Raw genomic sequence first — 57,671 nt, forward strand, 5'->3', positions numbered from 1 at the left:
TGTCATAAGTTCGAGTCTTATAGCGACCACCATTACTTTTAGGTGCAGCGGTAGTTCAGTTGGTTAGAATGCCGCCCTGTCACGGCGGAGGTCGCGGGTTCGAGCCCCGTCCGCTGCGCCATCTACTAAACCTTAGGTTAAGGTTCTTGATTCTATTTATCTTGTTTTTTGAGTGATCAAATTAAATTTTAAGATTATAAGTTCTAAGATAACACTTTGTTATTGATATTTAATCTTGCCTCGTTAGCTCAGTTGGTAGAGCATATCACTCTTAATGATGGGGTCGTAGGTTCGAGACCTACACGGGGCACCATCTTTTGGCCCATTCGTCTAGCGGTTAGGACACCAGCCTCTCACGTTGGTAACACGAGTTCGAGTCTCGTATGGGTCACCATTTTTTAAATTCTTAAATAAAAATTGTATTTTCTTGTAAGTTTCAACTATTTGTATTTTGTTATAAGTCGTAATATCTATACTTCTATACAAATACATTAAATACTTTAGAGAATGATTACTGCGGGTATAAAATATCAACTTTAGTAGGAGTAATTTTAGATTTTGGAATTTATTTAAATTATTATAAAAGTTTTATAGGGATTGAATAGCGTATTTAGAAATTATTAAACTCATTAAAGATAGTGGTATTAAATTTGACGCCGGTCTTACTCAAAACGAGTTTGAAAAAATATATGAAATTTATAAGATTAAATTTCCTCTTTGTTTAAAGTTGTTTTTGACTACAGCTTTACCAGTTTCGGATGGGTTTTATAATTGGCGTGATTTTTCAAGTGGGAATGTCACGAAAATAAAAAATATGATGCAACATTTTTATGAATTTGTAAAAAGCGCCTCTTTTGAAGAATATATACCAAATAGTACTTATTCGCCGGATCAATGGTGTAAGATATCAAGAGAGCAAAGAGTTGAAGTTGTGGCTGAGCTATATAAAAATGCGCCAAAGATCATACCAGTCTATTCTCATAGATTTATGCCAGAGATGAATGATGATAACGATCAGCCAGTCTTGTCAATACATTATGGCGATATAGTCTATTATGGTAGAAATTTACAAGAGTATTTGTTGTATGAATTTTGTGGTGTTGATATTTCAAAATATATAAGTGAATATAAAAATGTGCCGTTTTGGACGGATATGATGGAAAATTTATGATTATAGATTTAGACTTTATAAACATCTTGCCTCAAGCACTATTAAATAGGGGGATTTTTCTAAGTGACAAAATCGGTGTTTATGAGATCGGCTGGAAATTTGATGATGTTATAAAAGTTTTAGACATCATCAAAGAAAAAGAGATGACAGTGCTTGGCGGAGATGTTTATGAGTTAAATGGTGATGAAATCATCATTACATATGATAGCTGGAGCTTTTCTGGGAGCAACTTTATAAAATCTTTTGAAAAAGCAAGTGAATATATAAATAATTATTATAAAAACAATGGAGATAATTTTATTTATGCCCTAATAGTCTCAAATGCAACAAAATAATACGAAAAAAAGAGCGTATCAAGCCGATACGCCCACTGCTAAATTTACTATTTTAGCTCAAATGCAAGTGTTGCAGCGATCGTCTCGTCATCGCAAATTTTTGAGTCGGCAAATGGCATTTTGTGTACTGTTTGTAGTAGCCATTTTCCAGGTTTAAGTGCAAGCACCTCTATCGTACCGTCTGGCTCAGTTTGGCCGTGAAATGCGCTTTTTTCTTTTAAAAATCCATCAAATGTTCCATCAAGCGTAGCATTTTCTAAAGGTTTGCCCTCAAATAGAATTTTAACTTTAAACGGCGCGCCAACTTTGAAATTTGCTGGATTGTCAAGTGGGACTATCTCTAAGCGCTGCTGTGAAGGCTTTGTGACTGAGCCATCTTTCGCGTTTTTATTTATGATGCCTTTTGCGCTCATGCTCGCTTTTTTGCAGTATTTGGCGTCCTTGATGTCCTCTTTGGTTTTGCCCATGTGCCATGTGCCATCGCTTGCTTTTGTCCAAAACGTAGGCTTATACTCGCCAGCTATAAGATATGAGCCGTCCTCTAGTTTGGCCCTTTCATAGTGGTAGTTTTCGCCGCTTTGTTTTAGGCTCAGTTTCTCGCCATTTTTGTTTATAACATATGGGGCTTCAAATAGGGCGATCCTATTATCTGGGATCTTTTCAACAGTTGGGAAGTCGTCTGCATAGCCGATATCGACGCTAGTTACCTCCTTGCTACTTCCAAAAATCCAAAATTCGTGAGCTAAAGAGTGGCTGCTAAATGCTGCCAAAGCCAAAAGTGCAAATAAATGCTTGTTCATTGCCTATCCTTTCAGATTAAAATGTCTATTTTTCTTTTTCTAATATATGTCACAAAAATATTTTTAAATTTTTATAGATCTAAATTTTGCTAAGTTTTATAGAAATTTAGGAATCAAAACCAAATTTACTTTATCAAATTTATAAAAATAGTATGACTATAAAAATAGTTTAATCACTGAAATTACGAAATAAAATCAGTTGCGCAATTATATCAAAATAATAATCATTGTCAATATAAAATTAAATTTTATCCAGCAATGGATAAATCAAAATAAATTTATCTTTGCCATTTATATATCTAAAAAGTTTCATTTTTGAAATATTTTGTATAAAAATTCTTTTTTCTCATTATATTTTAATATTAGATTAAGATTAAATCCTTTATAATGTCACTAAATTATTTTAAAAAATATAACTTTATAGTTATTTCCAAGGAAGGTTAAGATGAGAACTCTCTTATCTTTAAGCATGGTGTGTGCTGCGCTACTTGCTAATGAGACTAATCTAAAAAACGAGTTAAACAACGAAGAGATTAGGGCGAATATGGCAAGCTCTTTTAACGAAAGCTCCAACATAAATTTACTTAACGAAAAATCAACTTCAGAAGGTAAGCTAAATTTAAACGAAACTCCATGCTTTAAAATAGATAAAATTTCACTTCTTAGTGAGAATGAAGTTGCTAGCTTTAACGCTAGTAGTGGTGCTGATGAGGCTATAATAAGAAAAGCTTATAATGCAAACTACTCTAAATTTAACTCTATCTTAGAGGCTAGCTTAAATAAGCTTGATTTTAAATCAGGCAGCTGTCTTGGCAAAAACTCTATCAATCTAATCATAAACTCTTTTAACAACGAGATAATAAAAAGTGGCTATATCACTTCAAGTGCGAGCCTAGTTACAAAGAGCCTAAAAGATGCCAAGCTAGAGTTTGTGATAAATCTTGGCTTAATAGATAACATAAGCATAAACGAGCTTGACAGCCAAAGAAATAGAGCGAGCTTATTTAGCGCATTTGGTGAGTACTCTCATAAAAATAAAGTGGCAAACATAAGAGATATCGAGCAGGCTCTTGAGTCACTGCAAAACGTCTCTAAAAATGACGTTAGCATTAAATTCTTACCTTCAAACAGAGCTGGCTTTTCAAACATAGCGATCACTAGAGTTGATAGCTTCCCTCTAAAGGCTGCTATAAGCATTGATAACCTTGGCTCAAAACAAAGCGGCAAGTATCAAGGCATGCTAAATTTAAGCACGCTAAATTTACTTGGATTTAACGAAATTTTTAGCTTCTCACGCGGCAAAGATATATTTAAAAAATATGAGGTGACAAATAAATTTAATGGCGCTACTGATCACGGAGCTTCAAATAACTATTATTATGGCTTTAGTATCCCATTTGGCTACTTCATGCTTGAATACGAAAAGAGCAAATATGACTACGCTCAGATCATAAACGCAGCCTACAACCTCTATACATATAAAGGTAGAAGCGAGAGTGACTCACTAAGTCTTGCTTATACATTTTATAGAGACTCAAATTTTAAAAATAGCGCTTATGTAAAGCTATTTAAGAGAAAAAATAAAAACTACCTAGAGGACTACGAGCTAGATAATCAAGCTAGAAGAAATGCTGGATATGAGGTAGGTTTAAAATCAAGCTGGAATTCTTACAACCAAGCTTTTAGCGCTAAGCTAGCTTACAAAAAGGGCACTGGTATATTTAGATCGCAGCCTGATCCACTAGAGGATAGCGGTGAGGCTACATCTAGGTTTGCTCTAATAAATTTAAACCTAAACTACAAATATAAATTTGAACTTCCACTAAGTTATGATCTAAATATCAACGCAAGATATGGTCTAAATAAACTAAGCTTGCAAGATAAATTTAGCATCGGAGGGTATCACAGTGTTAGGGGATTTGACGGGGAGAGCTCGCTTGTTGGAAACCACGGAGTAAGCGTAAGAAATACCCTCTCATATAACTACCATAAGAGTAACTCTGTCTATGCAGGGCTTGACGCTGGCATGGTAAGAGCAGCAAATATCGGCATAAAGGATAAAAACACCCTTGCTGGATACGCCATAGGTCTAAGAGGCAGCATAAAAGCCTACAACAACCTAAGCTACGACATATCTGTCTCTAAACCTCTTTATAAACCAAAGAGCTTTGAATCTAAATCAACAAATGTAAATTTCATCATAAGCTACGAATTTTAAGGATAAAATATGCTAAAGAACAACCAAATTTCAGATGCGCAAAGCAATCAAAAGCCTAGCCTTTTAACCATAGGCTTAAATTTCTACGTAAGTCTCTCTTTGCTACTTGGCACTATGCCTGCCCTTGCAAATGAGCCAAGCATCATAGCTGATCCAGGCGCTAGCAACCGCCCTGATATACTAAAAGCTCCTAATGAGACGCTAATCATAAACATCACAAACCCTGATAGCAAGGGCGTCTCTATAAATGAATATAGCAGGTTTAATACCCCTCCAACTGGCACTATCCTTAATAACTCTAATAAAAACATAGATACTAAGATAGCTGGCCAGATAGATGCAAACTATAGGCTAAATAAAGAGGCAAGCCTTATTATCAACAAAGTAAATTCGGCTGAGAAATCATCTCTAAAAGGAAATTTAGAGGTTGCTGGTAGCAGAGCTGATGTGGTCATAGCAAACCCAAATGGCATAAGCGTAGATGGTCTAAATATGATCAACTCTCGCTCACTCACACTAACAACAGGCAATATCAATAAACTAAGTCCTAAAGAGATAGAGCTAATATCTGATAAGTCAATCGACATCGTAGGGGACGGCCTAAACGATAAGAGCAGCGACTATACTAATGTGATCTCAAATGCCATAAATTTAAACTCAAATATCCACGCAAATGAGCTAAACATCATCGGTGAAAAGGCGGTAGCTTCAAGCAAAGATAGGCTTTATAACGACGTAAAAGCTAAAAACCAAGAAAACAGCTTTAGCCTAGATAGTAGCGCGCTTGGCGGTATGTATGCTAATAAGATCAAACTAGTTGGCACAAGTAATGGCGTAGGCGTAAATAATAATGGTCTAGTTATAGCAAATAACAACATAGAGATAAGCCTTGATGGTGATATAGTTAATGCTGGCGCTATCGCTTCTAACAAAGAGGCTAAGATAGAGGCAAATACTATAACAAACAAAGATGAAGCGCTAATAGCAGCAAAAGAGAGCCTTAACATAAAAGCAGACACTTTGGTAAATACCTCTAGTCAAATTTATGCTAAAGATATAAATGTAGAGGCTAAAAAGCTAGTAAATAACTCAAGCTCGCAGGCGAGGGTAGAGAAAAGCTCATTTGCTAAAAATTTAGCTCTAAAGCAAAGTGGCGAGAATAGATTTAAACTTGAAGAGGTAAATTTAAAAGAGATAAAAGCAAAGATTGAGGCTAAATTTAAAAAACTAGGCAAAGAGCTAAACGAAGAGGAGCTAAATGCTGAAATTTTAAAAGAGGCTATAAATAAAGATAGCACCCTTTATGCTCTAAATTTACATAAAGACTCATATCTATATGGCACATCGACAAAGGTATTTTATAACTTAAGACTAGACATAGACAAAAACGAAGTAGTACTTGATACTAGCAAAGCAAAAGACCGCGAAGTGCTAAAGAGAATTTACTACTCTATAAACAAAGAAATTTTAAACGAAGAAGATAAGGCAAATTTCGTCCCAGGTAGCATAGTAGCAAGCAATGATATAAATTTAAAAACAGATGAAGTGCTAAATGATAAGAGCTTTATCTACGCAGGCAACGACCTTGTGCTTGATAGCAAAGATATAACAAACGTAGCGCTAAATTTAAGAAGAGATGGTCAAAGCTTTAATGAGTTTAAATGGAAGCAACAAGAGTGGAAAGGTAAAATGGGAAAAGTCACTGGCAAAAAGAAATGGGTGACTAAAGGCGGAAAAAGCACGAATTTTAACTTCTCATACACTGATGTTGGTTTGCCAGCAGTTTTTGCAGCGGGCAATAACATAGTAGGAAGCACGCAGGACTTTTCAAGCTACGCACTAAATGATGATATAAAACTAGCAAATGTTGATCTAGATAAATTCTCTGAGCCAATATTTAATAGCCCGGTTATCAAAAACCTAAATAGAAGGGTGAAAAACCAAGGGTATTACTACAGCATTGATAGTATAAACTCAGCTTATATAGCAAATATCCTTGATGGCCTATATGAAGCAAGAAATGAGAGTATAAGTAAATTTAAAAATGAAGCAAAAGATAAAAATGTAAAAGCCTCAGCTCTAGTAATGGCTAACAACATAGACCTAGACGCCAAAGGCAACATAAGCCTAGCTGGCAGCGTAGTGGCTGACAATATCAATCTAAACTCACAAAATTTAAACCTAAATCACCTAGAGCTAAACTCTAAAGATATAAATTTAAAAGCCAATGGGGCAAATATCAACTCAAGTGAAATTTCAGCCAAAAATATAAATGTAAATGCAAATAATATAAGCTTAGACAAAGAGTCATCTCAGTTTAGTAAGGCGTCAAATTTAAAAGCAGACGAGAGCCTTAACCTAAACGCTAAAGAAAATTTAAACATCACTGGCGGAGGCTTAGAGGCTGATAAGATAAATTTAAACGCAGATAATATAAACATAAACGCTAAAGAGTTTGCCTATAGCCATAGCGCAAAAGAAAAAGGCGTAGAATTTAGCCAAAACATCCAAACGCTAAATAGCGCAAACCTAGACGCAAAAGATATAAATTTAAACTCTAAGTCAAACACACAGATAAGCTCAAGCAACTTAAGAGCTACTAACAAGCTAAACATAGAAGCTGGAAATGATATATATGTAGTAGGTGCTAATACAAACGAGAGCACGGAGACTAAAGAGAAGTCAAAGGGCTTTTTCTCTAAAAAAGAGTCTCATCTAATGGCTATAAATCAAAAGGTCATTAGCTCAAATTTAAACGCAGGCGATATCAGTCTAAAAGCTGGCGGCAACCTAGCTCTAGTCTCATCAAATCTAAATGCTAATAATATAAATTTAAACGCAGATGAAAACGTTATAGTAGATGCTAATCACAACGTAGAAGCAAGCCAAAGCTTTACTAAAAGCTCACGCTTTTCATTAAAACCAACATCTCTTTATGAAAGCAACCTTCATCTACTTGAAAAAGGCGATAAAAGGGCAGTTGCTTCAAATTTAAATGCAAATGAAAACATAAATATAAACGCAAGCAATATCAGCCTAAAAGGTGCAAACCTAAATTCACAAAAAGATATAAATTTAAATGCCAATAGCATAGATATATCAAATACTAATGATGAGAGCTATAGAAACGAAGTTAGTAAAAAAAGTAAGATAGGCTTAATCTCAATTGGTGAGCACATCAAGAATTTAAAAGCAGACCTAATACAAAAGCTAAATCCTATAAAAGATCTAAAAGCAAAAACAAAAGACACATCTATAAAAGTACCTGTCGCAAAAGCTAGCTTAGATCAAAAAAGCTCAAAAGAGAATTGGGTAAATGCAAACTCGTCAAATTTAAATGCAAATGGCGACATAAACCTAAACGCAAAAGATGATATAAATATAGTAGGCTCAAATTTAAACGCTAATGAAGCCATAAATTTAACTAGCCAAAACTCAAATATCAAACACTCAACCAACCTCTACGCCAAAGATACATCAAGCAAAGAGGCAACTGGCACACTATCTATCACCGCTCAAAACGAGTATGCCCAGATCGTTCCAGCAGCACTTGCTCTAAAAGAGGCGATCGCTCAGCTAAAAAGAGTGAAAAAAGAGTATGACAACTATAAAAAAGAGAAGTCAAAGCTAGAAGCTAGCCTAAGTGATATCAAGCAAAGATATAGAAATAAAGAGGTAGGCATAGACTACTCTGACATAGAAGAAGTAAGCGAGATATTAGAAGAGTATAGAGACGAGGAGAAATACTTTAAAGAAAACATTCTTCTTGCAACTGAGAATGTAAATGCGAAGAATTTAGCACTTATAACCCAAATGGCAGCTGCAGCTGCAAGCTCAGGAACATATGGCTTTAGCGTAGGAGTAAGAGCTGATCTTGCTACCACTAAACAAGAGAGCTCTTTAAAGCAAACTAGCTCAAACAAATCTAGTCTAAATGCTAAACATATAAATATAAACTCAGCTAAAGATATATCTATCGCAGGCTCAGACCTAGCATCAAAAAAGGATATGAGCTTAAACTCAAACAACCTAAATATAAACTCTAGTGAAGATAGTTTAAAATATAAATCAAACACCAAATCTCTCACAACAGGATTTGGTTTTACATTTTATGGAGCAAACTCTAGCTCACTAGAGCTTGGAACAAATAGCTTAAAACAAAGCGAACAAAGCCTAACAAATAACAACTCTCATCTTTACTCAGCTAAAGATATGAATATAAACACAGCCAATGATGCAACCATCAAGGGAGCAAATTTAAGAGCTGACGAGAGATTAAATTTAAAAGTAGGAAATAACCTAAGTTTAGAGAGTACTAGAGATATAAAAGATGCTAGCTCTAAAAGCAAGGGTATAAATTTAAGCGTAAGCTACTCTGGAGCAACTAATGCTAAAAACTTTGCATCTGGAGATAGATCTCTAAGCTCTGTTGGAGCTAGTATTAGTAAGTCAAACTCTAACACAAAGATAAAACAGACAAACCTCTCATCCATAACAGCTAATGAGCTAAACGTAGAGGTAGGCAAAAACACTCATTTAAAAGGATCACTACTAGCAGCAGGAGAGTATGATAAAGATAATACCTTTATAGATAACCACAACCTAAATTTAAAAACAAATACCATAAGCTATGAGAATCTATCAAATACAAGCTATAACAAAGGATCATCTCTTAGTATAGGTGCTAATTACCAAGTAGGTAAAAAAGATGATAGTAAAGCTAGTCAAAGTGGTCAAGGCAAATCAGACTCAAGCTACTCTGGTCTAAAGTCAATAAACTACTCAAACCAAAGAAATTTAAGCTACACACTATCTAAAAACCTAGCAACTCTAGGCAGTGGCAACATAGAGATAGCTGATAAAGATAACTCTGATGATCTAACAAGACTAAATAGAGATACAACTAAACTAACAAAAGATCTAGTAAATACTAGCATAAGCTCAAATGTAGATGCTAGTATGGATTTAAGGGTGCTAACAAAGAGTGGGCAAAAGGAGATAGCTAAAGAGATAGTAGATACTAGCACCATAATAGACGCCATAAAGCAAATATCAACTACAGATAGAGCAAATATATTCTCATTCTTTAAAGAAGTAAGCAAGCAATACAAAGTATTAAATGGTGTTAGAGAAGAGGTGGCAAACTCACCAGAACTGCAAGCATTTTTATCTAGCAGCACTACAACCGAAGCACAAAGAAAAGAGGCTATGGAGCTAATAACACTTGCCGTTATGAAGAATCTAGGATATCTACCAAATGATTTAAAGGCTATATATACAGATGAAAGAGGATATAATAACGAAGAAGTAAAAGGTTATACAAGCTTGCAAACTGGAGCTAGCTATATAAATTTCAAAAACATAACCAATATGAAAGATCTAGTAAAGACCATAACTCATGAAAACCAAAGATCTATGGATATACAAGATCATAGAGATATAAATAAAAATAGAGATGATGATACTAAGTATGCTTCAAATTTCTCAGACTTTGCAACTAGATATTTCTCTCATGCTCTATGGCTAAATGATAAAGGTTTCTCTAAAACACCTTTAACAACAGCTGTAACATCAAGCATGATAAATAACAATAGAGAATTTGCAAAGCTGGATAAGAATTTGGGGGTGAATAGGATGCTAACAAACAATGAATATGATCTTGCAATGGAGTTAGCATATAGATATAGTAAAGAAAATAACATACCTTATGCTCAGTCAATAAATCTTTTTATGCTTGCAGCTAAAACAAATGTCGATAAATCTCAAAAAGAAGCTTTTGAACATGTTGTATCTACATTAGAAAGCGCTGATGAAAGCGAGGTGCCTGGATATAGTATAGTGTTTGATAGGGATAAAATAGATGAGGCATATAATATATTAGTAACTACTGCTAAAGAGAGAAATTTATACTTCCTTGACAATTATCAAGACGATATACAGCATTATCCTTTATACACTGCAACCAAAGAGCAGTATGAAGATAAACATTGGGATCCAGAGCGTATCATGGGAATAGGAGATACAAGTGATATACTTATACCATTTGCAAAGCCAGCTATCGGTGCTGCAAAACAGCTATCATCAGCTCTATACTCTAGCTCAAAAAATGTAATAAAAGCTCCATTTGTGGAAATGCAAGCAAGGGTAAATGAAAAACTATTGGCCAACACCCCAAAAGGTGGAACATTAGGTAGTGATGGTATACTAAGACACAATGGCAAAGAGTATGTAGCTCGCAGTCTTGATCTATCAGGAAATAAAGTGATATATGAACAAGTAATAAATAAAAAAGGCACTGGAAATTTTAAAACCACCAACGATAAAGGTTATTTCATAACAGTCAGTAAGCCAAAGCAAATAACCGAAGGTGTTAACTATCAGTTTGGAAATTTTATTTATGATCCAAAGAATATAAATATATCTATGAAATCTGTAGACTTTATAGAAGGATATTTGCCAGGTATACCTTCTACTACTAAAGTTGGAATAGGAGGGTGGCTTGTATATCAATCACTGCATCCAAAAGAATTCTATGACGGTGTAATAACAAATTATGATGCAATAAAATCTGTATTTGTTGACAAAGAAAAAAAATGAGCAATTTTTTTATATCTATTGGTTTTTTAATAACGGCTATTCAAATTTTTATTAATAAGAAAATAGTAAGAGCATATGACGGGGTTGACTATTCTATCATGGGGGATTTTTATTTGGTCCCTGGTATAGCATCATTAGCGGGTGCTATATTATTTTTTTGGATAGGGTATAGGTCTATTAAATTTAAAAATAGCAAGAAAGAATTTGAAGACAAGTGGTGTGATAACTGTGGCAAAGCCATTAAAGTTGGTAAAGATACCTCTTGGTGCCCAGATTGTGGCAAGCCACTAACAAAATTTAACTACAAGTACGATAAAAAAGCACCTAAAAAATAGCGTCATCTTATCAACCATGCAAATTTCATATAAATTTATTTAAAAATTTAGGCGATATTACCAAGATAGGAAGTAATATGGAAAAAAGTCAAAGAATAGCTGCGGGTTGTATATCATTTGTAGAGCTTGTTTTGTGTATGATCTATGGGAAGTACTATATTAGAGGTTGGAGCGAAGCTAACCTTCTTTCGGTCTCCTTTTTTATTTGTGTTTTTGTATATTGCGCTATGCCCTTTTTCATCAAAGGTAATATTGCAAGTTCATTAATTAAATTTGATATTTTGTCAACAATTACACTTTTTTAATATATTTGCTTGGTTTTAAATTTATCTATGATAGTTTTGAAGGATATATGCGGTATATTGCTATTTTTATACTTATTATTATAGTTATAAAGACATCGCTTAAAATATTTAATAAAAATGGGCAAAAAGATGAATGATAGGTTAAAATACATGATCATCCTAGGGTATTTTTTAGTTACATACTCTGGGATTATAATGGTTTATCTTGGCTATTCCTATAAGATTTCTCTACTATTATTTTGTTTGTTTAATTTAATTGTTTTCTTAAAAATATTTTATATTATAAATTTTAGAGATAAGCCATTAAAAATTGTTACAGTTTTTCTTAGCATACTCTTGTTTGCTATTTTTATGGTTATTTTCGTATTTACAGAAAGACTGATAATGAATGCAATTTTGTGCGGTATGGATGGATATGGATATTTGCGTAGGCATGGCTATATAGATTGTAGTTGTGCAGATCTATCACCAGGTGATCATCTTTTTTGGGATATTTTGTCAACTTTGTATTATCCGATATACATATTTATATTCATCAAACCTTTTGTAGGATATTTAAAAAAGAGCACACAAATATCTAAAAAAATATTATAAAATCAAAATTTATATAGAAATAGTAAAAAGTTAAAAATAAAGAAAGTAAATAAAAATGAAAAATAATTTGTTAATACTTTTAAAAGTTTGGCTGCTGCTATTTCTTGTCTATCTTATTTTTAGGATATTTATTTATTTTTTTGGTGAACAAAGGCTGTATATGTTGATTTTGTGTCCTATTTTGTTTAACGGATATTATGTGATAAAAAATGGCATTAAAATAAGTGATATAACTTTGTATAAAATAAAAAACGATCAAGTAAAAAATAATGGATTTGTAGCATTTGTATGGCTTGTTTTTTGTATTTTTGTATTAGTGTTTTGGATAGTTGTCAAGTGAAATAGGTCAAATGATTTTTGTACTAGCATGGAATTTGGTAATATTTGCAGTGATTATCTTTTTTGGTTTTAATGTGGCCTTTAATTTATTTTCTGCTGTTTTTACCGTATATTTGATGCTTTGCATAGTAAAAAATAAAGTAAAAAAAGATGACATCACCTTTGAGAGAGTAAAACATGGCGAATTTAAGTACGGTGGAGTTGCTCTTGTTTGGGTGGTATTTATTTTGATATCCTGGATAACTTATGATGTTATAGAATTTTTAAAATAACATTTTTTAAATTTGTATTTATATCGTATCTTTGAGCAATTGCTGCCATTCAAAGAGGATATAATAACGAAGAAGTAAAAGGTTATACAAGCTTGCAAACTGGAGCTAGCTATATAAATTTCAAAAACATAACCAATATGAAAGATCTAGTAAAGACCATAACTCATGAAAACCAAAGATCTATGGATATACAAGATCATAGAGATATAAATAAAAATAGAGATGATGATACTAAGTATGCTTCAAATTTCTCAGACTTTGCAACTAGATATTTCTCTCATGCTCTATGGCTAAATGATAAAGGTTTCTCTAAAACACCTTTAACAACAGCTGTAACATCAAGCATGATAAATAACAATAGAGAATTTGCAAAGCTGGATAAGAATTTGGGAGCGAATAGACAATTGCATAGTGGTGAAAAACAGTGGATTAATGAAAATGTGAATAACTTTAAAGAATTTTATGAAAATCAAACAGGAAATACAATAAATAATATACAAGCAAAAAAATTATTGGAACATTCGGCAAACTTTATGGTAGATATCGATGGAAATGTTGGATTGCTTGGTAAAATATTTGGCGAACAACAATTTGATAAAAGTGATGAAGTGGTTGCAAACAAATTTATTGCTGAAAATTCGCAAGGACTTAAATTTGAAAATTATTATGATGGTGACGAACTGTTACGTTATCAAGATTACTTCACAGCTACAAAAAATCAATTTTACGATGGTAAAGACTTTAATCAAAATGTTCCCGGAGCTTTAATAGATGTGACTGGTATGTTTTTGGGTTTAGGTGGCGGTGGCTTTATTGCCAATGCTGGAACAAAAGGGTTGTCAAAACTTATACTAAATCAAGAAGCAAAAACTTCAGTTAAAGCTGGTTTAACTGGCGCTACGATAGATGCTAGCTTGCAAGTAGGAACCCAAATTTATAATCAAGCTATAAGCAACAATGGTTATGTAGATTTTAGAGATATTAATTTAAATTATCCAAGCATTCTTTTTAGTGCAGTTGCTGGGTCGGTTGCTATACCAAGCGCATTAAAATCTTACGATAGTATCAAATATTCACGTAATGCTATAAAAGAATTAAAAGACCAACTTAAAACAGCTGTTTCGCCAAATAAGCGGGAGCAAATAAATAATAAAATTTTGGAGCACGAAGAAAATATAAAAGCTCATTGGCTGTTTCAAATAAGTAATGCCGCATTAAGGCAAGGTATAAAATATCCTACAACAAGGTTGAATGATGAATAAAATCTTAAGAATAGTTGTCGTTATGCTTTTTTTGGGTTCGCGGATTATGGCTTTAAATATCCTATTCTTCACTGGATTATTTTTTATTTTTATACAAACACAGTAATATGCTTAACTATAAAGACTTATATATATTCTAAAAAAATAACTAGAATAGATATTGCAAATTTGATACTTATCTTAGTTTTTTTGTTGTACTTGGCTATTTATCAATCAAGTGGCTGGTTGATTTATCCGTGTATTTTTACTCTACTGTCCATAATTATTGTAAGTATTGTAGCTTTATGGCAGAAAAAATAATGAGTAGTATCATAAATGCTTTTATAGATATAGCTCTAAGGCGTGACTTTGCATTTTTTCATTATATTTTTTATAATTTTTATATTTTATTTTTTTTGCGCATAAGTGTTGATTGTTTAAAAGATGAAGTAAAAGAACAAAAAAAATTAAAAGAAGTTTTTAAATGGGGAAGCCTTATTCTAATAGCTTTTATAGTTTTAATTTGTCTTACAATTTTTGAAAGCAACGGAATATTCTTTTATTTTGGCATCTTTTCGTGGATTTCTACTATTGGTGTGATTTTTTGGCTTTGTGGCCTGAAAAATTTATACCAGATAAACCACAGAATAAAAACCCTAAAAAACCCAAAAAACAAAAAGTCAAATTTGAAAAAAATAAAATTTAAAAAACAAAAGCAATAACAACAAATTCAAGGAATAACTATGTTTTATAAATTTTGCTATGTCTTTATTGGTTTTGGATTTTTATTTATATCTATTAGGATATTTGCAAATAAAAAATTCGAAAGATTTGCAATAGAACATGATTTTTCTAGTTTGGGTGATACTTATGTTATTCCAGCCATTATTAGCTTGGCAGCTAGTTTCGCATTTTTCTATCTTGCCTTGCGCTCCACAAAAAACATCAAAAAATACCCAGAGTATTTAGTATGTCTTAAATGTAAAACTGCTTGGTGGTTTGGGCATTTACGTGATAAAAGTAAATGCAATTTTTGTGGTGGCGAGGTGATGGATGCAAACAAATATGGTGACTATATAAGAAAAATAGAATTTTTAGAAAAAAGGAAAAAAGGACCCAAAAGAAGAAGCGTTAGAAATAAACGAAAAAAAGATGAAGGAAGTGTTGATGGTTGATGTAAATTTACGAGTAAATAGGCTTAAGTCATGATTAAACTAAGGATCGTGATAGCAATATTTTTTACATTATTATCATCATTAAATTTATATAAACTATTAACAGAAGAGGGTTATAAAGGGGGAAAGATATATGTGGTATCAACTGCGCAGTCTATAACCATGCAGATAGTTTTAATCATTTTACTGATCGCATATACGATATATTTGATAAGGCTAAATTCTAAAATACCAGAATTTACAAAGTGTCCAAAGTGTAAAAATAGTTATAATTTCACCGATATAAAAAATGGCAAATGCCCTAAATGTAATGTTAAAACAATAGAAGTTGAAAAATATTATAGACAGTTTCCGGATGAGTTGAAAAATTTAGAAAAAGATAAAAATGATTAAATATTGTCTTGCTTTGGTGATGATTGTAGCTGGATTTAAAGTGTTGTTTGTTAAGCAATTTTGGTCGAAAGGGGCTTTTCATGATTTTTCAAATCCATTATTATACATACCAATAAGTGGCTTTTTGATTATTGGTGGATGTTTATTAATATTGAATAAAAGAAAAGAAAAATGACTATCTCAAAACAGGAATTTAAGAAAGTTACAAATAACATTTTTGGAAAAAAGATTACCAGATGGTCATGACATTAGATTGTAATTATTGGAAGTTGATTAATGGGAATTAAAAGCTTTTTGGATTTTATGGAAAATAAATGAAGTATGTACTTTATATTTTTTCAATAATTTTGTTTATCCAAGGTGTTTTATTAGCCTTTGGAATATCCGTTTATGGTGCAAGACAAAAACTTGAGCCAAACATGGAAAATATATGTTTTTACTTTATATTTTCTATAATATGTTTTATTTTTGCTAGAAATAAGAAGATACTGGATTTTTTTGAAACCATCAATGGTATAAATGGTAAAAGCAAAAAATAGAAATAATTAAATTTATATTTTTATAAATGGAGCAACTGAGATTAAATTTGCAAAAGATTGTTTAATGATAATATAGTCTTTGTTTAACAGGATATAACAATATAAAAAAGACACTTGGAATAAAAAATGAACGCTAAATTTGGATTTATCTTTTTAGGTTGTATTTTTCTTTTGGAAGCCATTTGGGCTTTATTTGGTGGCAAAATTTATTTTAGGTTTCATGGTTGGCAAACAATTGATGAAAAAAGTATTTTTGGATTTTTCGTTGTTGGGTTATTTTTTATATGTTTAGGATTTTTCTACAAATCCAAAGAATAAGTCAAATTTAAAGATGCAAATTTAGAAAACAGCAAAAACAATAACAACAAATTCAAGGAATAACTATGTTTTATAAATTTTGCTATGTCTTTATTGGTTTTGGATTTTTATTTATATCTATTAGGATATTTGCGAACAAAAAATTTGAAAGATTTGCAATAGAACATGATTTTTCTAGTTTGGGTGATACTTATGTTATTCCAGCCATTATTAGCTTGGCAGCTAGTTTCGCATTTTTTTATCTTGCCTTCCGTTCCACAAAAAACATCAAAAAATACCCAATTACAAAAATGTCCGAGTAATGCAAAATTTTAATTTTATAACACCAAAATCAAAAATAGAAATCAAAAAAAGAAAATCAAGAATTTGCTAAAGGTTAAAAATGTAAAATTAAAGGATAAAAGCAAAAGTTGACGGATTTTGAACTAATTGACAAGGTTTGGAGTAAGCCCATTTTTAGCTTACAAAGTGACAGGATAACAAGTGGACTTAATATCTATTTTTTTAATATCAAATTTAGTGCTTTATTTAATACTATATATAAGTAAGCGATTTATGATAAATTTCATATATAAATTTTTCAGACTTTTATCTGGATTATATATTTTTATAGGTTATGCCATACTTGTTTATTTTGCTTGCTATATTGTCTATTATCACAACAATAGGTTTGAAATAGGCCCTGGAATATTAATAACCAATATAGTTGTTTTTTTTATGAATATGATCTGGCCAGCCATTATATTGATAGATTGGCAAAATAACCCTAAGCACTTTTCTGGCTATTATCAACTCTTTTTGAATATATTTCTGATAGTTACTATTTTTTTGATGGGGGATAACGTTGGCTTTTAATAATATTGGTCTAATTTTCGGATCTATTGCAAGTTTTATATTTTTGATTTTTTGGCTAAAAGAGTCTAAAAACAAGGGGCGAAAGTTTATTTTTAGGTATTTTTTCGTTTTTGTCGGTGCCATAATGATCATCCTAACAAATTTTATAAAAATTCCTAAAATTGTAGCATATGACCTAGGTGATAGAAATTTACTCTATATCGCATTTGCTTGTTTATGTCTTCAGCTCATAGTTGATATTTGCTATGTTATTTGTGCTTTTTTTCATAAAGTTAAACAAGTTGATTTATGAATATAAATAATTCTTTTAAATTTGGCAATGGTGCATTGTGAGATATTTTAATGGGTAGTTTTATTAGCAGGATAATTGACATTGGTTTTATGCCAAACGCTCCGTGGCTATATTGGCTGGTATTTGACACTGTAGGATTACTATTTTTAAAGATGCTGATAGAGGATGTTATTTCAAGTTTATACTATCTCAAATTTAAGACAAGAGGCAATATCCAGTCTATTTTATATATCTTGTTTGACTTGGCGGTTATATTGTTGATAGCCTTTTTGTTTTATAGGCTATATTTTAGTGTCACTAGATCGGATGGCATTTTGCCCCTAACAGTTAATTTTTCACTTTTTCTTGTTGTTGCAGTTTGTTTTTATGCTATTTTTGGGACAATTAGGCATTTGGTAAAACCACAAAACAATGCTATAGAAGCCAAACCAAAATTCTTTAGAATGTCTCGCTCAAAAAGACGTAAGGAAAATTTGAAAAAATAATGGATAAAGTTTGGGGTGAGCTAATCTTACAGCTTATGATGGGGGATTACCCATTACTGCACTGGGTTATTTATAATATCTTTGGACTACCACTTATGTTTTATATATGGAAGGCTACAGCTATTTTCTTGCATGGTGGTATTGCCATTAGCAAAAACAATCCCATAAAAGGTATATCTCTTAAGTTATTCTTTGTATTGGTTTCACTATTTCCTATAAAATTTACTTTTACAAAATCAAACGGCTATCTTGTTTATCCTTGTGTTTTTAGTTATATCTCTACCCTTGTTGTATTCCTTTTTGCTATTAGACATATAAAACAAAAACCAAATGATACTTTAGAGGCCAAGCCAAAATTCTTTAGAATGTCTCGCTCAAAAAGGCGTAAAGAAAATTTGAAAAATAATGCTAGAAAGTAGAAAATATGTTTAACCGCATAGGTGGCTTTTTTATAGGATTTATGTGCTTGCTTTACTGTATTTCTATACTAGCTAACAAAAATGTAAAAGTTGGTGAGAAGTTTTTTAAATTTAATGATGCTGGCAACTTGTATCTGTTGCCAGCACTTGGATTTTTGCTGTTAAGCATTTATGGTTTTTGGATGGCTTTTAGAAAAGAGCCGCCAGTCGTGCAAAGGCTAGAGGGCATGTGGTGTCCTGACTGCATGAAATTTTATAATATAGGTGAAACTACATGTGAAAAGTGCGGACAAGAGTTACTAAAATGCTATAACACACACTATGAAACAAGGCCAAAACCAAAGACCGAGCCGCTGTTTAGATCAAAGCCTAGAAATAAAAAGCGAAAGTTAAAGAGATAAATTTATAAATTTTGTAATGCAAAAAGGGAGCAAGACAAAAATAATTCGAAGGTAAAGTCATTTTGATTTTTGTTATTCTAGCGCTCTAGCTATCATCGACCACTCTTTTGCGAGCCTTTCAAGGCTAAATTTGGCATTTGCAGGGCTGGTTGATGGTAGTTTTATCACTTCATTTTTTGTCGCTTTTATAATCTCATCTTCTAAGTATTTTTTACAAATTTCATAAGCTTTGCCGCCGTTTGCATAGACTTGCCTGATCTTTGCCTCTTTAAATATCGGCTTTAAATTTACAGGTACGATCTTGCTCATTTTTGCGTCGCTTGAGCCCTCTATCTCGCACGATATCGCCGCGTCATATATCGCTATGTGATGAGAGAGTAGAAATTTTATCTTTTCATCAATGCTTTCTGGCACATCGGCGTTTAAGATTCTAGCTAGCGCCTGCCAAAAGCGGTTTTGCGGATTTGTATAGTAAAAGCCAAATTTACGAGAGATGACAGAGGGGAAAGAGCCTAGGATCAAAATTTTAGAGTTTTTATCAAAGATTGGCTTAAAAGGGTGCGTTTGGCTCATATTTTTGCCTTTTAAATTTATGAATAATTTTAGATAATGATATATAAAATTTGCTTTAGAAGTTAAATTTTAAGGAGCCGGAGTGCCTTGGCGCAAGATGAGGTTTTTTGATAAGGGCTGGATAAGCGGTGATTTGGACGATGATGAGTTTGAAAAGAGGATAGAGGATTATGGCTCATATATAAGGTCTTTTTATGGCGAGCTAAAGACGCTTGAGAGAATTTTTATAGATCTAAATTTTAGTGACGCAAAGATAGTATCTTCTGCCTTTATGAAAAGCGGCGCTAGGGTTAAATTTTATATCGGAGACTTGCAAAATGGCTACTTCGAGCTAAGCGTCGTTTTTAAAAATTTTCATATAGATGACAGCGCTCTTGGCGAGATCATAGCTAGTGAAGTGGCTTTTGTGGAGAAGAAATTTTATTTTTCATATATGATGAGTGATCTTAAGGAGCGTCATTTTGCCTTTGATGAGATATGCAGTATTAAATTTAAAAAGATTTCAAGCAAGATGTATTCTAGCTGCTAGAGTAAATTTTAGGTGCAAAAGCACCTAAAATTTAATTGATTTCGTCGCTAAAGTCTGCTAGGCTTAGGCGTTTTAGCTGGCGGTAGCGTCTTTGCGCGTCGGCTTTGTTTTTAGCTAGTAGCTCGTCTGCGTGCTCAGGGTTGGTCTTTTTAAGCGAGTTGTAGCGAACCTCGTTTAGTAAAAACTCTTCATAAAGCGACCAGTCTGGCTCTTTTGAGGTGATTTTAAGTGGATTTTGTCCCTCTTTTAAAAGGCGCGGATCGTATAGGTATGTCGGCCAGTATCCGCATTTTGTGGCGAGCTCGCCTTGTCCGCCTGACTGCGATAAGCCGCCTTTGATGCCGTGAGCGATGCACGGAGAGTAGGCGATGATGAGGCTTGGGCCATCATACGCTTCGGCCGCTGCGATCGCTTTTATCACGTTTGCTTGGCTCGCGTTTGAGTTGATCTGCGCTACAAAAATGTTGCCGTAAGTCATAGCGATGTAGCCAAGGTCCTTTTTCTGAGCTGGCTTGCCGCTAGCTGTAAATTGCGCTATCGAGCCTGCGCGGCTTGATTTTGAGCTTTGGCCACCAGTGTTTGAATAAACTTCGGTGTCAAGCACTAGTACGTTTACGTTCTCGCCGCTTGCTAGCACGTGGTCAAGTCCGCCAAAGCCGATGTCATACGCCCAGCCGTCGCCGCCGATGATCCACTGCGACTTTTTGACGAGAAATTTCTTAAGCTCTAAAATTTCTTTCACGCCCGGCGCGCTTAAATTTTGCTCTAAGATAGGCAATAAATTTTTCGTGATATCTTGTGTTTTAACGCCATCATTTTTGAAATTTATCCAGTCGTTGTAAAGCGCTGAAAGTGCGTTTGGCACGCTATCTATGTTGTTTCTCATGATATCTTCGATGCGGTGGCGCATGGTCTCCATCGCTACGTTCATACCCATGCCAAACTCGGCGTTATCTTCAAATAGCGAGTTTGCCCACGCAACGCCCTTGCCTTCGTCATTTGTGGTGTATGGAGTAGATGGAGCTGAGCCGCCATATATCGAGCTACAACCAGTCGCGTTTGCCACGATCATGCGCTCGCCAAAGAGCCTTGTAATAAGCGTGATATACGGAGTTTCGCCACATCCTGGGCAAGCGCCGTGGAATTCAAAGAGCGGCTTAGCAAAGCCAACGCCCTTAACGCTCTCTTTGTTCATGAGATCGTCTTTGTAAACGACCTTTTTAAATAGATAATCAGCATTTTCTTGCTCGTTTTTGCCTAGCTCTTCTTCAAGCGGCACCATTACGAGCGATTTTTCCTTGCTTGGGCAGTTTTGCGCGCATAGCTCGCAGCCGGTGCAGTCTAGCGGGCTTACTTGGATTTTATATTTTAGTCCCTTGACCTCTTTGCCTTTGGCTTCTAGGTTGTGCTCTTTTACGCTATCTGGGGCTGCGCTAAGCTCGTTCTCGTCTATCAAAAATGGCCTGATGACAGCGTGTGGGCAGACAAATGCGCACTGGTTGCACTGGATGCAGTTTTGCTCGATCCATTTTGGCACCATGACACCAACGCCGCGCTTCTCGTAAGCTGTCGTGCCAGCTTCAAAGTGGCCGTCTTCGTAGCCTATGAAGGCTGAGACTGGCAGGCTATCGCCTCTGGCCGCATTTATCGGCTTTACGACATTTTCGATGAAGCTGTTGCCGATATATTTTTCATCTTTTTGCTCATCGTCTGCTAAATTTGCCCACGCAGGATCGACTGGTACCTTGATAAGACCTTTTGCGCCAACGTCGATAGCGTTGTAGTTCATCTGCACGATCGCCTCGCCTTTTTTAGCGTAGGCTTTGTGAGCGTATTCTTTCATATATTTTTGCGCATCTTCAAATGGTATGATGTCAGCAAGCTTGAAAAATGCCGACTGCATTATGGTGTTTGTGCGGTTTTTAAGGCCGATGTCGTGTGCTAGCTTTGTTGCGTTTATGATGTAGAAATTTATATTTTTGCTAGCTAAAATTTTCTTAACTTTATTTGGCAGTTTAGCGATCGTCTGCTCTGCGTCCCAGATAGAGTTTAGTAAAAATGTGCCGTTTTCTCTGATGCCATCAATCACGTCGTAAATTTCAAGATATGCTGCGACTGAGCATGCTACAAAGTGCGGGTTTGAGACGAGATAGGTCGAGCGGATCGGCTTTTTGCCAAAGCGAAGGTGCGAGCGCGTATAACCGCCTGATTTTTTACTATCGTAGGCAAAATATGCCTGCGCATAAAGGTCAGTCTTATCGCCGATGATCTTTATAGAGTTTTTGTTTGCGCCCACGGTGCCGTCAGCTCCAAGGCCGTAAAATAGGCACTCTTTAACGCTCTCATCGCTTAGTGAAATTTTCTCTCCAGTCGGTAGCGAGGTAAAAGTGACGTCATCGACGATACCTACTGTAAAGCCATCTTTTGGCTCGCTTTGGTTTAAATTTTCAAACACAGCTAGCATTTGCGCAGGATCGACGTCCTTTGAGCTTAGGCCGTATCTACCGCCAACTATGACTGGAGCGTCCTTTTGGCCATAAAATGCAGCTTTTATATCAAGATATAGCGGCTCGCCAAGGCTGCCAGGCTCTTTTGTGCGGTCAAGAACGGCTATTTTTTTCACGCTCTTTGGCATCACGTCAAAGAGATACTTCGTGCTAAATGGGCGGTACAAATGCACCTTAATAATGCCCACCTTTTCGCCTTTTGCGTTTAGATAATCAACGACCTCTTCAAGAGTTTGCGTCACTGAGCCCATAGCTACGATGACGCGTGTAGCCTCAGGGTCGCCGTAGTAGTTAAATGGCTTGTAGTCTCTGCCAGTGATCTTTGAAATTTCAGCTAGATACTCTGCCACGATGTCTGGCACTGCGTCATAAAAGCGGTTACTTAGCTCTCTTGTTTGAAAGTAGATATCATCGTTTTGCGCTGTGCCTCTTGTTTTTGGGCTCTCTGGATTTAGCGCTTCGTCTCTAAATTTCTGTAGCGCCTCGCGGTCAAGAAGTCTATCAAAGTGTGCGTAGTCAAGCACCTCGACCTTTTGAATTTCATGGCTCGTTCTAAAGCCGTCAAAGAAGTGTAAAAACGGCACTCTGCCCTTTATCGCTGCTAAATGCGCGACGCCAGCGATATCCATCACCTCTTGCACTGAGCCGCTTGCTAGCATAGCAAAGCCGGTTTGGCGACAGGCGTAGATGTCTTGGTGGTCGCCAAATATTGAAAGTGCCTGTGCCGCGAGCGAGCGAGCTGAGACGTGGATGACGCCAGGGAGGAGCTGGCCTGCTATCTTATACATATTTGGAATTTTTAAAAGTAGGCCTTGAGAAGCTGTGTAGGTCGTAGTTAGCGCACCAACTTGTAGCGAGCCATGCACCGTGCCAGCTGCGCCGCCCTCGCTTTGCATCTCGACTACTTTTACTGGCATACCAAATAAATTTTTCTTGCCCTGCGCTGCCCAAAGGTCAGTGTAGTCAGCCATAGGCGAGCTAGGAGTGATAGGGTAAATTCCAGCTACTTCGGTAAATGCGTATGACGCGTAAGCTGCGGCCTCGTTTCCGTCCATAGTTTTCATTATTTTTGACATATTTCCGCCTTAAAATTATCTTAAAAATGGCTTTATTATAAAAGAAAAATCCAAAATTTGTCATTAATCTCTATCATTAAAAAATTAAAATTTATAAATAACTAAGATGTAAGTCAAATTTTAATATTGTAGGGGCAAAGTAAAAAGGATGAAATTTTGATAAATATTCATAAAATAGCCTATCTAAGGGTTATCGCGCTAGCTTTTGCAGCTTTTATATTTAATACAACTGAGTTCGTGCCGGTGCCACTTTTAAGTGACATAGCAAAGGATTTTGGCATGAGTACGGCTGATACTGGGCTCATCATCACGATATATGCGTGGAGTGTGACGATACTCTCGCTACCTTTTATGTTGCTAACTGCAAATTTAGAGCGAAGGTCGCTACTTTTAAAGGTTTTTATCATTTTTGTCGCTTCTCACGCACTTTGCGCTGTTGCTTGGAATTTTACTGTTTTAGTCATAGCTCGCGTACTAATAGCCATCTCACACGCCATATTTTGGTCGATCACAGCTTCGCTTGCTGTTAGAGTGGCACCTATCAATAAAAGCTCGCAAGCTCTGGGACTGCTAGCACTTGGTACATCGATAGCGATGATACTTGGCTTGCCACTTGGTAGGATTTTAGGCGATAGCTTGGGCTGGCGTGTCACATTTGGGCTCATAGGAATTTTTGCTGTGGGCGTTGGCGCTTGGCTATATAAAATTTTGCCACTTTTGCCTAGCAAAAACTCAGGCTCGCTAAAGAGTTTGCCAGAGCTTGCAAGAAATGGCTTTTTGATGGTTATATTTTTGCTAACCGCTATCGTTATCAGCGCGCATTTTAGCACTTATAGCTACATCGAGCCGTTTGCTAAAGATATAAGCGGTTTTGATGGTAAATTTATCACTATATTTTTGCTTTTGTTTGGCGTCGCTGGCATTGTAGCAAGCGTGCTTTTCTCTAAATTTTATAAGCTCATACCAAATGCTTTTACAGCTATCTCAATAGCGATCATTTTAGCTTGCTTGCTTGTGCTAAATTTGATCGCTACAAATGAGAGCTTGATGCTTGTGCTTGCCTTTATCTGGGGTCTTGGCATAGCTGGGATAAATATGAGCTTTCAGATAAAGGTGCTAAGCTTAGCCTCAAATGCCACGGACGCTGCGATGGCGATATATTCAGCAATTTATAACATCGGCATAGGAGCTGGCGCGCTAATAGGACATCAAACAATAGTTCATCTTGGCGAGCAAAATATTGGCAACGTTGGTAGCCTTTTTGCAGCGGCTGGACTTGCCATCTTTCTCGTTGCAGCGGTTAAATTTAAGAAGGCTAATTAAATTTAGCCTTTTTAAAAACCAAAAACGTTACAAATTTCTACAAATAAGTGATAATAAATATCATAACTAAGAATAATTTTAGCTAAGCTTTTTTATAATCGTTATCAGAAAACGAATAAATTTTAGGAGCTTGTTATGTCAGTTTTAGTTATCGGAGCAGATGAGATCACGCCTATTAAGGCTGTTTTGCATGATTTGGGAGCTGAGAAGATAGAGCACTGGGACGCTAGAAACGAAAACCGCGTAAATCGCAAGCCGATCCCGCAAGATACTGAGTGCGTGGTGATGCTCACTAGCTTTTTAAACCACAACACGATGAAGACTATTAAAACTCAAGCAAAAAAGAGAAATATCCCTATCGTTTGTGCCAAAAGAAGCGTTAGTTGCGTATTTTGCGAGTATTGTAAGGTCTTTGGCCTAGATAAGGAATTTGGATGCAAAGAATAATAGATGAAGTTCGGGTTTTTATCAGATATTGGCGAAATAACTCCAAGTATTTTTGCAAAGCTTGACAAGCTTTCGCGTGCGAAAATTTTCATCGCACTTTATAATGTTGGCGTTGAGAGCGAGCTAAAGATCCCGCTTTCTTACGCTAAATTCCTAAATTTCAAAGACATTTTTGAGGCTAGGATAAATTTCTTACTGCGTGATAAATTTTTAAATTTCAAACCAGTTGATAGCTTTTGCATACCTTCAAACATCGTTATAAATGCTTATTTAAAAAATGATTTTAAAGGGTTGAGAGTTGTAGCAAAAGAGCCAAAGATGGCAGCTGCAAAGATGATAAAGATGCTTTATAGAAGCGGAGAATTTGAGTTTTTCATTGACGCAGCGCAGATGTTTTGCCAGTTTGTTTATGATAAAATACGCCTCCGCCATCAAGACAAAGAGGTCGTGCTAAATGGCGGTGTCATCTCGGTCAAAAAGGGTGGCAAAAATTTGCTCAGCGTCATGCCAAGCTTTAAAAGGGTGAGTTTTGATGATATGAGAAATTTAAACGACGACATCGATGCAGCCGTTTGCGCGCTTGGTCACGAGTGCGAGATGGTCTATATCGTTTGCCCTAGAAATGAGGAATTTAGGCGGCACGTTGAGGTTAGACACTGCTTTGCAAGAGGGTGCATAAAGCTCGTGCCTTATACGATTATTAGTAAAATTTTTTAAAAAGGATAAAAATGATAGGTATAGTTTATGGAAGCAGCATGGGAAATACCGAAGATGCAGCAAAACTTATAAGCGAGGGCTTGGGACTTGAAAACGAGCTTTTAAATGTCTCTGACGTGGACGCAGCGAAGCTAAATGGCTTTGATAAGCTCATCCTTGGCACATCGACTTGGGGTAGCGGCGATCTTCAAGATGATTGGGACGCGTTTGATTTTAAAGCGTTAAATTTAAGCGGTAAAACGGTCGCAGTTTTTGGCATGGGCGATAGCGAGAGCTACTCTGATGAGTACTGTAACGGCATGGCAAAGCTTTACGATGAGGTCGTAAAAGCAGGTGCAAAAGTAGTTGGCGAAGTTAGCACTGATGGATATACATTTGATGGCTCTGATGCTGTAAGAGGCGGCAAATTTGTAGGTCTAGCGCTTGATGCTGATAACCAGAGCGACAAAACTGAGGGTAGAATTTCAGCTTGGATCGAGCAGATAAAACCATACTTTGCGTAATAAATTTAGCTAGATCTTCTAGCTAAATTTATATATCCATAGCCGAGATGAAGCTTTTTATCCTCTCATTTTGGCTGTTAAAAAACTCATCAACTAAGCCATCAAAGGCGATCACACCTTTATCTAAAAACAAAATTCTATCAGCTATCTTTCTAGCAAAATTCATATTATGAGTGACGATGATCATAGACTTTTTCTCTTTTGCAAGAGATAAGATGACCTTTAAAACTTCAGCCTCAAGCTCTGGATCAAGCGCACTTGTAGGCTCGTCAAGTAGCAAAAAGTATGGATTTACAGCTAGCGCTCTAGCTATGGCCACGCGCTGTGCTTGTCCGCCTGAGAGCCTGTTTGGATATGTATCTTCTTTATGGCTAAGCCCCACTTTGGCTAAAAGCTCTTTTGCCTCTTTTATCGCTTCGTTTTTATCCTTTTTTTGAACGTAGATCGGAGCTTCGGTGACATTTTGAAGCGCTGTTAGGTGCGGGAAGAGGTTGAAGCTTTGAAAGACCATGCCTGTTTTTTTACGAATTTCTAAAAGCTCTTTTGAGCTAAGCTTCTCTTTAAAATTTATACTCCTGTCATCTACCTCTAAAGTGCCACTTTGTGGGATCTCAAGTAAATTTATGCATCTAAGAAGTGTTGATTTGCCACAACCAGATGAGCCAACTATCACGGTCGTTTGCCCCTCTTTAAAGCTTGTATTTATGTTATCTAGCACCAAATGATCGCCGTAAGATTTGCTTATATTTTTAAAATTTATAGCCATTAGACATACCTTGAGACAGCTTTTTCAAGCCTTGATTGAAGATAGGTTAAAAGTGTGCAAACCACTAGATAGATGAGTGCTGCTAGGATGTAGAGGATGAGTGGCTCAAAGGTCCTTGCTGCGATCCTTTGAGCGACCATAAACATATCTACCATCGTTATAGAAGCTGCTAGTGAAGTGTCTTTAACAAGGCCTATAAATGTGTTTGAAAGCGGAGGGAGCGAGATCCTCACTGCTTGAGGTGCGATGATGCGCTTTAAAATTTGATAGTGTGTCATGCCAAGCGATGTGGCTGCCTCCCACTGACCTTTTGGCACAGAAAGTATGGCAGCCCTTACTGACTCAGAGGCATAAGCGCCCACGTTTAGGCTAAATGCTATAGTAGCCGCACTCCAAGTATCAAGCGTGACACCGATGCTAGGAAGCCCGTAAAATACGATAAAAAGCTGCACAAGAAGCGGTGTACCGCGAAATATCCAAACGTAGGTGGCAAATATAAATTTTAAAATTTTTATATTTGAAAGTCTCGCTACTGCTGTGATAATGGCGATGACAAGCCCTAGCGAAAACGAGAGCAAAGTAAGTGGGATCGTCACTTTTAAAAGCGCGATGATCATCGGTAGCGTCGAGCTTGAAACAAGCTCGATCACTCTATCTAAATTTTCCATTTTTGCCTTGTTGGTTTATAAATTTATTTTGAGACGTCTTTGCCAAAGTAGCTTTTAGAGATAGCTTCTAGTTTGCCCTCTTTTGAAAGCTCAGTTAAAGCATTTGAAATTTGCTCTGCAAGCTCGGCGTTATCTTTCTTAACAGCTGCTGCTGTGTAGTCTTTCTCATCAAGTGAGGCAGCTATCTTTACAGGTGCGTTTGGACGCTCTTTTATGAAGTCGTAAAATACGATGTTATCTCTTACAACAGCATCTACACGCCTTGATATAAGAAGCTCCATACTTTTAGCATAGCTATCAGTCACAACTAGCTCAGCACCGTATTTTACGGCGACTTTCGCCCAGTTGCTAGTTGCTGAGTCGGCATCTTTTTTGCCTTTTAGATCAGCAAAACTTTTGATGTCGTTATTATCTTTTCTAGTGATGATAGCGCCAAATGTCACAGTATAAGGCACCGAAAAAGCATACTTTTTCTTTCTCTCATCGGTTATGCTTACTTGGTTAAACACAACGTCTGCTTTGCCAGCGTCAAATGCCGCTAACATCGCGTCCCATGGAGCTGTTAGAAACTCAACTTTTAAATTTAGCTTTTGCGCTACTGCTCTTGCGATATCTACGTCGTATCCTACTAGCTCATTTTTGTCATTATAAAATGTAAAAGGCGCGTAAGTGCCTTCTGTTGCTACTGTTAGCACGCCATCTTTTATAGTTTTTGCTTGCAAATTTAGAGCCATTGCAAGCACTGCTACTACTTTTAATAAATTTGTAAATTTCATTTTGATCCTTTATTTTGAAATATCTTTTCCAAAATATTTCATCGAAATTTCGCTTATCTTGCCTTCGGCTTTTAGCTCATCAATCGCTTTGTTTATCGCTTCTAATAGCTCGGTATTGCCTTTTTTAAGAAGTGCAGCAGTTGGCATCGGCTCATTGCTAGTGTATGCGATCTTTAGCGGTGCATTTGGGCGTTGTTTGATGTAGTCAAAAAATGTGACATTGTCATTTATCGTATCGTCAGCTCTTTTTGAGATGATAAGCTCCACGCCTTTGCTAAAGCCATCAGCCACGACCACTGTTGCGCCGTTTTTCTCAGCTATCGCTGCCCAGTTGCTAGTTGCAGAGTGCACGCTTCTTTTGCCTTTTAGATCAGCAAAACTTTTGATGTCGTTATTGTCTTTATGCACGACAATTACTGGATATGGCATGGTGTAAGGCACGCTCATATCATACTTTTTCTTTCTATCTTCGTTTATGCTAACTTGGTTAAAAACGACATCTGCTTTGCCAGCGTCAAATGCAGCTAGCATCGCGTCCCATGGAGCTGTTAGAAACTCGATCTTTAAATTTAGCTTCTTTGCAACAGCTTTTGCGATATCTACGTCATAGCCTACTAGCTCGCCCTTTTCGTCATAAAATGAGTAAGGTGAGTAAGTGCCTTCAGTTGCAACTATAAGCTCGCCTTTTTTGATAGTTGAAGCATTTAAATTTAAAGCTAAAAAAGCACCTGCGATAAAGCCAAAAATGGGCTTAAAATTCATTGATTCTCCTTATTTAGAAATGTCTTTGCCGAAGTATTTAAGCGAAATTTCGCTTAAAACTCCTTCTTTGCTAAGCTCATTTAGGGCATTATTTATCTTATTTAGTAGCTCTTTGTTACCTTTTTTAACAATCGCGGCCGTATACATCGGCTCATCGCCAGCTTCGATGATCTTTATAGGGGCATTTGGGTGTTGTTTGATGTAGTCATAAAACATCACCGCATCATCTATCGTATCATCTGCTCTTTTTGTGATGATCAAATTTATCTGATCGCTCAAACTATCAGCCACAACTAGCTTGGCGCCATACTTTTCAACTGTTGGTATCCACATGCTATTTACTGAATGCACGCTTCTTTTGCCTTTTAGATCAGCAAAACTTTTGATGTCACTATTATCTTTATGCACGACGATGGCCGAGTAAGAGACCATATATGGCACGCTGTAGTCATACTTTTTCTTTCGCTCGTCGGTTATGCTTACTTGGTTAAACACCACGTCCGCCTTGCCAGCGTCAAATGCCGCAAGCATCGCATCCCATGAAGCCTCGATAAATTTTGGTTTTACGCCTAGTTTTTTAGCCACAGCTCTTGCTATCTCCACGTCATAGCCCATTAGCTCATCTTTTTCATTGTGAAATGAAAATGGCGAATAAACGCCCTCTGTTGCTATCCTTATGACGCCATCTTTTTTGATCTGCTCGTAAGAATTTGCTAAGGCAGAATTTAAAGAGAGCAAACAGCCAACTACGCAGAGCGCACCAAATTTAAAAGCACTAGAAAATTTCATACAAAACTCCTTATAGAAAAAATAAAATCAATAACGGAATTTGCAAAAAAAAGAAAATTTTTTAAGATTTATGCAAATGTCAGTCGCAACTGCGACCTAGGTAATGTTTTGGCGCTATTTTATCACAAAAATAAAGGGCGGTGCCTCACTCCGCTAAAAGTGAGACCGCTAGAGCTTTAACGCCCTTAAAATCAACCTTTCCGCTTGCAAGCGTTGGGATATCATCAACGATGAATATATAGCTTGGCATCATTATAGGAGCTAGGCTACTCTCTTTTAAAATTTGCTCTAAATTCTCTGGCTCTGTGCCACTTTTTACTAAAAGTGCGATTGCTTCGCCCTTTTTGCTATCTGGCACGTTTGCGCTACTAAAGACAACGTCGCTTCCAAGCACCTTTGCAAGCTCTTCTTCGACGCTTCCAAGGCTTATCATCTCGCCGCCAATTTTAGCAAATCTTGAGTATCTATCGACGATAAATACAAAGCCGTTTTCATCGATGTGGCCTTTATCGCCAGTTTTATAGTATCTTACGCCATCAATGTGCGTGATGACCTCGCTTGTTTTAGCTTCGTCGTTTAGATAGCCCTTCATCACTTGTGAGCCGCCGATCACTATTAGCCCGTCCTCGCCAGTTTCTAGCTCTTCTAGAGTTTCTGGATCGATTATTTTGATGATAGTGCCAGGTAGAGGCATGCCAACGCTGCCAGGTCTATTAAATGTAAGCTCTTTTAGGCTCTCTTTTTCTAGGATATTTGGCATATTTACAGCAGCTACTGGCGCCGTTTCGGTCGCGCCATACCCTTCATAAATTTCTATGCCAAATTTGAGCCTAAACTCGTCTTTTATCTCAGGTTTTAGCTTTTCAGCCCCAGCTACGACCATTCTGGCACTTTGAAACATTAGCGGATGAAGCTTTTTGTTTCTGGTGTAGAGCCTAAAAAACGTTGAGGTGCCAAAGATTATGCTAGCGCTGTGTCTTGCGGCCATTTTGCCGATAGTCGCTCCGTCTGTTGGGTCAGGCACGCTTACCATTTTTACGCCCTCGCAAAGTGGCATGAGCGTGGTGACTGTTAGTCCAAATGAGTGAAATACTGGGAGTGAATTTAAGATCACGTCATCTTTTTTGAAATTTAGAAGTTCGCTTATTTGCTTAATGTTTGCAAGTAAATTTTTGTGGCTTAGCTCGATGCCTTTTGGCTCGCCCTCGCTGCCACTGCTAAATAAAATAGTTGCCGTATCCTCTAAGCTCACTGGCCTAAAATAGCAAAGCTTAATAAGCCAAGTTGGAGCAAAAAATGCCGTTAAAAGCGCTAAAAATTTCTCTTTTTTTGAGACGCTGGCTGAGAGATCTTCTGCAAATTTAGCCCTGCCGCTCATCGCATCTTTTAGATCAAAGCCCTTAAGTGCGAGCTTTTCAAGAAATTTGCTAGAAGTGATCACTGTATTTATATCTGCCTTTCTTAGGGCGTGATTTAGCGAGGTAGCATTAAGCGTATAGTTTAAATTTACGCTCACTTTGCCCATGGCAAGAAGCGCCATATTGACGATAGCTGCGATACTTGAGCTAGGCAGTAAGATGCCTATATTTTTCTCATCTTTTAGCTCGCGTTTGAAAATTTTGATAAAGACTAAAACGGCTGTTATAAATTTCAAGTTGCTTAAATTTAGCCCAGTGCTGTCGCTTACGCACTCTTTAAATTTATCCTCTTTTGCGTTATTTAGCCATTCGCTTGTTAGTGGTTTTTGTCTTGAGATAAAGCTCTCCCACGATGAAAAGCTAAGCTCAAGCACCTTTTGCTTCATCTTTGCAGCGTTTATAAATGTAGTTATTGGCTTGCCAAAGGCGACGATGATGTCGCGTCTGCCGTTTTTAGAGGTAAGGTCTTTGTAAAATTTACTAGCTCTTGAAAAGCTTGAACCCCAAAGGCCACGAAGATAAAATGGCACGATGCAAATTTCTTCTAGATCTCTTATGATAAGCTCAAAGCCTTTTTGAAACTCGTTTATCTGGCCGTTATAGCTGATGTGGCCCTCTGGGAAAAGTGCGACCACTTCGCCATTTTTTAGGCACTCTCTAACTAGCTCTATCGACTCTTTGCTAGCTCCTGCGCCTATTGGGATCACTTTAAAAAATTTAAAAATTTGCTTTAGATACCATTTGTTATAGATTGTTCTATACATGACAAATCTTATGCCCCTTGGGCTTGCAGCTTGAAGCACGAGCCAGTCGATCCAGCTGATGTGATTGCCAAGAAGTAGCGCGCCGCCACTTTGCGGTAAATTTTGAAGTCCTTCAACGAAAAAGCGGTACTTTGTCTTTAAAAATGGCAATAAAAGTAGCCTTGTAAAAAGGTGTGGAAGCTGCAAAATGGCATAAAAACTGCCAATGAGGCAAACAAGCGCTGTAAAGACAAAGAGTCCGGTGGTTGAAATTTCAAAATATACTAAGCCTATGCCAATGGCTAGAAATAGCAGCATTGAGACGTTTTGCAAGAAGTTGTTTGCCGCCATTATCTTGCCAGTGCTCTTTTGTGGGGCAAAGTACTGGATCATCGCATTTAGCGGCACTATAAATATGCCTCCAAAAAAGCCAAATGCAAATGAGCTAAGGCTCACTACGCCGATGCTTGAGCCAAATGCGAAAAATAAAAGCGAGAAAAATATACCCATAGCACCCATCGGCACGATGCCAAGCTCGATGTGTAGCTTTGACATAGAGCCAGCCACGTATGAGCCAAATGCGATGCCTATGGCGCTTACTGCAAGGATCGCTTGCACCGCTAGTGAGCTGTCGTCGTTAAAAACGGCTTTGTAGTGAGCTGGAAAAGCTGCGATGATGATCTGAGAAATTCCCCAAAATATGCTAAGACCAGCGATGCTTAGCCAGATATTTTTATCTGATCTTACCTCTTTTAAATTTTCTCTCAAGTAGCTAAGGCTGATGTATCTTTTAAGCTCAAATTCTCCGCTTTGTTCGTTTGTTTCGTTGATATAAGGTAGCTTGTAAGCAAAAAATGCTTCAAGCGCGCTAAATACGACTAAAAAGATGCCGATAGGATAGACGCTTTTTAAAATTTCTTCTGAGTTTTCGCCTTGGATGTATAAATTTTCAAATATAAATGAAAACAAAAATGAGCTAGCGAGTATCGCTACGATGGTTAGTGCTTGTATGATGCCGTTTGCTGTGCCAAGTCGCTCAGTGCCGACAAGTGCTTTGATGATGCCATATTTTGCTGGCGAGTAGATCGCACTTTGAGCAGCCAAAATGAGTGTTAGCGCAAATGCCACGCCAAAGGCACCCAAAAGGTAGCTAATAAGCACCGCAATGCTGATAACAACGCCAAAGACGGCGCAAATTCTAATAACCTTTGTCTTTGCAAATTTGTCATTTATAAAGCTTGAAGGAGAAAATAAAAATATAAATGGAAGCAAGATCATCGCATTTATAACGGCTGTTAGGATAAAAAGCGTGTCGCCTGAGTAGGTCTTTAAAAGGACGTTTTGGATGGTTATTTTGTGCGCTAGATCGACACTTGCGTTTAAAAATGCGATCGCAAGGTAGGGCAAAAAGCCAGTGACTTTTAGTAAATTCCTCATGAATAAAGCCTTTTTAGATTTAAAATTTTGTAAATCTAGCAGTAAAATATTTAAAATATCATTAATAAAAAACTCTAGCCATAAATTCTGTGGTGAAATTTCTTTGAAAAAATTTAAATTTTATATGCTTTTTGATAAAATCCGCCTATCAAAAATAAGGAAAAATTTATCATGGACTATGAAATCATCGTCGTTGGCGGCGGACATGCTGGCATTGAGGCAAGTCTTGCGGCTGCCAGAATGGGCAAACAAACTTTACTGATCACTATCTTAGCCGAGCAAATAGGCGCTGCAAGCTGTAATCCAGCCATCGGCGGCCTTGCAAAAGGACACCTTGTAAAAGAGATAGACGCACTTGGCGGTCAGATGGGACTTACAACTGACGCCGTTGGTATCCAGTTTCGCGTGCTAAATGAGAGCAAGGGCCCAGCAGTACGTGGTAGCCGCGCTCAGATCGATATGGATAGATACCGCGTTTATATGAGAAATTTGCTTTTAAACACGCCAAATTTAGAAATTTCTCAAGAGATCGCCACTGAAATTTTAAGCGAAAATGGCGAAGTAACTGGCGTTAAAACCCACCTAAATAACACCTATAACGCAAAAAAAGTGATAATTACAACTGGCACATTTTTAAACGGGCTAATCCACGTTGGATTTAACAAACTTGAAGCTGGCCGTGTGGGCGAGCTAAGCGCAAAGGATCTAAGCTCTAGCTTAAGGGAGCTTGGGCTAAATTTAGGCAGGCTAAAGACTGGAACATGCCCAAGGATCGACGCAAAAACGATAAATTTTGAAATTTTAGAGAAGCAAGATGGCGATGCAAAGCCAGTTGCATTTAGCTTTAGAACTAAAAATTTCTCCCCAACGCAGCTACCATGCTACATCGCCTATACAAATGAAACCACCCATGAGATAATCCGCTCAAATTTCGACAAAGCGCCACTTTTTACAGGTCAGATCGAGGGTATCGGGCCAAGATATTGCCCTAGTATCGAGGATAAGATAAACCGCTTTGGCGACCGCGACAGACACCACCTTTTTATCGAGCCTCAAACACTTGAGGCGACAGAGTACTACATAAACGGCTTTTCAACGAGCCTGCCTTATGAGGTGCAAGTACAGATGCTACGCTCCGTAAAGGGCTTTGAAAACGCCAAAATAGTAAGGCATGGATACGCTATCGAATACGACTACGTCGAGCCAACGCAACTAAAACATAGTCTGGAGACAAAAAAGGTAAAAGGGCTATACTTGGCTGGGCAGATAAACGGCACGACTGGATACGAGGAGGCTGGCGCTCAGGGGCTAATGGCTGGCATAAATGCAGCGCTTTCACTTGATAATAAAGAGCCACTTGTCTTGCGCCGCGATGAGGCGTATATCGGCGTTTTGATAGATGATCTTGTCACAAAAGGGACAAAAGAGCCATATAGGATGTTTACAAGTAGGGCAGAGTATCGCTTGCTTTTACGTGAGGAAAATGCCATTTTAAGGCTTGGTGGATATGGTCATGAGCTTGGGCTGCTTGATGATGAGACTTTTAGCAAGATCGAAAATATAAGAAGAAATTTAAAAGAGGGGTTAGAGTTTTTAAACGAGACTCAAATCACCCCAAGTAAGGCAAATTTAGAGCTTTTAGCAAGCCTTGATGAAGAGCCGATCAGCCAAAACGTGAGCCTTCAAAAGATAGTCGCTAGAAAGAGTTTTACGGCTGAGAAACTAAGAAAGCTTGATGAGAGATTTGTAAATTTAGACGATGCGAGCATGGATCAAATTTTAACCGAGTGCAAGTATCAGCACTACATCAGCGAGCAAAAAAATCAGATAGAAAAAATGAAAGATATGATGGATGTGAAAATCCCTGAAAATTTCGACTTTAGAAGCATAAGTGGACTTAGCAACGAAGTGGTCGAAAAGCTTGAGAAATTTGCCCCGCCAACGCTCTTTGCGGCGAGTGAAATTTCAGGTATCACGCCAGCAGCGATTGATATCTTACATATTTATATAAAGATGAGCGAGAAAAAGGCTTAAATTTAAGCCTTTTATGGTTTTAAAATTTAACTAACATTTAAAATTTAAAACAAAGTTGCTCATTTTTAATAGTTGCTATTTATAATTTTTTAAGTTTAATAAATTTTATTATTAAAATTTTCTATTTTACGAGAGCTAAAATAGAAAATTTTTTTATCTTAACGTTTAGACATTAGATCAAATTTCTCTTTTATAAAAAGCTTAAAATCACTATATATAGGCATTTCTAGATAAATTTGTCTCAAATTTTGGTGTAAAAAAAGCTTAAATTCACTTTATTTTTACAAACTATATTGTGAGATTATAGTTTTTTAATTTTTTGGGAGTATAATCGTTTAAATTTTATTTATAGAAAGGAAATTAATGTCAGTAAAGCAAGAAAGACGAAGCTTTATCGGCCTTGCGTTTGGTGCCGTGGCAGCTGTTGGTGGCGCGATGTCACTAGTTGCCATGAAAAAGACCTGGGATCCGCTCCCTAGCGTAAAAGCTGCTGGTTTTACAACTGTCGATCTAAGCCCGATCAAAGATGGCGAGATGAGACAGGTTGAGTGGCGTAAAAAGCCTATTTTTATCCTCAAAAAAAGCCCAGATATGGCTAAAAACGACAAGAGAGATGTAGTCGTTGGAGATGCGAGATATGTCGTAGTTATCGGACTTTGCACGCACCTAGGATGTATCCCTGAGTACAAGTCTAGCAAGCAAATGTTTGTCTGTGCCTGTCATGGCGGCGAATTTAACGTTGATGGCGTGCAGACATACGGACCTCCACCAAGACCGCTTGATATCCCACCATTTAAGATCGATGGTACCAAGCTAGTTCTAGGCGAAACAAGCCCAGAATACGAAAAATTAGTAGCTAAAGCTTAGGAGGTTAGTGATGTCTTTATCTCATAAATCAACTGGCGTTATTGACTGGCTTGACCAACGCCTAGCTTTTACAAAGCTTATGAAGGTTCTAGTTAGCGAATACTGGATCCCAAAAAATATAAATTTCCTTTGGGCTATGGGCGTTATCCTAACGACGCTTTTCTTGCTTTTGATCATCACTGGCTATTTGCTTATGATGTATTACAAGCCAGATGTAAATTTGGCCTTTGACAGTGTAAATTACACTATCATGCAAGAGGTCGAGTATGGCTGGCTTTGGCGTCATATCCACGCAGTTTCAGCTTCTACGATATTTCTTATAATGTATATCCACTTGCTTACTGGACTTTACTATGGCTCATACAAAAGAGGCAGAGAGGTTATTTGGATAAGCGGCATGGTGCTATTTATCTGCTTTTCAGCAGAGGCATTTAGCGGCTACATGCTCCCATGGGGACAGATGAGCTACTGGGCGGCTACTGTTATCACTCAGCTTTTTGGTGGTGTGCCAGTTATCGGCGATGCTTTGGTTGAGTGGATCAGGGGTGACTACGCAGTTGGCGACTCAACACTTACTAGATTTTTCATGCTTCACGTCTGCTTGCTACCACTTGTAACTATCGTTGTTTTGGTTATCCACTTCTACTCATTAAGAATTCCTCACGTAAATAACCTAACAAGCGAAGATATCGACTTTGATGTAGAGGCTGAAGTTTATTTGCACGACGATAGAGCAAAAGCTAAAGTTATACCATTTTGGCCAGGATTTTTGGCAAAAGACTTCATGTATGTATCATTTTTCATGATCTTTGTCATATATCTTGTTTGCTATCACTTCAACTTTGCGATGGATCCTATCAACTTTGAGCCAGCAAATCCGCTAAAAACTCCACCACACATCTATCCAGAGTGGTACTTCTTGTGGCAATATGAAATTTTACGTGGCTTCTTCTTTGATATAGCTGGAATTTCAGCTTATAACATCGGACTTATCGCATTTGCCTTTGCAGGCGTTGCCTTTATGCTTATACCACTTTTTGATAGAAGCGGTCTTATAGCTCCAGCGCACAAAAGACCACTATTTTTCGTATGGTTTTGGGTGCTAGTTGCAGACCTTATCGTCTTATCTATATATGGCAAGCTCCCAACAGGCGGCATCAACGACTGGATAGGATTTTACGCTTCACTGCTATTTTTAGTGCTATTTATAATCGCACTTCCAGTTATCACAATACTTGAAAGAAAAAGGGGCTAATCATGAAAGAGCTTAAAATTTTTGCCATCGTTGTTATCCTTTCAGGTATTTTATACTGGGGTATCGAGCCTTACGCTCACACAAAGCTTCATCCGCACACTGCAAATGCCGAGTACAACTTCTCAAAAGAAGATACTGACTATGCAAAACACTTTTTAGAGCAGAAAAAAGAGGCGCTTGAGGCTGCAAAAGCTAGTGGTAATAAAGCTAGCATAGAAGCAGCTACAAAAGATGTTGAGACAGCACAAAAAATTCTTGATGACTACACAGCTTTTTGGGCTGATATAAACTCGATCGACCTTGCAAAAGGTGACGCTGCAAAAGGAGCTGAGACATTTGGCGCAGCTGGATGTACAGGATGTCACGGCATCGAAGCAGCTGGTATGCCAGCTAGTATGGACGCTGAGACAGCTAGCCAAAGCTTTGGCGTAGTGCCACCAGATCTTAGCACAGCTGGTAAAATTTATGATGAGAGATTTTTGGCTGCACTTATCAAAAATCCAACTATGGCTGTAAAACTATCTCATAAATTTAACGACGAGCATCCTTATCCGATGACTGCATTTATGGGTGCTGGCGGCGATATGAACGCTGAGATCGCTGACATAGTTGCTTACCTTAAAAAGGTATCAGCTGATGCGGATGCAAAGAGCAAGATCACTGAAGAAAAAGTTTTCGCTGACGCATGTCAAAGATGCCACGATATGAAGTATGATAAAAAATATACTCTTAGCAACAAAGTAAGCCTAGCAGCTTATATGGGCTCAAACCCACCTGATCTATCTATGATGATCCGCTCAAAAGGTGCTGACTACTTGCATAAATTTATAAACGATACTCAAAAGATGCTTCCAGGCACTGCGATGCCTAGAGTTGGCTTAAACAAAGCCGCAGAAGATGACATAGTATCTTACATAGAAAAAGTAGGCGACAGCAAAAAAGCTGAGCGCGAGAGCACAGGACTTTATGTCATGATCTACTTCTTCATCTTAGGAATTTTTGCTTGGCTTTGGAAACGCAAAGTCTGGAGCGAACTCCACTAAAATTTAAGAGCCTTTTTGGCTCTTAAATCCTCTCTAGTAAATTTACCTATATAAATAGGTATGTGAATTTTTAAATTTATTTTTTACAAAATCAATTGAGTTTTTTTGCAAATTTTTAAATTTACTTGACACTAACATGATTTAACAAAACAAATTTGCAAATTTTAAAATTCCATTCACTCGCAAGAATTGGCTACTAAAATTTGGCTTCGCTCACCACTTAGCTCAAATTTTAGAGCCGAAATTACTCGTTCATGAAATTTTAAAATTTGCTGAGGCTCACCGATATACAATCGCATGCAGTGCGTAGCACTAAAGCATGCCCCTCTAACGTGCGAGGGGATTGGGGGATTTAGGGGGATAAGGGGACGGCTTCGTAATTCAAGTCCCCTTGTCTCCCTTTTGGATAAAAAGAAATTTACAAATTTAATAAAGCTGTCTTTGCAAATTTTAAAACTTTCACTCACTCGTAAGAATTGACTACTAAAATTTGGCTTCGCTCACCGCTTAGCTCAAATTTTAGAGCCGAAATTACTCGTTCATGAAATTTTAAAATTTACCTTTATTTGTTGACTAGCTTAAATTTAGAGGTTAAAAGCATTTCAGAAATTTGCTTGAATTTTGCGCATGTGATATACCGATGCTGTCTTGCATACCTAGTGTGCAACAGGTATTTGGCAAAAGATGTGGCAAATGCGAGGATATTAACAGCCACTAAGCGAGTAAATTTACATTTTTTGGCAAATTTGCTCAGCAAAAAAACACATAAATTTACGCAAAACAGCCAAATTTTGCTCGCCGTAAAATCACACTAAACAGCTAAATTTCTTTGGCGATTTTGCTCATTTTGTTTATCAGCTCTTCGCGCTCGCTTGATTTTAGGTTGCCGTATTGAAGCTTTGTCATCATCTGCATGAAGTCAAACTGCTTAAACATCTGCGCGTCGCTCTTTAGCTCTTTTTCAAGCTTCTCGTAGATTTTCTCTGTCTCTTTGTTTGCTTTTTCTAAATTTTGCAAAAAGCTTCCAGTAGCGCTTGCATCAAGGTCGTTTTTTGCAGCTTTGTCGATAGCATTTTTTAAATTTGATAAATTTTCAGAAATTTTCATCTGCACTTCCTTTTGGATTTTAAAATTTAGAGCAAATTTTATTCCTAAATTTCACCCCACCACTTTTTTCTAGGTGGATTTTGCACGCTGAAAACCTCTCCGATCATTGGCGTTGCGTAGTTTAGCTCAAGTTTTGTCGCTGCCTTTTCAAAACGCCTGATCGGCTCATCCCAAGCGTGATAAGAAAGATCAAACTTGCCCCAATGCACCGGCACGCCAAGCCTTGCACCAAGATCTTTTAGCGCTTGCGCTGACTCCTCTGGCTTCATGTGCACGTAAGGCCAGCCATCGCTGTAAGCGCCATTTTCTATAAAAACTAGATCAAAACCGCCAAATTTCTCACTTATCATCTTAAAATGCTTGCCATATCCGCCATCTCCACTAAAGTAAAAACTAAAGCCAGCCTCTTTGACCGCCCAGCCGCCCCAAAGCGTGGTGTTTCTTTTAAATGTGCGCCCGCTAAAGTGCCTTGAAGGACAAAAAGTGAAGTTTAAATTTCCTATCTTTTGCTCGTTAAACCAGTCAAACTCGTAAATTTTATCTGCGTTTACGCCCCATTTTACGAGGTGAGTCTTGACGCCAAGTGGCACTAGAAATTTGGCTATCCTATCCTTTAGCTCAAGGATTGTTTTATAGTCAAGATGGTCGTAGTGATCGTGCGAGATGAGGGCGATGTCGATCACCTCTGGGTAGTCGCTAGCGGTGATGGCGTGCTCGTAGGCAAAGGGCTTGCCGCCAACTGGCAGAGGGAATGCTCGGTGCAAAACGGGGTCTGTGATGATGATCTTGCCATCAAGCTTGCAGATTAGGCTAACGTGCCCAAGCCAGATAAACTCGCCATTTTTGAGGGCGTTTGCGTCAAATTTTAAATTTGGCAAAGGGCGCTTTGGTAGCTTGCCTTTTGGTGGAAAGAGTGCTTGAGGGACGTAATTTAACATAGACGCTTGCGGATTATCCTTTACCATATCAATTGTCGGCTCTAAATTTATAAAAACTTTGCCGTTAAAATTTGGCGAAGCCTCTATCAGCTTTTGGCTTTTGGCATCTGGTGTGCCGCCAAAAACAGGGGCAAATTTCATAAAAGCAAAAACTGAAGCGATAAATAAAACTATGACTATAAAAATTTCCATCAATAATCCTTTTAAATTTAAAGGTTGGATTATATTTTAGATTTTTAAATTTCAGTTTCATTTAATTAACCCAAGCTTAAAAAACTAATTTTTAAATTTAAACTTAATTAAGATAATTTTACTCTTTTTACTAATTATCCGTTATGAAATATTAATCTTTTTTGATTAATCACACGATAATAACGCTGTTTAATAGCATATCTTAAACTAATATAAAATAAAAATTTAATTTCAAAAATACAAAATTTGTCAGATAGCTGACGGAATTTAATCGTCAGAAGTTATAGAATTGTTTCAAAAATTTCAGGAAGGAGCGTTTGAGATGTTAAATAAAAATTTAACTATCTCTATTCATGTGATTAACAATCACTCTATTAGTGAGCAGGGCGGTCTTGCCTTGTTTTTTAGGAGGAATTTATGAAAAAACATAAATTTGTGATTGCCGACTCAAAACGCTGCATAGGATGTGCGACCTGCATGGCTGCATGTTTTAAAAGTGCTTATGAACGCGGCAAACTATCACGTGCAAGGCTAAGCGTCTTAAGAGAAGCTAGCGGTGTTATGCCGACTCAGTGCAGACAATGCGACGATGGCCCTTGCGCAAATGTATGCCCAACTGGAGCGTTGCGATTTAATGATAATTGCATCGAGCTTCACGAGGAAATTTGTATAGGTTGCAAGATGTGCACGATCGCTTGCCCTTATGGTGCGATAAGCTCAAGTGCAGAGCTTATGCCTTCAGTAAATTACGCTGTCGAGCCAAAATACTATCTTGAAGTAGAGTCACAATCAGGCGCAAAAAACATCGCAGTAAAATGCGATATGTGCTTTGGCCGTGAAAATGGACCAGCTTGCGTTGATGTATGCCCAACAAGCGCTCTTATAATGGTAGATCCAGAAGAGGGCAAACATAAGCTTGGCAAGAGGATAGACTACGATGCAGCGAATAAATTTGCTACTAAAATTTTAAACGGACAAGGAGCATAAGATGACTACGGTTTATATGCTATTTCTTGTAAGTGCCGTCGTTAGTATCTTGCTCTACTGCGCTCCAAAAGCCGCTGTTAAAGTTGGTTTTGGACTAAGTGCTATAAGCTGCTTTTATGCGATGTGTCACTTTGTTGCAAATATGGGAGTAAGTGATAGCTTTGCTCTTATGGATGGCTTTTTGTATTCGCCAAAATTTGCACTAAATCCACTTGGAAATTTCTTCAGCTTTGTCGTTGTTTTCATCGGATTTGCAAGTAGTGTTTATGGTATGAGCTATGCAGAAGAGTACATAAAAAAAGCAAATGTTGGTGTGTTTGCATGTTTGTTTAACACATTTATCCTTTCAATGCTTCTAGTAATCAGCGCTGATAATGTATTTTGCTTTGTTGTTTTATGGGAGCTTATGACTCTTGTATCATCATTTCTTATCATCGTCAATGACGGTAAAAATACACTTAAAGCGGTTATGGTATATCTTGGTATCGCACAAATTGGTGCATTTTGTATAACCTGTGGATTGCTTATCACAGCTTACTATGCAGGAAGCTTTGAATTTAGCGCATTTATGGGTGTTAAGATGCCATTTGGCGCTTCTGCTGCTGTATTTATACTATTCTTGGTTGGCTTTGGTAGTAAAGCTGGTATGTGGCCATTCCACGTTTGGCTTCCACAAGCTCACCCAGCAGCACCATCAAACGTTTCAGCCCTTATGTCAGGCGTTATGATTAAAGTTGCTCTATTTACTCTAGTTAAATTTACACTTTATCTACCACTTAGCACATATTTTGGTCTTACAATACTCGCTCTTGGTGCAGCTAGCTCACTATTTGGTGTTTTATACGCTCTTTGCCAACACGACTTTAAGGCTTTGCTTGCTTATCACTCAGTTGAGAACATAGGCATCATCTTGCTAGGTCTTGGTACTGGTATCTACGGCGTTGCAGCTGGAAATTTAACACTTGCAGCAGTAGGTTTTCTAGCAGGTTGCTACCACGTAGTTAACCACGCTATATTTAAAGGTCTACTTTTCCTTTGCGCTGGTTCAGTTATCCACGCTACTCACACACAAAATATGGACATCCTTGGTGGTCTTGCTAAAAAGATGCCATGGACAAGCCTTGGTATGTTTATAGGTATCATGGGTATCGCAGCTTTACCTCCAGTAAATGGCTTTGTTTCAGAGTGGTTTACATATCAAGGTATGCTTCAAGGTGCGATGGGAGAAGGAACATTGGTTAGATATGCATTTACACTTGGCGTCGTAGCTCTTGCGCTAACAGGCGTTTTGGTTGGTATGCACCTTAAACTTTACGCTGTTATCTTTGCAGGTACTCCAAGAGATCAAAAAATTTGGGAAAATGCTAAAGAGAGTCCGATCGGTATGGTTCTTGGCATGATCATCCTAATGATAGGCTGCGTTGGCTTTGGTCTTGGCGCAAACTACATAGTTGATTACATCATGCAAGCTGTAAATTCTATCGCTATAAGCGACTATAAAGCTAGCCTTGGTGCTATAAATGTAACTTCACCTATGGGTAGCATGATCTCAACTCCACTTATCGCTTTAGTCCTATGTGCAACTATGATTTTGCCATTTATCATCCTTGCTGTTATGAAAGCAAACAGAGATAAACCACGCGAAACTGATCCTTGGGCTTGTGGCTTTAAATATAGCTCACGTATGCAAATGACAGGTGGTCCATTCACTGGCGATCTTAGAAAAATTATGCAATGGCTATTTAGAGCTGATAAAAAAGTAGTTACTAGAAATTATTTTGACGCGGTTGAGTATCACAACCATCCAAAAGATATTTGGTGGGGAATGTTTTATGAGCCAGTCATTAAATGGTGTGTGAAATTTGCTGATAAGCTAGGTATCGTTCAAAGTGGTTATACAAATGTATATACACTTTATATCTTGCTATATCTTTGTGTCATACTTGCTGTGGGCTACTTTTTAGTTTAGGAGACGAAAATGCAAACTATACTTTTAATGATATTTCAAGTAGTCGTTATCGTTTTGGTAGCTCCTTTGTTTGATGGTATGGCAAGAAAACTTAGAGCTAAACTTCAATCAAAACAAGGTAGCGATTTCTTTCAAACATATCGCGACATTATAAAGCTTTTTAGAAGAGGAAGAACCGTCCCTGAGTGCTCTCACTGGGTATTTAGATGGGCTCCATTTTTCCTTTTTGCAACTTCAGCTGCAGTGCTAGCTGCTATACCTATCACTTATAGCAAAGACACTGTATTTGGAGCTTACTCAGATATATTTGTTATCCTCTATCTTGGTGCGCTACTTAGATTTGTATTTGGTGCAGCTTCAATGGATAGCGGCAACCCATTTGCAGCAACAGGTGGCGGCAGGGAGCAAATGCTTGGTGTTTATGTTGAGCCAGTTATGATTATGTGCTTAATCGTAGTTATGCTTGCAGCTAAAACATCAAATTTAGTTGAGATCCAAGAGATGGTAAGAACTGGCGTTATCGGATATCAAATTCCAAGTTTTGCCGTTGCTTCTATCGCATTTTTGTGGTGTATGTATGTTGAGACTGGTAGAAAGCCATTTGACTTAGCTGAAGCAGAACAAGAGCTTCAAGAGGGTGTTCTTGGTGAGTACGCTGGTAGCGACCTTGGCTTAGTTCAAGCATCACTTATATTAAAACAGTTTGCTATGATCGGACTTTTCCTAAGCATATTTGAGCCATGGAATTTTAGCAATCCTTTCTTAGCTATTATCGTTTTTGTGATAAAAACTGGAGTATTTTACGTTGCAGCTGTATTTATAGACAACTTTGGACCACGCTTTAAAATGACTTCATCTTTACGCAAAAATGCTCTTGGTGCACTTGCTATTTCGTTTGTTGCACTAACACTTTATGTAGTAGGAGCGTGAGATGCAAACACTAGATATATTAGCCATTTGCATGATCGTAACTTCGCTTGCGGTTTTTGGTCTTAGAAGCTTGAAACTCTCAATCATCGCTTATGCGATAGAGACACTACTTTTAGTTAGTATATTTTTCTTGCTATCTGAGAAATTTAACGCTGAGCAGCTAAAAACTTGGGCGATCGTTGCGTTTTTTACCAAAGTTCTTTTCGTGCCAGGAATTTTGTTCTGGCTTATCAAAAAACTTGGCGTAGTTAGCGAAGATGAGCCAGTTGGTGGATTTTTTGTAAGTCCTGTTATTGCTATGGGATTTTCTCTAGCTCTTTCAATGAGTATCCACCCTATATTTTTAAAATTCTCTCTTATCAAAGAAGAGATTATGTTAATCGCTGCTGGAACAGTCTTTATGATGGGAATTTTTGGCTTTATGCTAAGAAATTCATTTATAAAACAAATTCTAGCTTACTGCTTGTTTGAAAACGGTATCCACCTAAGCCTTGCTCTAATGGCTTACAACTCACATGAGCTAGTTGAGCTTGGAATTTTAACAGATGCGATATTTGCTGTTATTATCATGAGCGTTCTAGCGATTAGATTTTATAAAGCTTATGATAGCTTAGATACTTCTAAAGCTTCAAATTTAAGGGGTTAGAGATGGATAGTTTAGCTTTAATACTTATCATACCGCTCCTTGGTGCTTTGATCTTGTTTTTAAGTCCTAAAAACTATGCAGTACTTAGCGGACTTCATGTCTTGTTTTCTGCTGCGACATCAGTGGCTTTACTTAACAATGTTCTTAAAGTTTTAAGTGGCGGAACTTTTTATAGTTTTGATAAATTTTTATTCTTAGATAGCTTAGGCTGTGTTTTCTTGGTGCTTATCGCCGTAACTGGATTTATAGTAAATTTCTACTCTATCCATTACATGAGATGGGAACTTGAAGATGGACACATCCACTTAAGCGATCTTAAAAAATACTACGCACTAAGCCATGTATTTATCTTTACAATGACTTTAAGCGTTATCTGCAACAACGTTGCGTTTATGTGGGCAGCTATCGAGGCTACTACACTAGCTTCTGTGTTTTTGGTTGCTATACACAAAGATCAAAAATCAACAGAGAGTGGTTACAAATACATCGTTCTTTGTTCAATCGGTCTAGCATTTGCTCTTTATGCAACCGTTCTTCTATACTCAGCTACATATAGCACACTAGGAGACGGCGAGGCTTCTATGCAGTTTTCAAGCATAATGGCTAACGCTAAAAATTTAAACCCAGATGCAGCAAAACTTATCTTTGTGTTTGCGCTAATTGGTTTTGGTACAAAAGCAGGTCTAGCTCCAACTCACACTTGGTTGCCAGACGTTCACGCTGAAGGTCCAGCACCTATCTCAGCATTGCTATCAGGCGTACTTTTAAAATGTGCGATGCTTGCACTTTTAAGATACTACGCTATCGCAGCTCAAGCAGTTGGATTTAGCTTTGTTGAAGGCGTAATGATCGTATCAGGAACTATCACACTTTTTGTAGCAGGATTTTTCCTAATAAGACAACACAACGTAAAAAGAATGTTTGCATACCACTCAATCGTTCACATGGGTGTTATCGCATTTGCACTTGGTGTTGGCGGTAAATTTGGTCTATTTGCAGCGATATTCCACTGCTTAGCTCACAGCTTTACAAAAGCTTTGGCTTTCTGCTCAACAGGTAACATAGCAAGAATTTACGGCCACAAAGATATGAGTAAGATGGGCGGCATGGTTAAGATCGCACCTATTACAACTATTATGTTTGGTGCAGCTGTATGCTCACTAGTTGGTGTTCCAGCATTTGCTATATTTGTTAGCGAATATAACGTCTTTGTTGGAGCTATCACAAGTGGTCAATATATCGCGGTTGCGCTATTTGCTATTGCACTTGCAGTTATTTTCATAGCTGACTTTGCGCACTTTAACATGGCAAGCTTTGGCGAGCCAAAAGGTGTGGTTGTTCATAATAAAGAGATGAGTTTATTTGAAAATTTACCTCTTATAGCACTCTGTGCCCTTATCATAATCTTTGGCGTATGGCACGTAGATAGCTTTTATACGCTAGTAAATAACGGTGTTAATATAATGATGGGAGCTTTAAAATGAGAGGCGATAAATTTGTTGAAATCCTAAAAACAAAGGTAAAAATTTTAGAAGTAACTCGTCAAGCAGACGATCAGATCACAGTTTTGGTGGATAGAAACGATCTTCCACTAGCTGTTAAGACACTTTATTATGATATCGGTGGCTTTATAAGCACTATGATACCAAACGACGAGCGCCAGATAAATGGCTGCTATGCGCTTTACTATGCTATCTCAATGGAAGGTAGCAAGATGACTGAGGCGGATGATTTTGCGGCTGAGGATAAGTGCTTTATCACAGTTAAAACTCTTATCCCAGGAAGCGATCCGACATTCCCGTCAGTTACTCCGCTCGTGCCAGCTTGTGTTTGGTATGAAAGAGAAGCTTATGATATGTTTGGTTTAGTAGCTGAGGGTCTGCCTGATAAAAGACGTCTAGTCTTAAGTGATGACTGGCCAGACGGACTTCACCCACTTAGAAAAGATGCTATGGACTACCGCTACCGCCCTGATCCAGTAGATCATAGAGATGAGCCTGATGCGGAGTTTTTGTTCCCAACAGGTGATGCAGTAGTTGATGTGCCACTTGGACCACTACACGTTACATCTGATGAGCCAGGTCACTTTAGACTTTTCTGTGATGGTGACGAGATCATCGACGCTGACTACCGCTTGTTCTATCAACACCGCGGTATGGAAAAGCTAGCTGAAAACAGAATGAACTATGATCAAATGGGCTATCTTGCAGAGCGCGTTTGCGGAATTTGTGGTTATGCTCACGCTATTGCGTGTATCGAAGCAGCAGAAAAAGCTATCAAGCTTGAAATCCCACTAAGAGCTCAAGCTATACGCGTCATCTGTCTTGAGATCGAGCGTCTTCACAGCCACCTTTTAAATATCGGTCTAGCTTGTGAGGTTACTGGTAACTACAACGCTTTCATGCATATCTTTAGGGTGCGTGAGTACTCTATGGAGCTAGCTCAACTTGTAACTGGCGGACGTAAAACATACGGTAACGTCGTTATGGGCGGCTTAAGACGTGATATGACAAACCATGAGATCAAAAAAGGCTTAGAGATCATCAACAAACTTGACATTCAAATTTCAGAAATTTGGGATGCAGTTTTGGAAGATAAACGCCAAATCGGACGCTGGAAAGGTGTAGGTATATTGGATCGTCAAATAGCACGTGACTTTAGCCCAGTTGGTCCAAATATGAGAGGCTCTGGCTTTAAACGTGATAACCGCTACGATCACCCATACGACTTCTTCAAACAGATAGAATTTGAAGTAGCAGTTGAGCATGGTTGCGACGTTTTTGCTCGTGAGATGGTTAGATATAAAGAGTTAAAAAGCTCTATCCACATCATCCGCCAATGCTTTGAGATGATGCCTCAAACTCCGATCATGATCGATCCTGTGACTATGATCAAACCTGAGAATTTCGCACTTGGTCACGATGAAGCACCACGTGGCGAGAACGTTCACTGGATCATGCAAGGTAGCGCTCAAAAAGTATATCGCTGGAGATGTAGGGCTGCGACATATAATAACTGGCCAAGCCTAAGGTATCAATTTAGAGGAAACAACATAAGTGACGCTGCACTTATCGTTTGCTCACTTGACCCTTGCTACTCATGCACCGAGCGTGTTACTTTGGTTGATGTAAGGACTAAAAAAAGTAAAATTTTAACAGAAAAAGACCTTAAAAAATTCTGTCAAGATGGCGGGGTTAGTAAGAAGGATTTAAGATGATGAAGTTATTTGACATCACAGAAAAATATGGAAAGGCGACATACGCCTATCCATTTGAGCCATATATTGTGCCTGAGAATTTCCGCGGTCAGCCAGACTATACATACGATCTTTGTATAGGTTGTGCAGCTTGCGGTATCGCTTGCCCTAGTAACGCAATAGAGCTTAAGATGAACGATGAGCAAACAAGACTTGTTTGGCAGTTTGACTGTGGTCGTTGCATATTTTGCGGACGCTGCGATGAGGTTTGCCCAACTGGAGCTGTAAGACTTAGCGATAGCTTTGAGCTTGCGGTTAAATTTGACAAGAGCGCTCTTATACAAAGAGGCGAGCTTGAGATGCAAACTTGCAAATGCTGCGGCAAGCCATTTACGCCAAAAAGGCTTATAAATTTCACTCTTGAAAAGCTTGGCACAGCAAATTTACTCCCAGGCAGACTTGAAGAGGCAAAAGAGTACCTTTTTATCTGCCCAGAGTGCAAGAAAAATCAATCTGCTGAGAGGCTAACAAAAGGCGTTGAGGAGGCTATAAAATGAGTCTATATCAAGTCCCAGAGGACATAAAAACAGCAAATGACCTAACTGCAAAGCTAGAGCATTTAAAAAATATCAAAAGAAGCTTTAGCGTTTATAGGATCGACTGCGGAAGCTGCAACGGTTGCGAGATCGAAATTTTCGCTGCTATCACTCCGATGTGGGATCCAGAGCGCTTTGGCTTTAAACTTGTAGCAAACCCAAGACACGCTGATATCTTGCTTTGCTCAGGACCAGTCACAAGACAGATGTACTACCCACTTCTTCGTGCTTACGAGGCAGCTCCAGATCCTAAGATCGTAGTTGCTTTTGGCGCTTGTGGAAGTACTGGTGGAATTTTCCACGACGCTTACAGCGTTTGGGGCGGTATAGATAAGATAATCCCAGTTGATGTCTATATCCCAGGATGCCCTCCACACCCAGCAAGCGTTATCTATGGTCTTGGTATGGCTCTTGGCATCATCGATCAAAAATTGCACAAAAAAAGCTATGAAAATGACAGCACTACGCCTCCACCAGTTGAGAAGTCAGTAATGGGCGATATCTTGTTTGAACGCGACTTACAAGCTGAAAGTAAAAGGCTGATGAGCTATATCTTTGGTAGAACACTATTTGAAAAATATATGGATGCTATCAAAGCCTCAAGAGATATCCACAACCCAGAGCTTGCACGTGAAGCGGTTGTAGCAGCTATCAAAAAAGAAGATGATCCTAGATATGCTGAGTGTATGGCACTTTTGCATAATGACATCTATCTAAAATACGCAAAAGCTGGTAAAAATTTTGCGATCGATGTTGATAGCGAGGTTTGGAGTAAAAGATGATTCAAGTTTATAAGCTTACAAAAAGGCATATGGACGATAACGAGAAGCTTCCACGCGAGCTAAAGGAGATAAAAATTTTCTCAACTTGCGTGGGACACGGTGTTGGTACGATTGATTTTAGCGAGAAGATCTTGGAGCTAAGCGATGAGGAATTTGACGAGATGATCAAAAACTCAGGCGAATATGTGAAATTCAAGATCGGAAATTTAAGCAAGTATTTTGAAGTTGAAATTTTTGCTGAGCATATCGCTAAACTCTTGCCACAGCTTTGTGAGTGTAAGCTTAAAGAAATTTTGGCAAATTTAAAAGAGGGTTATATCGTGCTTAGGAAGGACTTTTGATGAAAAAGGCCATCCTTTGCATCGGTAATCCTATGCGTGGCGATGATGATGTGGGCAATGAAGTCGGCCGCATCGTAGAGCAGGAGCTAAAAGAGTGGAAGGTCTTTTTTGGGCAAGATGTGCCTGAGAATGAATTTTCAGCTATTAGAGATTTTGCGCCTGATATCTTGATAGTAGTCGATGCGATGAGTGGTTTTGATGAGGATAAGATAGAGTTTTTTGACCTAAGTGACGATAGAGACTATATCTACTCAACCCACAACCTCCCAACGCCGGTGCTTTTAAGCTATTTGCGAAAAATTTGCCCAAAGACGCTTTTTCTTGGCATTAGTGTCTTGCTTGAAAATGTCCTTGACTTTGAAGAAGGCCTAAGCGAGCAGGCTAAAAAAAGTGCAAGAAAAGCCTTTTTAAGAATTGTAGAGATTGATAAAAATTTAGTTGGTTAAATTTAGCAAGTGCTAAATTAAATCTGGGGTTTGCTAAAGATAAATTTGATCATTTTGGATTTGAAATTTAGTGTAAAAACTAAGCTTTAAACATTAAATTTTAACGCTAAAAGTCTATCTTTGGCACTACTTCTTTGCTTTTATTTCTTATAGATCAAAGAAGGTTAAATAAAAAGGAGACGTGATGTTAAATCCGGCAGAAACCGCTCAAGCGGTCTCAAATTCAATGGAGCATAAAGCCCATACGCCACTTGTAAGCATTATATTTCTTGCTATCATGGCTGGTGCTGCTATTGCTATGGGTGATATCTTTTGGGCTCACTCAACAGTTGGTATGGCTGAAAAACAGTCTATCGGTCTTTCAAACTTCATCGGTGGTATCACATTTAGCTGCGGCCTCATGATGGTTGTATTTTATGGCGGTCACCTATTTACTAGCTCTGTTTTAAGCGGTGTTAGTGCGTATGAGGGCAAATTGCCACTTGGCAAAACCATAAGCTACTGGGTAATTGTTTGGATATTTAACTTCGTTGGTGGTGCATTGATCGCTTATATGTACTACTACTCTGGTTTGCCACTAAAGTATGACGGCTACATCTTGCAACACTTCGTACCAGCAGCTATTGGCAAGATCACAGCACCATTTCATGAGTTATTTCTTCGTGGTATCTTTTGTAACGTCTTTGTTTGTATGTCTATCTGGACTGCGACAAGCGAGAGCAACCTATCTGGTAAATTCTTTGCCATTATGTGGATGATCGGCGCATTCGTTGCTTGCTCAATGGAGCACTGCGTTGCAAATATGTTCATCATCACTGAAGCTATCATCTCTAAAGCTCACTATATAGCAGCAAGTGGTGGCGATATCAACGCTGCAGCAGCTTTACTTCACACTACAGCTGATAAACTAGATGTCATCAACTGGACAAATTTCTTAAGCAAAAACTTGCTTCCAGTTACACTTGGTAACATCTGCGGTGGTCTTTTCTTTGTTGGTCTTGTTGGCTTCATGGCTAATAAATTTGATATGAAGAAAAAAGCTTAATAAACTCCCTTTTAGTCTTTGCTTTTATGGCAAAGGCTAAATTTTAAATTTCTCTTTTTTACCTTAAAAGTTTCAAAAAAATCTCTTATTTTTCATCTAAAAAATGTCACACTAATTTAAAATTTATCGTTTTAACTCTATTTTATTTGAAAATTTGTGACATTTTGGAGTTTAAAATTTCTTAATTAATAAATTTAGAGCAATAATAAAGCTAAAATTTAATATAATCCTACGAAAAAAGGAGAGCTTATGAAAATTTTTAATGCATTTTTTACCGGCATTATATTTGTTCTTGCTCCTATTTTTACGCTATTTGTCGGAATTTACAACAACTACTTTTCATTTTATGGCATAAATGAGTATTTTAATGTGATTTTTGTGGATAATGTGCCTTTTTTGTGGCTTTTACCTGTGTTTTTTATATTTGGATATTGTTTCTTTTACGCGCCATTTAGAAAAATTTTTAGAGCCTTTTATCTGCTCTTGCTTGTGCTTTGCGCACTCAGTTGGTATCCTGATTTTGGACGAAGCTTGGGCGAGGCTTATTTCATGAGTAAGCCACTTGAGATGGATCTATCTTCAAATTTACAAAGCGAGCAAAAAACAAGCGGCAAAGTCCTTTATGACGGACGAAAAGAAATTTATTTTTTAAGAAGTGACAATGATAAAGTCGTTAAAATTTCAAAGTAAAGTTTTACCTTTATTTAGTTACAATGGCATAAAAATTTAAAGGTTTAAAATGCGTATAAAACTTCCACACGTACCTTATGTCTCACATAAAATAGCAATAGATCTTTTAAACTGTGGTTTTGTAAAGTTAAACAAAGGTATCGAGCCAATCGTAGCAAAAGCAAGTGAAATTTTAACTACTGACGTTCAAAAAGAAAGAGCGCTGGACGAGCGAGTAAATGAGCTTTTAGAGAAAAACGAGGACGAGATGCAAACTATGCAAATCGACCGAAAAAATATGTTTTGGCTCGTTAAAAAGAAACTTGCTGGCGAATTTGACGTCATTTTAACTCATGAAGATAGATTTAGCAATGTCGCTCACAAGATACTTGAAGCTATCTGGAAGAGCGATTTGGTCGAGTATAACGTATCAGAAAATCGCGTGAAAAATGTCATTTATAGCTCGATAGATGAGTATCTAAAAAGTTATGAGAAGATAGAAGATAGCGTCTATGAGATGATGCAAAACTACAAACGCAAACTTATCCCTGGAACTGACGAATACGACCTGATTTTCGAGCGTTTGTATCAAGATGAGCTTAAAAAAAGAGGAATGCTTTAATGAAAGCTTATATTTACATTGAAAACGGCGTTTTTTTAGAGGCAAAAGCCTTTGGTGCTCACGGCGAGTGTGCAGGCGAGCTAGTTTTCAATACCTCAATGACTGGCTATGAGGAGATCATGAGCGATCCAAGCTATGCTGGTCAGTTTATCGTCTTTACTATGCCAGAGATCGGCATTGTTGGCATAAATGAAGATGATATGGAGAGCCTTAGAATTCATGCAAGTGGCGTCATAATGAGAAACTACAACGAAATTCCCTCAAACTACCGCTCGCAAAAATCTTTAGGCAAATTTTTCGAAGAGCAGGGCAAATTTGGCGTTTATGACGTTGATACTAGATATTTGACAAAGATGCTACGCGACGAGGGCGCACTTATGGCATACATCTCAACGCAGATAAGCGACAAAGACGAGTTAAAACGCAGACTTGAAAGTAGCGGACGCATAGAAAATATAAACTACGTAAAAACAGTCAGCGCAATGGATGAGTACGAGCATAAAAAAGGTGCTTGGGATAGAAATTTAAAGTCATATAAGCCGCTAAAAAGTATCGGCAAAAAGATAGCTGTTTTTGACTTTGGCGTAAAGAGAAACATCCTAAATGAGCTATGCGAAACTGGCCTTGAGGTCATCGTCGTACCACACGATACTAAGGCTGAAGTTTTGATAGATAAATTTAAAAATGGCGAGATAAACGGGGTATTTTTATCAAATGGTCCAGGCGAGCCAAAGAATTTAAAGGCCGAAATCGCTGAGATCAAAAAGATGATAGAGGCAAAAATCCCGATATTTGGCATCTGCCTTGGACATCAGCTGCTTTCAAATGCCTTTGGATACGAGACATATAAACTTAAATTTGGTCAGCACGGAGCAAACCATCCAGTCTTAAATTTAGAGACAAAAGCGATCGAGATAACAACGCAAAATCACAACTACAACGTGCCAGAGAGCATCGCTGAAATAGCGGTTGTGACACATAGAAATTTGTTTGACAACACGATCGAGGGTGTAAGATACAAGGACTATCCGATCTTCTCGGTGCAACACCACCCAGAAGCAAGCAGCGGCCCTAACGAGAGCAAATATATATTTAAGCAGTTTTTAGAAATTTTATAATATGCAAAACATAAGCCTTTACATGATTATTTCAGTTGCGCTTTTGAGCAGCTTTAGTCATTGCATCGGCATGTGTAGCGGGTTTTTGAGCTTGCAAGCTCTATTCTTTAAAGGCAAAAGTAAGAGTGAAATTTTAATGCTAAGCACGCTTTATAACCTAGCTAGAATTTTTGCTTATGTGGCTTTGGGGGCTTTATTTGGTGCTTTTGGAGCAGCCATTAGTTTTGGTATGCAAGCAAGAGGCGTGATATTTTTCATAGTTGGCTTAGTGATCGCATTTATCGGCATCGCACTACTTTTTAGGGGCGAGCTTTTAAAATTTATTGAGAGCGAAAAAGCACTTAAATTTATAGTAAAAATGGCAAAAACAAGCGTGCAAAAGAGAAATTTGGCAAATTTTTTACTGCTTGGCTTTTTAAATGGTCTTTTGCCTTGCGGTGTGGTCTATTATTTCTTAGCGCTTGGAGTTTTAAGCGCAAATGTGGCTGACGCATCCTTGATAATGCTTATCTTTGGGCTTTGCACCTTGCCAGCGATGTTGCTAGCTAGCTTTGTTTTTGGCTTATTAAGAGAGAAATTTAAAGAGATCATGTTTAAGCTCTCAGCTTGCATAATGATCTTAAACGGACTTTATCTATCATTTTTAGGATATAGAGCAAATGCCTAGTTTAAATTTAGATGAAAATTTCTTTTCAAGTAGCGAGGGCATGAGACTTGCTAAGCTCGCGATGATGGGCGAGATGATGGCAAATATAACTCACCAGTGGAAGCAGCCGCTAAATGAGCTAAGTTTAGTTTTATATAAGATGAAAAAGCTCGCTGGTGACGAAGATGGCGAATTTATCGGCTCTTATGAGAGGGCTATGCAGATCATCAAATATATGTCAGAAACTACTGATGAGTTTAGCTCGTTTTTAAATCCAAACACACTTTCTCAAGAATTTAGCCTAGCAGACGCAGCTAGAGCGTCGATACAGATCGTAAAAGGCGTGATGAAAAAAGAGGGCATTCATATAGAGCTTGAGGTGTTAGGGGACTCAAAAATTTATGGTCATAAAAACAGGCTCATGCAAGTCATCATAAATTTACTAAATAATGCAAAAGACGCACTAAATTTACAAAAGATAGAAGAAAAAAATATAAAAATAAAGATTGATAGCGATGAAAAATTTGCTTACCTAAGCGTAGAAGATAACGGTGGTGGCATAGATAAAAATGTGATAGATGAGATTTTTAAGCCATATTTTACCACCAAAGAAGATACCAAAGGCACTGGCTTAGGACTTTATATGTCAAAGCAAATAATCGATCAATTTAATGCAGAAATAACAGCGGGCAACAGTGATAATGGGGCCTGTTTTTTAATAAAGTTACCACACAAAGGAGAGATAGATGAATAAAATTTTAAAGAACCTAACGGTTTTGCTTGTCGAAGACGATAGCGACAGCAAAAAGATCATGCACGATGTGCTAAGTGACAATTTTGAGAAAGTTTTTACTGCTCAAAATGGTGATGAAGGTTTGAAAAAATTTAAAAAATACAACCCAAATATGGTAATTACAGATGTATTTATGCCAATTAGTGATGGACTTGATATGACAAGATATATCAAGGAAATTTCTAAAGACACACCTGTCATCGTCCTAAGTGCGCATAGCGAAAAAGAGACTTTATTAAAGGCGATCGATGTTGGCGTTGATAAGTATCTCATAAAACCTATAATGGCAGATGATCTTTTAAAAACGATAGAAAATGTCGCAAAAAGCAAGATAGAAACTGCAAACATCATCCAAGTTGCAAACGGATATAGCTTTAACAAAATTAAGCGCGTACTTATCAGAGACGGTGTTGAAATTTCACTTACTAAAAAAGAGCTTGCATTTATCTCACTTTTGATAAAAAGACTTGGTACGCTCGTGCTTCATGATGAGATCAAAAGCGTCGTTTGGGTTGGTGAGAGCGTTACAGAAGCAGCTATCAGAACCTTTGTTAAGCGTGTTAGAGACAAGGTTGGCAATAACTTTATCAAAAACGTTCCAGGACTTGGTTACAAAATAGACAGAAGACTTTCCTAGTTAATGAGAATTTATATTAATTAAGTTTTTTTATAGATTTTCTATCTTAGAATAACGAATCATTAATATAAATTTAACTAGGAGGATATTTTATGCGACCATCTCAGCTACTACACTATGATTATAGTGTAGCAAAGCTATTTATGTTTGCCACGATACTCTTTGGTATCATAGGCATGGTTGTTGGCGTAGTTATAGCTTTTCAAATGGCCTGTCCAGAGCTTAACTACATTGCCGGCGAATATTCGGCGTTTGGGAGGTTGCGTCCTCTTCATACTAATGGCATCATTTTTGGCTTCATGCTCTCAGGCATCTTTGCCACTTGGTACTACATCGGACAGCGTGTTTTAAAGGTCTCGATGAGCGAGTCGCCATTTTTGATGTTTATCGGCAAGCTTCACTTTTGGCTATATATGCTTGTTATGGTTTTGGCTGTTGTTACACTTTTTATGGGCGAGAGCACAGCGAAAGAGTACGCCGAGCTTGAGTGGCCACTAGATATCGCAGTGGTTGTTGTTTGGGTGCTTTGGGGCGTTAGTATATTTGGCCTCATCGGTATCCGCCGCGAAAAGACACTTTACATCTCAGTTTGGTACTACATCGCTACATTTCTTGGCGTTGCGATGTTATATCTATTTAACAACATGGAAGTTCCAACAAGACTTGTTAGCGGATATGGCTCATGGCTACACTC

At 37.6% G+C, this 57,671-nt stretch carries 55 protein-coding genes and 3 tRNA genes (1 of these 58 running past the window's edge); 46 read left to right on the plus strand and 12 right to left on the minus strand.

Annotated elements, in window-relative coordinates; genetic code table 11:
- Positions 1 to 44: 44 nt before the first annotated feature.
- From CVS81_RS06015 to imm40, 5 genes are all read left to right on the plus strand, one after another.
- Positions 45 to 121 (plus strand) — tRNA-Asp (locus CVS81_RS06015).
- 116 nt (positions 122 to 237) lie between these two features.
- Positions 238 to 313, plus strand: a tRNA-Lys gene (locus CVS81_RS06020).
- 6 nt (positions 314 to 319) lie between these two features.
- Positions 320 to 394 (plus strand) — tRNA-Glu (locus CVS81_RS06025).
- Between the two features lie 423 nt (positions 395 to 817).
- Positions 818 to 1,171 (plus strand): hypothetical protein, encoded by a 354-nt coding sequence (locus CVS81_RS06030; RefSeq protein ID WP_159070968.1) that lies wholly within the window; start codon positions 818 to 820, stop codon positions 1,169 to 1,171.
- Positions 1,168 to 1,506 carry an Imm40 family immunity protein gene (imm40, locus tag CVS81_RS06035; protein ID WP_107965403.1) on the plus strand — a complete coding sequence of 113 codons (339 nt, stop codon included), beginning with the start codon at positions 1,168 to 1,170 and terminating at the stop codon, positions 1,504 to 1,506. The genes CVS81_RS06030 and imm40 overlap by 4 nt, the downstream gene beginning before the upstream one ends.
- 47 nt (positions 1,507 to 1,553) lie before the next feature.
- On the opposite strand, the gene CVS81_RS06040 is transcribed toward imm40, so the two are convergent.
- Complete coding sequence (locus tag CVS81_RS06040) at positions 1,554 to 2,306, minus strand: DUF4198 domain-containing protein (protein WP_107965404.1); 753 nt, start codon at positions 2,304 to 2,306, stop codon at positions 1,554 to 1,556.
- 445 nt (positions 2,307 to 2,751) lie between these two features.
- On the opposite strand from CVS81_RS06040, the gene CVS81_RS06045 reads away from it, so the two are divergent.
- From CVS81_RS06045 to CVS81_RS06115, 11 genes are all read left to right on the plus strand, one after another.
- On the plus strand, positions 2,752 to 4,524 hold the full coding sequence (locus CVS81_RS06045) for a ShlB/FhaC/HecB family hemolysin secretion/activation protein (protein WP_107965405.1): 1,773 nt from the start codon (positions 2,752 to 2,754) through the stop codon (positions 4,522 to 4,524).
- Positions 4,525 to 4,533: 9 nt separating this feature from the next.
- Positions 4,534 to 11,121, plus strand: a complete 6,588-nt coding sequence (locus CVS81_RS06050) for a hemagglutinin repeat-containing protein (protein ID WP_107965406.1) — start codon at positions 4,534 to 4,536, stop codon at positions 11,119 to 11,121.
- The gene (locus CVS81_RS06055; protein ID WP_107965407.1) at positions 11,118 to 11,456 is read left to right on the plus strand and encodes a hypothetical protein; all 339 of its coding nucleotides are present in this window, start codon (positions 11,118 to 11,120) and stop codon (positions 11,454 to 11,456) included. Before CVS81_RS06050 ends, CVS81_RS06055 begins: the two co-directional genes overlap by 4 nt.
- Before the next feature lie 1,228 nt (positions 11,457 to 12,684).
- The gene (locus tag CVS81_RS06075) at positions 12,685 to 12,966 is read left to right on the plus strand and encodes a hypothetical protein (RefSeq protein ID WP_159070969.1); all 282 of its coding nucleotides are present in this window, start codon (positions 12,685 to 12,687) and stop codon (positions 12,964 to 12,966) included.
- Between the two features lie 137 nt (positions 12,967 to 13,103).
- Entirely contained in the window at positions 13,104 to 14,228 is a 1,125-nt protein-coding gene (locus CVS81_RS09880; RefSeq protein WP_199907163.1) for a hypothetical protein, read from the plus strand.
- 284 nt (positions 14,229 to 14,512) lie between these two features.
- Entirely contained in the window at positions 14,513 to 14,929 is a 417-nt protein-coding gene (locus tag CVS81_RS06085) for a hypothetical protein (protein WP_107965412.1), read from the plus strand.
- Positions 14,930 to 14,950: 21 nt separating this feature from the next.
- Positions 14,951 to 15,382 (plus strand): hypothetical protein, encoded by a 432-nt coding sequence (locus CVS81_RS06090; RefSeq protein WP_107965413.1) that lies wholly within the window; start codon positions 14,951 to 14,953, stop codon positions 15,380 to 15,382.
- 30 nt (positions 15,383 to 15,412) lie between these two features.
- Entirely contained in the window at positions 15,413 to 15,775 is a 363-nt protein-coding gene (locus tag CVS81_RS06095; RefSeq protein WP_107965414.1) for a hypothetical protein, read from the plus strand.
- Between the two features lie 314 nt (positions 15,776 to 16,089).
- Entirely contained in the window at positions 16,090 to 16,314 is a 225-nt protein-coding gene (locus CVS81_RS06105) for a hypothetical protein (RefSeq protein ID WP_107965416.1), read from the plus strand.
- A 126-nt stretch (positions 16,315 to 16,440) separates the two neighbouring features.
- Entirely contained in the window at positions 16,441 to 16,632 is a 192-nt protein-coding gene (locus CVS81_RS06110) for a hypothetical protein (RefSeq protein WP_107965417.1), read from the plus strand.
- 65 nt (positions 16,633 to 16,697) lie between these two features.
- Complete coding sequence (locus CVS81_RS06115) at positions 16,698 to 16,934, plus strand: hypothetical protein (protein ID WP_107965418.1); 237 nt, start codon at positions 16,698 to 16,700, stop codon at positions 16,932 to 16,934.
- A 388-nt stretch (positions 16,935 to 17,322) separates the two neighbouring features.
- Here the strand turns inward: CVS81_RS06115 and CVS81_RS09780 are convergent, their stop codons facing one another.
- On the minus strand, positions 17,323 to 17,610 hold the full coding sequence (locus CVS81_RS09780) for a hypothetical protein (RefSeq protein ID WP_159070970.1): 288 nt from the start codon (positions 17,608 to 17,610) through the stop codon (positions 17,323 to 17,325).
- 219 nt (positions 17,611 to 17,829) lie between these two features.
- Here CVS81_RS09780 and CVS81_RS06130 point away from each other — a divergent pair, with 219 nt between their 5' ends.
- Genes CVS81_RS06130 through CVS81_RS06140 form a run of 3 tightly spaced genes read left to right on the plus strand, consistent with a single transcriptional unit; the run spans position 17,830 to position 19,084 of the window.
- On the plus strand, positions 17,830 to 18,264 hold the full coding sequence (locus tag CVS81_RS06130) for a hypothetical protein (RefSeq protein ID WP_107965421.1): 435 nt from the start codon (positions 17,830 to 17,832) through the stop codon (positions 18,262 to 18,264).
- A complete protein-coding gene (locus CVS81_RS06135) occupies positions 18,264 to 18,683 on the plus strand; it encodes a hypothetical protein (RefSeq protein WP_107965422.1) in 420 nt (139 codons plus the stop codon). Before CVS81_RS06130 ends, CVS81_RS06135 begins: the two co-directional genes overlap by 1 nt.
- Positions 18,684 to 18,688: 5 nt before the next feature.
- Positions 18,689 to 19,084, plus strand: coding sequence for a hypothetical protein (locus CVS81_RS06140; RefSeq protein ID WP_107965423.1), 396 nt, complete (start codon positions 18,689 to 18,691; stop codon positions 19,082 to 19,084).
- Between the two features lie 72 nt (positions 19,085 to 19,156).
- On the opposite strand, the gene CVS81_RS06145 is transcribed toward CVS81_RS06140, so the two are convergent.
- Positions 19,157 to 19,657 (minus strand): DNA-deoxyinosine glycosylase, encoded by a 501-nt coding sequence (locus CVS81_RS06145; RefSeq protein ID WP_199907164.1) that lies wholly within the window; start codon positions 19,655 to 19,657, stop codon positions 19,157 to 19,159.
- Between the two features lie 97 nt (positions 19,658 to 19,754).
- Here CVS81_RS06145 and CVS81_RS06150 point away from each other — a divergent pair, with 97 nt between their 5' ends.
- A complete protein-coding gene (locus tag CVS81_RS06150) occupies positions 19,755 to 20,186 on the plus strand; it encodes a hypothetical protein (protein ID WP_199907165.1) in 432 nt (143 codons plus the stop codon).
- Positions 20,187 to 20,217: 31 nt separating this feature from the next.
- On the opposite strand, the gene nifJ is transcribed toward CVS81_RS06150, so the two are convergent.
- Positions 20,218 to 23,769, minus strand: coding sequence for a pyruvate:ferredoxin (flavodoxin) oxidoreductase (gene nifJ, locus CVS81_RS06155; RefSeq protein WP_107965426.1), 3,552 nt, complete (start codon positions 23,767 to 23,769; stop codon positions 20,218 to 20,220).
- 156 nt (positions 23,770 to 23,925) lie between these two features.
- Here nifJ and CVS81_RS06160 point away from each other — a divergent pair, with 156 nt between their 5' ends.
- From CVS81_RS06160 to fldA, 4 genes are all read left to right on the plus strand, one after another.
- Positions 23,926 to 25,092, plus strand: a complete 1,167-nt coding sequence (locus tag CVS81_RS06160) for a sugar transporter (protein WP_107965427.1) — start codon at positions 23,926 to 23,928, stop codon at positions 25,090 to 25,092.
- 135 nt (positions 25,093 to 25,227) lie between these two features.
- A complete protein-coding gene (locus tag CVS81_RS06165) occupies positions 25,228 to 25,539 on the plus strand; it encodes a DUF2325 domain-containing protein (RefSeq protein WP_002939277.1) in 312 nt (103 codons plus the stop codon).
- Between the two features lie 3 nt (positions 25,540 to 25,542).
- Positions 25,543 to 26,256 carry a UDP-N-acetylmuramate--alanine ligase gene (locus CVS81_RS06170; RefSeq protein ID WP_107965428.1) on the plus strand — a complete coding sequence of 238 codons (714 nt, stop codon included), beginning with the start codon at positions 25,543 to 25,545 and terminating at the stop codon, positions 26,254 to 26,256.
- An 11-nt stretch (positions 26,257 to 26,267) separates the two neighbouring features.
- Positions 26,268 to 26,759, plus strand: coding sequence for a flavodoxin FldA (gene fldA / locus CVS81_RS06175; RefSeq protein ID WP_103580793.1), 492 nt, complete (start codon positions 26,268 to 26,270; stop codon positions 26,757 to 26,759).
- Between the two features lie 28 nt (positions 26,760 to 26,787).
- Here the strand turns inward: fldA and CVS81_RS06180 are convergent, their stop codons facing one another.
- The 6 genes from CVS81_RS06180 to CVS81_RS06205 all read right to left on the minus strand — a co-directional run bounded on the left by CVS81_RS06180 (position 26,788) and on the right by CVS81_RS06205 (position 34,118).
- Complete coding sequence (locus CVS81_RS06180) at positions 26,788 to 27,525, minus strand: amino acid ABC transporter ATP-binding protein (protein WP_107965429.1); 738 nt, start codon at positions 27,523 to 27,525, stop codon at positions 26,788 to 26,790.
- Positions 27,525 to 28,193, minus strand: a complete 669-nt coding sequence (locus CVS81_RS06185) for an amino acid ABC transporter permease (protein WP_021089366.1) — start codon at positions 28,191 to 28,193, stop codon at positions 27,525 to 27,527. The genes CVS81_RS06180 and CVS81_RS06185 overlap by 1 nt, the downstream gene beginning before the upstream one ends.
- Before the next feature lie 23 nt (positions 28,194 to 28,216).
- Positions 28,217 to 28,969, minus strand: a complete 753-nt coding sequence (locus CVS81_RS06190; RefSeq protein ID WP_002939347.1) for an amino acid ABC transporter substrate-binding protein — start codon at positions 28,967 to 28,969, stop codon at positions 28,217 to 28,219.
- Positions 28,970 to 28,978: 9 nt separating this feature from the next.
- Positions 28,979 to 29,731 (minus strand): amino acid ABC transporter substrate-binding protein, encoded by a 753-nt coding sequence (locus tag CVS81_RS06195; protein ID WP_107965430.1) that lies wholly within the window; start codon positions 29,729 to 29,731, stop codon positions 28,979 to 28,981.
- A 9-nt stretch (positions 29,732 to 29,740) separates the two neighbouring features.
- Positions 29,741 to 30,520, minus strand: coding sequence for an amino acid ABC transporter substrate-binding protein (locus tag CVS81_RS06200; RefSeq protein ID WP_087582973.1), 780 nt, complete (start codon positions 30,518 to 30,520; stop codon positions 29,741 to 29,743).
- Positions 30,521 to 30,665: 145 nt separating this feature from the next.
- Entirely contained in the window at positions 30,666 to 34,118 is a 3,453-nt protein-coding gene (locus CVS81_RS06205) for an acyl-[ACP]--phospholipid O-acyltransferase (protein WP_107965431.1), read from the minus strand.
- Positions 34,119 to 34,289: 171 nt separating this feature from the next.
- On the opposite strand from CVS81_RS06205, the gene mnmG reads away from it, so the two are divergent.
- The 4 genes from mnmG (at position 34,290) to CVS81_RS06225 (ending at position 39,317) form a co-directional block, all read left to right on the plus strand.
- Positions 34,290 to 36,152, plus strand: a complete 1,863-nt coding sequence (gene mnmG / locus CVS81_RS06210; protein ID WP_107965432.1) for a tRNA uridine-5-carboxymethylaminomethyl(34) synthesis enzyme MnmG — start codon at positions 34,290 to 34,292, stop codon at positions 36,150 to 36,152.
- Between the two features lie 363 nt (positions 36,153 to 36,515).
- Positions 36,516 to 37,019: a ubiquinol-cytochrome c reductase iron-sulfur subunit gene (gene petA, locus CVS81_RS06215; RefSeq protein ID WP_107965433.1), complete on the plus strand. Its 504-nt coding sequence runs from the start codon at positions 36,516 to 36,518 to the stop codon at positions 37,017 to 37,019.
- Between the two features lie 10 nt (positions 37,020 to 37,029).
- Positions 37,030 to 38,274, plus strand: a complete 1,245-nt coding sequence (locus CVS81_RS06220; protein WP_107965434.1) for a cytochrome b — start codon at positions 37,030 to 37,032, stop codon at positions 38,272 to 38,274.
- Between the two features lie 2 nt (positions 38,275 to 38,276).
- Entirely contained in the window at positions 38,277 to 39,317 is a 1,041-nt protein-coding gene (locus CVS81_RS06225; protein WP_107965435.1) for a c-type cytochrome, read from the plus strand.
- Between the two features lie 819 nt (positions 39,318 to 40,136).
- On the opposite strand, the gene CVS81_RS06230 is transcribed toward CVS81_RS06225, so the two are convergent.
- The gene (locus CVS81_RS06230) at positions 40,137 to 40,424 is read right to left on the minus strand and encodes a hypothetical protein (protein ID WP_087581727.1); all 288 of its coding nucleotides are present in this window, start codon (positions 40,422 to 40,424) and stop codon (positions 40,137 to 40,139) included.
- A gap of 44 nt (positions 40,425 to 40,468) precedes the next feature.
- Positions 40,469 to 41,554 (minus strand): MBL fold metallo-hydrolase, encoded by a 1,086-nt coding sequence (locus tag CVS81_RS06235; RefSeq protein ID WP_107965436.1) that lies wholly within the window; start codon positions 41,552 to 41,554, stop codon positions 40,469 to 40,471.
- Positions 41,555 to 41,971: 417 nt separating this feature from the next.
- Between CVS81_RS06235 and CVS81_RS06240 the strand changes: the two genes are divergently transcribed.
- The 18 genes from CVS81_RS06240 to ccoN form a co-directional block, all read left to right on the plus strand.
- A complete protein-coding gene (locus CVS81_RS06240; RefSeq protein WP_009294859.1) occupies positions 41,972 to 42,541 on the plus strand; it encodes a 4Fe-4S dicluster domain-containing protein in 570 nt (189 codons plus the stop codon).
- A gap of 1 nt (position 42,542) precedes the next feature.
- A complete protein-coding gene (locus CVS81_RS06245; protein ID WP_103569458.1) occupies positions 42,543 to 44,510 on the plus strand; it encodes a proton-conducting transporter membrane subunit in 1,968 nt (655 codons plus the stop codon).
- Between the two features lie 9 nt (positions 44,511 to 44,519).
- Positions 44,520 to 45,440 carry a respiratory chain complex I subunit 1 family protein gene (locus CVS81_RS06250; RefSeq protein WP_002939300.1) on the plus strand — a complete coding sequence of 307 codons (921 nt, stop codon included), beginning with the start codon at positions 44,520 to 44,522 and terminating at the stop codon, positions 45,438 to 45,440.
- A gap of 1 nt (position 45,441) precedes the next feature.
- Positions 45,442 to 46,086, plus strand: coding sequence for a hydrogenase 4 membrane subunit (gene hyfE, locus CVS81_RS06255; protein WP_012001181.1), 645 nt, complete (start codon positions 45,442 to 45,444; stop codon positions 46,084 to 46,086).
- Between the two features lie 2 nt (positions 46,087 to 46,088).
- Positions 46,089 to 47,570, plus strand: coding sequence for a hydrogenase 4 subunit F (locus CVS81_RS06260; RefSeq protein ID WP_103589930.1), 1,482 nt, complete (start codon positions 46,089 to 46,091; stop codon positions 47,568 to 47,570).
- Positions 47,567 to 49,303 (plus strand): NADH-quinone oxidoreductase subunit C, encoded by a 1,737-nt coding sequence (locus CVS81_RS06265; protein ID WP_009294856.1) that lies wholly within the window; start codon positions 47,567 to 47,569, stop codon positions 49,301 to 49,303. The genes CVS81_RS06260 and CVS81_RS06265 overlap by 4 nt, the downstream gene beginning before the upstream one ends.
- Complete coding sequence (locus tag CVS81_RS06270) at positions 49,300 to 49,839, plus strand: formate hydrogenlyase complex iron-sulfur subunit (protein WP_002939210.1); 540 nt, start codon at positions 49,300 to 49,302, stop codon at positions 49,837 to 49,839. The genes CVS81_RS06265 and CVS81_RS06270 overlap by 4 nt, the downstream gene beginning before the upstream one ends.
- Positions 49,836 to 50,660, plus strand: coding sequence for an NADH-quinone oxidoreductase subunit B family protein (locus CVS81_RS06275; protein ID WP_009294855.1), 825 nt, complete (start codon positions 49,836 to 49,838; stop codon positions 50,658 to 50,660). Before CVS81_RS06270 ends, CVS81_RS06275 begins: the two co-directional genes overlap by 4 nt.
- On the plus strand, positions 50,657 to 51,001 hold the full coding sequence (locus CVS81_RS06280; protein ID WP_103651973.1) for a formate hydrogenlyase maturation HycH family protein: 345 nt from the start codon (positions 50,657 to 50,659) through the stop codon (positions 50,999 to 51,001). The genes CVS81_RS06275 and CVS81_RS06280 overlap by 4 nt, the downstream gene beginning before the upstream one ends.
- The gene (locus CVS81_RS06285; RefSeq protein WP_002939334.1) at positions 51,001 to 51,447 is read left to right on the plus strand and encodes a hydrogenase 3 maturation endopeptidase HyCI; all 447 of its coding nucleotides are present in this window, start codon (positions 51,001 to 51,003) and stop codon (positions 51,445 to 51,447) included. The genes CVS81_RS06280 and CVS81_RS06285 overlap by 1 nt, the downstream gene beginning before the upstream one ends.
- Before the next feature lie 184 nt (positions 51,448 to 51,631).
- Complete coding sequence (locus CVS81_RS06290; protein ID WP_103569455.1) at positions 51,632 to 52,492, plus strand: formate/nitrite transporter family protein; 861 nt, start codon at positions 51,632 to 51,634, stop codon at positions 52,490 to 52,492.
- Between the two features lie 249 nt (positions 52,493 to 52,741).
- Complete coding sequence (locus CVS81_RS06295; RefSeq protein ID WP_107965437.1) at positions 52,742 to 53,182, plus strand: isoleucyl-tRNA synthetase; 441 nt, start codon at positions 52,742 to 52,744, stop codon at positions 53,180 to 53,182.
- Between the two features lie 49 nt (positions 53,183 to 53,231).
- The gene (locus CVS81_RS06300; protein WP_002939254.1) at positions 53,232 to 53,783 is read left to right on the plus strand and encodes a DUF507 family protein; all 552 of its coding nucleotides are present in this window, start codon (positions 53,232 to 53,234) and stop codon (positions 53,781 to 53,783) included.
- Positions 53,783 to 54,901, plus strand: coding sequence for a glutamine-hydrolyzing carbamoyl-phosphate synthase small subunit (carA, locus tag CVS81_RS06305; RefSeq protein ID WP_107965438.1), 1,119 nt, complete (start codon positions 53,783 to 53,785; stop codon positions 54,899 to 54,901). Before CVS81_RS06300 ends, carA begins: the two co-directional genes overlap by 1 nt.
- Before the next feature lie 22 nt (positions 54,902 to 54,923).
- Positions 54,924 to 55,568, plus strand: coding sequence for a sulfite exporter TauE/SafE family protein (locus CVS81_RS06310; RefSeq protein WP_107965493.1), 645 nt, complete (start codon positions 54,924 to 54,926; stop codon positions 55,566 to 55,568).
- On the plus strand, positions 55,561 to 56,301 hold the full coding sequence (locus CVS81_RS06315; protein ID WP_107965439.1) for a sensor histidine kinase: 741 nt from the start codon (positions 55,561 to 55,563) through the stop codon (positions 56,299 to 56,301). Before CVS81_RS06310 ends, CVS81_RS06315 begins: the two co-directional genes overlap by 8 nt.
- On the plus strand, positions 56,294 to 56,977 hold the full coding sequence (locus CVS81_RS06320) for a response regulator transcription factor (protein ID WP_012001191.1): 684 nt from the start codon (positions 56,294 to 56,296) through the stop codon (positions 56,975 to 56,977). Before CVS81_RS06315 ends, CVS81_RS06320 begins: the two co-directional genes overlap by 8 nt.
- Positions 56,978 to 57,069: 92 nt before the next feature.
- Positions 57,070 to 57,671: the beginning of a cytochrome-c oxidase, cbb3-type subunit I gene (gene ccoN / locus CVS81_RS06325; protein WP_021084787.1), read on the plus strand. Its footprint extends 889 nt past the window's final position; 602 of the gene's 1,491 nt are visible here — the first part of the coding sequence; the start codon lies at positions 57,070 to 57,072; the stop codon falls past the right edge of the window.

The sequence above is a fragment of the Campylobacter concisus genome (assembly GCF_003049065.1).
GTDB lineage: Bacteria > Campylobacterota > Campylobacteria > Campylobacterales > Campylobacteraceae > Campylobacter_A > Campylobacter_A concisus_BE.

Bases quoted from the DNA above. Each gene is read 5' to 3' on its own strand.
- CVS81_RS06105 (WP_107965416.1), top strand. From the start codon at position 16,090: ATGAAGTATGTACTTTATATTTTTTCAATAATTTTGTTTATCCAAGGT.
- CVS81_RS06275 (WP_009294855.1), top strand. From the start codon at position 49,836: ATGAGTCTATATCAAGTCCCAGAGGACATAAAAACAGCAAATGACCTA.
- CVS81_RS06130 (WP_107965421.1), top strand. From the start codon at position 17,830: ATGGGTAGTTTTATTAGCAGGATAATTGACATTGGTTTTATGCCAAAC.
- CVS81_RS06300 (WP_002939254.1), top strand. From the start codon at position 53,232: ATGCGTATAAAACTTCCACACGTACCTTATGTCTCACATAAAATAGCA.
- CVS81_RS06030 (WP_159070968.1), top strand. From the start codon at position 818: ATGCAACATTTTTATGAATTTGTAAAAAGCGCCTCTTTTGAAGAATAT.
- petA (WP_107965433.1), top strand. From the start codon at position 36,516: ATGTCAGTAAAGCAAGAAAGACGAAGCTTTATCGGCCTTGCGTTTGGT.
- CVS81_RS06245 (WP_103569458.1), top strand. From the start codon at position 42,543: ATGACTACGGTTTATATGCTATTTCTTGTAAGTGCCGTCGTTAGTATC.
- CVS81_RS06225 (WP_107965435.1), top strand. From the start codon at position 38,277: ATGAAAGAGCTTAAAATTTTTGCCATCGTTGTTATCCTTTCAGGTATT.
- CVS81_RS09880 (WP_199907163.1), top strand. From the start codon at position 13,104: ATGAAAGATCTAGTAAAGACCATAACTCATGAAAACCAAAGATCTATG.
- CVS81_RS06310 (WP_107965493.1), top strand. From the start codon at position 54,924: ATGATTATTTCAGTTGCGCTTTTGAGCAGCTTTAGTCATTGCATCGGC.
- CVS81_RS06240 (WP_009294859.1), top strand. From the start codon at position 41,972: ATGAAAAAACATAAATTTGTGATTGCCGACTCAAAACGCTGCATAGGA.
- CVS81_RS06295 (WP_107965437.1), top strand. From the start codon at position 52,742: ATGAAAATTTTTAATGCATTTTTTACCGGCATTATATTTGTTCTTGCT.
- mnmG (WP_107965432.1), top strand. From the start codon at position 34,290: ATGGACTATGAAATCATCGTCGTTGGCGGCGGACATGCTGGCATTGAG.
- CVS81_RS06205 (WP_107965431.1), bottom strand. From the start codon at position 34,118: ATGAGGAATTTACTAAAAGTCACTGGCTTTTTGCCCTACCTTGCGATC.
- CVS81_RS06040 (WP_107965404.1), bottom strand. From the start codon at position 2,306: ATGAACAAGCATTTATTTGCACTTTTGGCTTTGGCAGCATTTAGCAGC.
- CVS81_RS06280 (WP_103651973.1), top strand. From the start codon at position 50,657: ATGATTCAAGTTTATAAGCTTACAAAAAGGCATATGGACGATAACGAG.
- CVS81_RS06200 (WP_087582973.1), bottom strand. From the start codon at position 30,520: ATGAAATTTTCTAGTGCTTTTAAATTTGGTGCGCTCTGCGTAGTTGGC.
- CVS81_RS06235 (WP_107965436.1), bottom strand. From the start codon at position 41,554: ATGGAAATTTTTATAGTCATAGTTTTATTTATCGCTTCAGTTTTTGCT.
- imm40 (WP_107965403.1), top strand. From the start codon at position 1,168: ATGATTATAGATTTAGACTTTATAAACATCTTGCCTCAAGCACTATTA.
- CVS81_RS06110 (WP_107965417.1), top strand. From the start codon at position 16,441: ATGAACGCTAAATTTGGATTTATCTTTTTAGGTTGTATTTTTCTTTTG.
- hyfE (WP_012001181.1), top strand. From the start codon at position 45,442: ATGCAAACACTAGATATATTAGCCATTTGCATGATCGTAACTTCGCTT.
- nifJ (WP_107965426.1), bottom strand. From the start codon at position 23,769: ATGTCAAAAATAATGAAAACTATGGACGGAAACGAGGCCGCAGCTTAC.
- CVS81_RS06185 (WP_021089366.1), bottom strand. From the start codon at position 28,193: ATGGAAAATTTAGATAGAGTGATCGAGCTTGTTTCAAGCTCGACGCTA.
- CVS81_RS09780 (WP_159070970.1), bottom strand. From the start codon at position 17,610: ATGGCACCGACAAAAACGAAAAAATACCTAAAAATAAACTTTCGCCCC.
- CVS81_RS06055 (WP_107965407.1), top strand. From the start codon at position 11,118: ATGAGCAATTTTTTTATATCTATTGGTTTTTTAATAACGGCTATTCAA.
- CVS81_RS06145 (WP_199907164.1), bottom strand. From the start codon at position 19,657: ATGAGCCAAACGCACCCTTTTAAGCCAATCTTTGATAAAAACTCTAAA.
- CVS81_RS06095 (WP_107965414.1), top strand. From the start codon at position 15,413: ATGATTAAACTAAGGATCGTGATAGCAATATTTTTTACATTATTATCA.
- CVS81_RS06050 (WP_107965406.1), top strand. From the start codon at position 4,534: ATGCTAAAGAACAACCAAATTTCAGATGCGCAAAGCAATCAAAAGCCT.
- CVS81_RS06230 (WP_087581727.1), bottom strand. From the start codon at position 40,424: ATGAAAATTTCTGAAAATTTATCAAATTTAAAAAATGCTATCGACAAA.
- CVS81_RS06135 (WP_107965422.1), top strand. From the start codon at position 18,264: ATGGATAAAGTTTGGGGTGAGCTAATCTTACAGCTTATGATGGGGGAT.
- CVS81_RS06045 (WP_107965405.1), top strand. From the start codon at position 2,752: ATGAGAACTCTCTTATCTTTAAGCATGGTGTGTGCTGCGCTACTTGCT.
- carA (WP_107965438.1), top strand. From the start codon at position 53,783: ATGAAAGCTTATATTTACATTGAAAACGGCGTTTTTTTAGAGGCAAAA.
- CVS81_RS06165 (WP_002939277.1), top strand. From the start codon at position 25,228: ATGTCAGTTTTAGTTATCGGAGCAGATGAGATCACGCCTATTAAGGCT.
- CVS81_RS06285 (WP_002939334.1), top strand. From the start codon at position 51,001: ATGAAAAAGGCCATCCTTTGCATCGGTAATCCTATGCGTGGCGATGAT.
- CVS81_RS06180 (WP_107965429.1), bottom strand. From the start codon at position 27,525: ATGGCTATAAATTTTAAAAATATAAGCAAATCTTACGGCGATCATTTG.
- CVS81_RS06150 (WP_199907165.1), top strand. From the start codon at position 19,755: ATGAGGTTTTTTGATAAGGGCTGGATAAGCGGTGATTTGGACGATGAT.
- CVS81_RS06195 (WP_107965430.1), bottom strand. From the start codon at position 29,731: ATGAATTTTAAGCCCATTTTTGGCTTTATCGCAGGTGCTTTTTTAGCT.
- CVS81_RS06265 (WP_009294856.1), top strand. From the start codon at position 47,567: ATGAGAGGCGATAAATTTGTTGAAATCCTAAAAACAAAGGTAAAAATT.
- CVS81_RS06260 (WP_103589930.1), top strand. From the start codon at position 46,089: ATGGATAGTTTAGCTTTAATACTTATCATACCGCTCCTTGGTGCTTTG.
- CVS81_RS06090 (WP_107965413.1), top strand. From the start codon at position 14,951: ATGTTTTATAAATTTTGCTATGTCTTTATTGGTTTTGGATTTTTATTT.
- CVS81_RS06085 (WP_107965412.1), top strand. From the start codon at position 14,513: ATGGCAGAAAAAATAATGAGTAGTATCATAAATGCTTTTATAGATATA.
- CVS81_RS06115 (WP_107965418.1), top strand. From the start codon at position 16,698: ATGTTTTATAAATTTTGCTATGTCTTTATTGGTTTTGGATTTTTATTT.
- CVS81_RS06250 (WP_002939300.1), top strand. From the start codon at position 44,520: ATGCAAACTATACTTTTAATGATATTTCAAGTAGTCGTTATCGTTTTG.
- fldA (WP_103580793.1), top strand. From the start codon at position 26,268: ATGATAGGTATAGTTTATGGAAGCAGCATGGGAAATACCGAAGATGCA.
- CVS81_RS06270 (WP_002939210.1), top strand. From the start codon at position 49,300: ATGATGAAGTTATTTGACATCACAGAAAAATATGGAAAGGCGACATAC.
- CVS81_RS06290 (WP_103569455.1), top strand. From the start codon at position 51,632: ATGTTAAATCCGGCAGAAACCGCTCAAGCGGTCTCAAATTCAATGGAG.
- CVS81_RS06190 (WP_002939347.1), bottom strand. From the start codon at position 28,969: ATGAAATTTACAAATTTATTAAAAGTAGTAGCAGTGCTTGCAATGGCT.
- CVS81_RS06170 (WP_107965428.1), top strand. From the start codon at position 25,543: ATGAAGTTCGGGTTTTTATCAGATATTGGCGAAATAACTCCAAGTATT.
- CVS81_RS06220 (WP_107965434.1), top strand. From the start codon at position 37,030: ATGTCTTTATCTCATAAATCAACTGGCGTTATTGACTGGCTTGACCAA.
- CVS81_RS06320 (WP_012001191.1), top strand. From the start codon at position 56,294: ATGAATAAAATTTTAAAGAACCTAACGGTTTTGCTTGTCGAAGACGAT.
- CVS81_RS06315 (WP_107965439.1), top strand. From the start codon at position 55,561: ATGCCTAGTTTAAATTTAGATGAAAATTTCTTTTCAAGTAGCGAGGGC.
- CVS81_RS06140 (WP_107965423.1), top strand. From the start codon at position 18,689: ATGTTTAACCGCATAGGTGGCTTTTTTATAGGATTTATGTGCTTGCTT.